Origin of the sequence: Rhizobium grahamii CCGE 502, from assembly GCF_000298315.2 — a bacterium.
Lineage (GTDB): Bacteria > Pseudomonadota > Alphaproteobacteria > Rhizobiales > Rhizobiaceae > Rhizobium > Rhizobium grahamii.
Window position 1 is genome coordinate 115,344 of the sequence record NZ_AEYE02000035.1, and the last position, 55,755, is coordinate 171,098.

Consider the following 55,755-nt stretch of genomic DNA (forward strand, 5'->3'; position numbering starts at 1 on the left):
GAAAGACGATATCGAACGGCAGCCGGGTCTCGGTGAGCGATGTGAAATGGCGGATGTCGCAGAAGAGCACGGTGATCTCGCGCTCACGCCCCGGGCTCGTCTCCTGGGTGTTGGGGGGCAATGTGGTTTCGGGTGCGGCCACCAGCAACGGCGCAACCGTTATGTCGTGTGTGGGTCGCAGTTGGCAGGCAAGGCGCACGTCGGATGCCGCCTTGATCCTTTTGAGCGTCGACTGCTCCAGCTTGTCGGGCGCCGGCAAATCGTCGCCGTCGCTAAGTATCTGCACGCGGCAAGTCGAGCATTGCCCTTTGCCGCCGCAAACCGAATAGTGTAGCAGTCCGCCAAGCCGGCTTGCCTCGAGAACCGTGAATCCGCGTGGCACGCTGATCGCCTCGCCACCCGGATAGCGCACGGTGATCTGGTCGACGCGCTCACGCCACCGCCTCAAGGTCCTCGCACCGATAACGATCAAAAGCGCCCCGGAGAACGATCCGTAGAGACCGGCGCGGATCATGGCGATCTGCTGCTGCGCCTCCGGGTTGGAGTAGTAGCGGGTGTTGAGGTTGTCGCGATAGCGATCAGTGTTGACCATCCCCTCGTAGGCCGGCTCCGCGATCGTTCGACCCATTTCGATGAAGCCGAGGATGGCAAGCACCGGCAGCAGTATCGCGACGGCGAGAAGCATGGCTGCGACGCCGTCATACCAGGAGCGATAGCGCAGCCAGAAATGCACCCCGATGCATCCGTGGGTCCAGACGAAAAGAAGGGCGATGACCTGCCGCCAGCCCGCACCGGGGGATGTGACCCAAAGCAGTCGCACGATCGTCTCGTAATCATCGCGGTACTGGAAGAGGCTATGGGCGATCCGCGTGCCGATCACATGATCCATCAAAAGAAGCGGAATGGAGAGCCCGAGGACCAACTGGGCCATCTCCCCCGCCGGCATGACCAGGCTGCGGCGCGTGTAGACCGCGCGAAGGACAAGGCAGACGTGGGTCAACACCGCGGTGTAGAAAACGAGGGTGCCCACTGGGTTGCGCCAGATCGCCAGGAAGATCCGTCGACCGTCGTCAGCCGCTGACACAGAAATCAGGCCGAGCGCGTGGTTGGACAGATGCAAGAGGACAAATACGAACATGACGAGCCCGGAGCCAAGCCGGGCCCTTCTGATCGAGCGCTCTGAAAAAATACCGGTGGCAGCGACCGTCGCCATTCATTCCCGTTCTTGAATACCAGTTGCCAAATACAATAGAGATGACGGAATTGAGCTCGAATTGCCGCCGCTGCGATTGCGAACGCCTTTCACTCTATCAGCAGAAAGCAAGCATGCTGACAATAACGCATTTTCTCGCGGCAGGCCCGGGCATCTGTTTTAAACAATGTGTCTCGGCGGAGGCTTCGTGATGCGGGTTGCTTTCTACGCGCCCTTAAAATCCCCAAATCATCCCGTGCCTTCAGGCGATCGACTGATGGCACGCCTTCTCGTGCGGGCCCTTGAGCTCTGCGGCCATTCCGTCGACGTCATATCGGAATTCCGGAGTTATTGCGCGAGCCCTAAGGAGGCCGGCGATCGCCAGGCTGGTGCGCGTCATGAGCTGGAGCGTTTGCGTGAGGCCCTGTCCGGCGGCGTCCGGCCCGATCTCTGGTTCTGCTACCATCCTTATTACAAATCGCCGGATCTTTTCGGGCCGGTCCTTTGCCGTGATCTCGCAATCCCCTATGTCACGGCCGAGGCGTCCTACTCGAAAAAGCGCGACCAGGATGCCTGGGCCCCGCTTCAAAGGCTGGTTCTCGATGGTCTTGGCGGAGCTTGCGTCAACATCTCGATGACCGAGCGTGACAGGAAGGGGCTAGCCGAAGCTTTGCCGGCCGGTTCGTTTGCCACCCTCAAGCCTTTTATCGATACCGCGCTGTTCAAGGCACCACAGCAGACCTACGAACCTCGACGACTGATTGCGGTGGCGATGATGAGGAGCGGCGACAAGATGCGGAGCTATGCCATGCTTGCGCAGGCACTGGCCCGTCTTCAGGACCGTCCCTGGACACTGGCGATTGCCGGCGACGGACCGATGCGCAACGAGGTGGAGCGGCTTTTTTCCGGCTCTGGGCAGCGCGTTGAATGGCTGGGCGAGCTCGGTGCGGAAGAGATTGCCCTGGAACTGAACCGCTCCGGTCTATACGTCTGGCCCGGGGCCGGGGAAGCCTATGGCCTTGCCTATCTGGAGGCACAGGCGGCCGGCCTTCCCGTCATTGCCCAAAGGACAGCAGGTGTTCCCGAGGTCGTCGTTGATGGCGAGACCGGTACGCTGACGCCCGACGGCGACGTCGAGGCGATTTCGGAAGCAATAGCAGGGCTGCTTGACAGTCCTGTCAGACAACAGGCAATGGGCGCAAACGCCCGCCGCTTCGTTCTTGAAGAGCGGTCTCTTGAGATTGCGTCGCGAACGCTTGACCAGATCCTGCAGACATGTTTGACACGACAGCCATGAGCGATGACCAAACCTTTGCGGCTCTCCGCCATGAACTCGATCGCTGGCAGTCCGCCGGCCGAACGGCGCGTTTCTGGCTACGGGACGACGATGCAGTGGAGGTTACGGATGGCTTGGAAAAGTTGCTCGACGCCACCAGGCGGGCCTCCGTTCCGCTGACCCTTGCGGTCATTCCGGCCTGCACGGTCGAAGCGCTGGCGACACGGCTTGCCCCGGAAGATCATGTGCTTGTCGCCGTCCACGGCTGGTCGCACCAAAACCATGCCAGTCCAGACGAAAAGAAGCAGGAACTTGGGAGCCACCGGCACGCCGATGTCGTTCTCGCGGAACTTCGCAATGGTCTAGACAGGCTTCGGCGGCTCTACGGTCCGAAGCTTATTCCGATGCTCGTTCCACCATGGAACAGGATCAGCGCGGAGCTCGTCGCGCCTCTTCCAGAACAGGGCTTTGAGGTTCTCTCGGTCTTCGGCAGCATCAAGCACTACAGCCCGATCCGGCTCCTGAACACACATGTCGACGTCGTTAATGCTCGGGGACAGCGGGGCGAGCGGCCACATGCGGATCTCGTCAGGGAACTGGTTGGCGAATTGCAGGCCCGATTTGCCGGCGAGCGCAGCCCAGGCGGGCAAGCCGCTCGGCAGGTGCGATCTACCTGGGGTAACGAGCCGATCGGCATCCTCACTCACCATCTTGTCCATGGCGCGTCAGAGCGGGAATTCCTTGCTCGCCTGTTCGGCGAAACCGCGGATCATCCAGCCATGTCCTGGATGTCGGCGAGGGATCTGGTCGATAGCTAGTGCACTGAAATCATTTCCCGATTGTTGTCATTGCACATGGTCGGTGTTGCGAACGCAGAGGAGGAACGTGATTCAAAAATCGGCGCTCGTTCTTCCCCTGGCCTTCCCAGGAACGGGTCAGCCTGCTCCACGACCGAAAACAATTATATCTGCTACTGCTACTTGCATGACAAGTTGGTGGACCTTAAGCGGGATGGAACTGCTGACCTCTAGCATGCCGGGCAAGCGCTCCCCTAGCTGAGCTGTCGCCCGTCGAGCCCGCGCGGCGAGCCGGCAAAATGCTTTGGATTTTCTAGTTCGCTTCTGAATCAGATCTCGACCAGCTGGATCAGATCTCGACCAGCTGGTTATCGTACGCGGCAAACGCGCCTGGGAATTCCACGATGGCATCGCGTTCCATCCGATCCAGCTGTGTGTCAGTGCGCGAGGGCGCATGATGGAAAAGTGCGAACTTCCTGGCGCCTGCCAGCTTCGCGAGTTCGACGCCATGTTCCCAGGTGGAATGGCCGAAACCCTTGAAACGCTGCATCTCGTCTTCGTTGTAGGTGCAATCGTAGACCACGAGGTCGGCGTCCTTCATCATCTCCAGCGCAACCGGATCATACACGCCCGGGATATGTTCGATGTCGTAGATCAGCGCGACCGAGCGGCCGTTCCACTCGACGCGGTAACCGATCGCCCCGCCGGGATGGTTCAGGGTAAAGGTCTTGATCTTGACTCCGGGACGCGGTTCCAGCGTCTGGCCGGCGTGAAAGTCGCGGAAGTTCATCGTCGCCTGGCAGATGTCTGTTTTGACCGGGAACCACGGCGGGCTGATGAACTGCTCGATCATCTCGCGCGTGCTCATTTTTCCCTCAAGGTGGCCGGACCAGATCGTCAGATCAATGGTCGGATAATAGATCGCCTTGAAGAACGGCAGGCCTATGATGTGATCGTAATGGCAGTGGCTGAAGAACAGGTCGACGTTGTGGACGTCCTCGCTGAGCATGGCAAGGCCCGCTTCGCGAACGCCTGATCCGGCGTCGAAGATCATCCGGTATTCACCGCAGCGAATTTCGATGCACGAGGTGTTGCCGCCGTAGCGAACAAATTCGGGACCCGAGACCGGGATGCTGCCGCGAACGCCCCAAAACTTTACCTGAAACTGATCTTTACTCATCGCGTCTTCAAAATGGGCCGACCTAGCAACGCTATCGTAATCCTATCACGGTTAGCAAGCGAAGCGTTGTTTTCCATGGCCTTCCCTGTATCGTTGGCACCGTTTCTACCCTTATCCAGCGAAACGGTAGATTTTCCTAAGCAATCTGTTTTCGGTCAAGAAAGCAACTGCCTATGGTTTGTTTTCAGTAAACGGCCCTGGCCCTCCCGGCGAGGGAGGCGGCAGGGTTCCGCAGCCTTGCTCCATTAAATGGTTGCTCGGCCCTGCAAATACAAATCCTCGGTTCCTTACCCATTAGTCTTAAGGCATGAGAGGCCTTCACCCGATTCCGACGGCGTCTCAGTGCAGCCCGCCGACGCCCAGAAGTCGCTCCACGGCATCCTGATCCTCAAGCAACGTCTTCGGTGCACCGGTAAAGGCGAGGCGGCCGCGTTCCAGGACGATGACATGGTCGGCAAAATCAAGCGCGCTCTGGATCCGCTGTTCGACAAGCAGGATGGTCATGTCGCCGGTCCTCGCCAACTCGGCGAAAGCTGTCATCAGTTCCTCGCAGATGACGGGCGCCAATCCCTCGAGGGGTTCGTCGAGCAGAAGCACCGCCGGTTGGCCAAGAATGCTGCGTGCCGTCGACAGCATCTGCTGTTCGCCGCCCGACAGCTGGCCGCCAAGGTTGCGGCGCCGCTCCTTCAGGCGTGGGAACATCCCGTAGGCTTCCTCCAGTGCGCTTCTCGGGCGCCCCTTCAATCCGACGAAAAGGTTTTCCTCCACGGTCAGTGTCGGGAAGATGCATCGTGCCTGCGGGACGTAGCCCAGTCCGGTGTGGGCGCGTGCCGCACTTGCCATTGCGGTCACATCGGTAGCACCGATGCGGATCGTGCCTCCGTAGCGTCTCGTCTGGCCGGCAAGCGTTGCAAGCAGCGTCGTCTTACCCATGCCATTTCGACCGAGGATCGCAAGGCGCGCGCCGGCCGGAACCTTGAACGAAACGTTTTCGAGGACGCGAGTCGGCCCATAGCCGGCCGACAGGTTCTCGACGTCAAGCGGCGTGGCTGGCATTGGCATAGCTCCCGAGATAGGCCTCGCGAACGCGGGCGTCGTTGGTGACGTCGGCGGGGGACCCGTCGAAGATGATCGCGCCTGCAGCAAGCACGACGACGCGTTTCGCGAAACGAAAGACAAGGTCCATGTCGTGCTCGATCATCAGTACGGCGAGATCGGCTGGCAGTTCGGCGAGCGCCTGCTCGATCCGTCCGGTGTCGCTCTGGGGAACACCGGCGGCCGGCTCATCGAGGAGCAGCACCTTGGGCCTGAGGGCCATCGCAACGGCGATCTCGAGGAGGCGCTGCTGGCCGTAGGCGATCTCGTTCACCCGTCGGTGCATCAGATGTGCGATGCCGAGCGTCGAAAGCAGGTCGTTCACCTCGTTCATCACATCAGGCATGGCAAGAAAATTCCCGAACATGCGACCCGATCGTCCCCGACGCTGAAGGATGGCAAGGGCCACGTGCTCGCCCGGCGTCATCTCCAGGAAAAGCCGGGTGACCTGGAAGGATCGCACCAGGCCGCGCTGAACGCGGCCGTTGGCGCCGACCCTGGTGACGATTTCGCCCGCCAGGCGGACATCCCCGGAATCGGGCTGCAGATTGCCCGTCACCAGATTGACGAAGGTGGTCTTGCCCGCACCGTTCGGTCCGATCAGCGCCACTCGGTCGCCTGGAGCCATCGACAGGGAGACGTCGTTCGTCACAGCAAGCCCGCCGAAGGATTTCCTGAGGTTGATGACTTCGAAGACGGCACTCATTCTCCCGCCTCCCTCCTGCGGCTGAGGAAAGCCGCAACAGAACCATAGAGCCCCTTCGGCGCAAACAGGACGACCGCGATTAGGAGTACGCCGACCATGGTCAGCCAGTGGAACGGGCTTGCCGCCGAGACATAGTCCTCAAACAGCATGAAGATGACGGTTCCCGAAAGCGCCCCGAACAGCGAGCCCGTTCCACCAAGGACGAGCATGACCAGCGTTTCGGCCGACAGCGTGAAGGAGAGACTGTCCAGACCAACCACCTGGGTGGTGATGGCGTTCAACGCACCTCCGACGCCTGCAACGGCACCGGATATGACATACATCTTCAACAGCGCGGCCTTTGGCGAGGCACCCATGGCGCGAATGCGCACCGGATCCTCCTTGATCCCACGGCACAGCATGCCGAAGGGCGAGCGCACGATAAGGCGCAGAACCACGAAGACGAAAAGAAGCAGGACGATCGCAAACACGTAGGCGGTATGGCCGTAGAGATCGAACTCGAAGGTACCGAAGAACGGGTCCGCCGAGATGCCCGACAAGCCATCGCTGCCACCGGTCCAGCTCGACGCCTTGTTAGCGAACTCGTGGAAGAGGTGGACAAGGGCGATCGACAGCACGAGCTGGGGAAGGCCATGGCCTCGCAGGATCACCACACCGCTGACGAGCCCGGCGAACGCACCGCCAACGATACCCGCCAGTGTCATCAGTAACGGATCAGTGATGCCGTAGTGAGCCGATAGGATGCCGGCCGTATAGGCGCCCGATCCGAAGAGGGCAGCATGACCGAGCGTCGCGATGCCGCAATAACCAGTGACGAGATCAAGCGAGAGGACAAGCAGTGCGACCGCGACGATGCGGGTGAGCAGGGCAAGGTTATCGGGGAAAAGCAGATAGCCGATGACGGCAGCTGCTGTGATGATGGCAGCGCCCGCCAGATCCCGTCCCGCCTGACGGCGCGGGCGGGCTTGAGCGGGCAGGGCTCTTTCGCTGTTCATGACGGCAGCCATCCTATTTCATCCTTCCCGCAAGGCCACGCGGGAAGATGCAGATGATGGCAATGACCGCGAGGTAGAAGAAGAATTCGCCGAATTCCGGCACGAGGTAGCGTCCCGTCGTGTCGACAGCTCCAAGAAGCAGGCAGGCAACGAGTGCCCCGGGAATCGAGCCCGCGCCCCCGACCGAGACGACGACCAGGAAGGTCACCATGTACCTTAGGGCATAGTAGGGTTCGACCGGCAGCAGTTCCGCGCCAACCACGCCGCCAAGGGCGGCTAGGCCCACAGCAACGGCAAAGCTCAATGCATAAATGATTTCAGTGCGCACCCCGAGTGCGGCCGCCATCGTGGCATTGTCAACAGAGGCGCGCAGCTTGACCCCGAAGCTGGTTCTTTCAATCGCATACCAGAGGCCGGCGGCCGCGGCGAGCCCGCAGAGGATCGCGAAAAGGCGATGGACGGGGATCGTCCGGAAGCCGAGATCGGCGGAGCCCTGAAGCTCCCGTGGTAGGGGGATTGTCTTCAGTGTCGGGCCGAACACGTAGTTGGCAATGCCGATGATGCAGAAGGTGATGCCGATGGTCATCAGCACCTGCGTCAGTTCAGGCGCTCCATAGATGCGCCGGTACAAAAAGCGTTCGATGGGGATTGCGATGATGACCGTGCCGATGACGGCCAAAAGGACAGAGATGCCGTAGCCAAGCCCGAGGTCGCGCGCGGCATAGGAGGCGATGTAGCCGCCGATCATGGCGAACGCACCGTGGGCGAGATTGACGACCCGCATCAGTCCCATCGTCAACGACAGGCCGATGGAGATCACGAACAGCACCATGCCGTAGGCGAGCGCATCGACGGCTATGCTGAAGACAGTTTGCATGAGGCTATCCCGATTCTGTTTGGAAGCGGCAGGCAACCCGCGCACAGCATTTCCGCTGCAGGACTTCCTGGTTGGCCGCAAGATCAAGGGCCGCTATTTTGCAGCCGCAAGGCCAGGATCGCCCTGCTTTTCGAAGGTCTGGATTTCCTTGTTGTAATAGGTGCCATCGTCGGCCTTCGCGACCTCGCGCAGGTAGATGTTCTGCGTGATATGGCGGCTCTCGGGATCGATAGACACAGGTCCGCGCGGGCTGACCCAGGTCAGGCCCTTGACGGCTTCCACGGCCTTGGCCGCATCCTGCTTGCCGCCGGTTGCCTCGATCATCTTGTAGATGACATTCATGCCGTCATAAGCACCGACGGCTGGAAAGGAGAGTTCCGCCTTGTTGCCGATCGCCTTGGCCGCGGCTTCAACGAAGGCCTTGTTCTCAGGCGAGTCGTGGGAGACGGCATAGTGGAATGTCGTCTTGATGCCGAGGGCGGCGTCAGCAAGAGCCGGCAAGTCGGATTCCTGCGTCAGGTCACCAGGGGCAAAGAACCTGATGCCGGCGGCCTTGAGGCCGTTCTCGTTGTAGGCCTTGACGAAGCCGAGCGTGGTCGGTCCCGAAGGCAGGAACGCAAAGACGCCCTCAGCGCCCGAATCCTTGATCCGCTGCATGATCGGGCTGAAGTCATTGGTCGAGAGCGGCATGCGGATCGCCTCGACGACCTTGCCGCCTTGCTTCTCGAAAGCAGCCTTGAAGGCGTTCTCGGCATCAACGCCCGGACCATAGTCGCTGACCACTGATATGACCTTGTTGACGCCGGCGTCGTGGGCCACCTTGGCAATCGGTGTCGATGTCTGCCAGGTGGTGAACGACGTGCGTACCACCAGCGGGCTTTTGGTAACGATGGCGGATGTTGCCGCATTCATGATAACGAGCGGCGTGTTTGCTTGCTTCAGGATCGGTGTCACGGCCATGGCGTCCGGCGTGAAATAGAAGCCTGCGAGGTACTGCACCTTCTCCTTGACCACCAGTTCCTGCGCCAGGGCCTTCGACTGGGCGGGATCGGCAGCTGGAAGGTCGCGATAGATCACCTCGACCGTGTTGTCGCCGACCTTGTTGCCGTTAAGCGCCATATAGGCGTCGATGCCGGCCTTAAAATTCTTGCCCTGCAGGGCAAAGGGACCCGAGAATGGACCGACCACGCCAACCTTGACGGTCTCGGCATAGGCCGCCGTGCTCATGACGATGGCCGCAACCGCGGCCAGGACAAACCGTTTCATAAAATCCTCCCAGTACCGATGGCGCATTCATGCGCCGGATTAGCAAAGAGCCAAAACCTTGGCGATAGTGTCTCACCCAAAACGGTAATGTAAAATGAAATAAAAGCCGCAAATCATAGTTTAGGGGTTATGGGTTTTCGCGCCGATTTCTTTGATATTCCGTGCCAGTTCAAGGGCGAGCCGAAGCGATGCGGCGGATGCCATAACCATTTGCGGCAGGATCAGCCATTCCAGCATCCAAGCGGCACCCGAGCGTTCCTGTTCATGCACGAGCGACTGGTGGGATCCGGATAGCAGGCTCGCGTTGAACCGCGCGAGAGCGACCAACGCTTCGGCGGCGACTGGGTTCTGTTTATGTGCCATGGCGGAGGAGCCGCCACCGCGAGTAAGCTCGATCTCCTCGCCCGCCTGTGCAAGCAGCGCGACATCTTGGCCGAACTTCCCGAGGCTGCCCGAGATCAGCGACAAGAGACTGGCAAAGTCGGCGATGACCGCTCGCTGACTTTGCCACTGCGCAATGTCGGAAAGGCCGAGTTCCTGGGCAAGGGTGGCGCGTATCGCATCGGCCCTGTCGGCGAGCTTGTCCAAGGTGCCCGCGGCACCGCCGAACTGCAGCGGCAAACGCTGCTCGGTTAACCTGTCGCGATAGGCGTCAAGAGGTGTCCGCCACGCGCGAATGCGATCCGAAACAGTGATCGGGATCGCCGCCTGCATGCGGGTCCGCCCCATGAGCGGATTGCGTCCGAAGGACCTGTCAAGATCACCAAACACCATCGACAAGTCCGACAGCCGATTGGACAACAGGAAGGCGATCGCCTTCAGGCGGACCATGAGGCTGGTGTCGATGACGTCCTGGCTGGTGGCACCGAGATGCAGGAAGTCAGAATAAGGGGCCCCAACGACCGTCCGGAGCTGCTTGACGAGATTTGCGACAACCACGCCGTCTCGTGCGGTCGCCGTCCTCAGCTCCAGAAAATCCGGCCTGAAGGCCATGCAGACCTCGCTGATGTGGCGGGCAGCCTCATGCGGAATGAGGCCCTCGACCGCCTCGGCCCTTGCCAATGCCGCCTCGAAGGCAAGCATGGCGCTGACATCGGTCTCCACCGAAAAGTAGGGCGCTATCTCCTCGTCGCCCAGAAGCCCGGATAGAAACGGGTGGTCGAAAGCTGACACGGTCATCGGTGGTTCCCTTTCTCGCGTTTGACCGATACCTCAACCAGGAAACGATGACATGCAAGGTCGAAAGAAGTTCGCCTCAGATGTCGAGGAACACGGTTTCCCGCTCGCCCTGGAGGCGGATGTCGAAGGTGAGCGTCGACCCCTCCCTCGTCGCGATCAGTGTATCGACACGGTCCCGGTGCTCGATGCGCAGAAGCAGCGGATCCACCTTGTTCGCCTCGACCTCCTCGGGAAAGTACATGCGCGTATGCAGGCCGATATTAATGCCGCGGGCGACGATCCAGACGGTAATGTGCGGCGCCATTTTTCGTCCGTCGCTGTACGGAACGACACCTGGCTTGACGGTTTCGAAGGTGAAGACACCGTCTTCTGCGCGGGTTGCGCACCGACCCCAGCCGGTAAAGTTTGGGTCGGCCGTGCCGCGCATTTCGGAGGGGCTGTTATAGAGACCCGCGCTGTCGGCCTGCCAGATTTCGATGACGGCATCGCGCACCAACGCGCCCGCACCGTCGAAAACACGGCCTGTTACCGTGAGGCGCTCGCCAAGCGTCTTGTCGTTGACCATGACCGTGCCGAGGTCCGCCTCATAGACCCCTTCGATAGCGCAGAAGTTAGGGGTGAGCCCGATATGAACATACGGCCCCGCTGTCTGCGACGGTGTTTCCTTGAGGTAGCCGAGTTCCTGCACCATCAGTTCCCCTCCGGGCGGTTTTCGAACATCGTCGAGCGGCGTCCGCGCAACACGATATCGAACTTGTAGGCGCGAGCGTCCATCGGGATCGTGTTGCCCCAGTCGAGGGGCGCAATCAGCTGATCGATGGCGCGCTTGTCAGGGATGGTACCGACAATCGGGCATTTCCAGATCATCGGATCCCCCTCGAAATACATCTGGGTGATCAGGCGCTGAGCAAATCCGTGTCCGAAGATCGAGAAATGGATATGGGCAGGCCGCCAGTCGTTTACGCCGTTCGGCCAGGGATAGGCGCCGGGGCGCACGGTCCTGAAGGCGTACCGTCCATCGTCTTCGGTAATGCAGCGTCCGCACCCCCCGAAGTTCGGGTCGATCGCGGCAAGATAGGTTTCCTTCTTATGTCGGTAGCGGCCGCCGGCATTTGCCTGCCAGAATTCCACAAGGGCCCCCGGTACCGGGCGTCGCCGTTCGTCGAGGACGCGGCCGTGGACAACGATGCGCTCGCCGATCGCACTTTCGCCCGGTCGGGCAAAGTTGTGGATCAGATCGTTGTCGAGTTCACCGATGATAGAATGGCCGAAGACCGGGCCTGTTGTCTCCGAGACCGTCCCATCCAGCGATAGGAGCGCGCGCTGCGGCGAGCGCAGGACCGAGGTCTTGTAGCCTGGGGTGAGGGCGGGTGCATGCCACGCCCGGTCACGGGCAAAGAAGGCGCCGGTCTCCGGCTTGCGGTTGGTGAGGTCGGACATCGCTTATGCCTTTCCGGCCGCCATTCCGGCGTCCATCTGTTCGAACACGTGCTTGGCGATCTTGATCGCGTGATTGGCGGCAGGCACGCCGGCATAGATCGCCACATGCAGTAGTGCCTCGCGAATATCCTCGCGCGACGCACCGGTGTTTTCGGTGGCCCGCACGTGCATCGCCACCTCGTCATCCTGGCCGAATGCTGCAAGCAGAGCGATGGTGACAATCGACCGCTCTCGGCGCGACAGCGTCGTACCAGACCAGACATGTCCCCAGGCCGCTTCCGTGATCAGATCCTGGAACGGCTTGTCGAATGGTGTAGCGCTTGCCTCGGCGCGGTCGACATGGGCATCGCCAAGGACAGCGCGGCGCGTTGCCATCCCCTGCTCGAACCGTTCCGAGGGCTGGCGGGGCTCGTTCATGGGCTCGTTTCTCCCTGCAATGCTGTATCGATGAATGCGCGGATTAAGGCAGTAAGGGCCTCGGGCTGCTCCACACACGGGATATGGCCAGCGTCGCGAATGATCTCGAAGTGCGCGCCGGGAATGAGATTTGCGGTCGATTTCACCAGATCAGGCGGGGTTGAGCCGTCCTGGTCTCCGACGACACAGAGTGTCGGCACACGGATCTTTCCCGCCGCGTTGGTGTAGTCGGCATCGCGAATGGCCTCGCAAGTGGCGATATATCCTTCCACGGGTTGGCGAACGAGCATGTTGTGGTAGCCGTGATAGGGCGTGTTCTCCGGCCGCCGGAAAGCCGGGGTGAACCAGAGCTTCATAATACCGTCAACGATGCTTTCGATTCCCTTGGTTTCGACTGTCGCGATCCTTGCGTTCCAGCCTTCGGTCGTGCCTATCTTGTGAGCGGTATCGCACAGGATCAGTCCCTGCACGAGGTCCGGGCGCGCCTTGTAAAGCGCCTGCGCAACCAGTCCGCCGACGGAAAGCCCGCAGATGAACGCCGTCTTGACAGATAGAAGCTCGAGCAGGCCAGCGAGATCAGAGGCATGGTCTTCGATCGAATAGGGAACCTGCCCAACATCCGAAAGTCCGTGGCCGCGCTTGTCATAAACGATGATCCCGAAGTCTCCGGCGAGGCGCACGATCACGTCCCGCCAGATGCGGAAATCAGTGCCGAGCGAGTTGGAAAAGACAATGACCGGCTTGTCGGCGGGGCCGCCGATCAGCTGATAGTGGATCGCGATGTCGTTGATGCGGGCAAACTGCACGGCTTTCTCCTCCCTGCGCCAACCGCGGGCAGGTCGCGGGTCGACTTGGTGAGAGGACTGCGCAGACCCGGGATCAAATTGGATGTTTAATCTGGTTAGGTAAAATGATATTTCACGGCATTCCGATAACCTGTAAGTTATGAGACCCATGATCGACAACCGCGTCAAGTTTCGTCATCTCCAGACATTTGTCGAGGTCGCACGCCAGAAAAGCGTCATGAAGGCAGCTAATCTTCTGAATGTCAGCCAGCCAGCGGTGACGAAGACGATCCGCGAGCTGGAAGAGGTGCTTGGTGTTTCCATCTTCGAGCGCGATGGCCGCGGCATCAGGATCACCCGTTATGGCGATGTGTTCCTCAGGCACGCGGGTGCAGCACTGACCGCCCTCCGTCAAGGCCTCGATTCGGTCAGCCAGGAGCGCTTCGGGGAGGCGCCGCCGATCCGCATCGGCGCGCTGCCGACAGTATCGACGCGGATCATGCCGCGGGCAATGGAGCTGTTCCTCAAGGAAAACACCTGGAGCCGCATCAAGATCGTCACGGGCGAAAATGCGGTCCTTTTGGAACAGCTGCGCGTTGGCGACCTGGACCTTGTCGTCGGTCGCCTTGCCGGTGCCGAGAAGATGGCCGGATTTTCTTTCGAGCATCTTTATTCGGAAAAGGTCGTATTTGCGGTACGGGCCAGTCATCCGCTGCTGAAGACCAAGCAATCGCTGTTTTCGAGCCTCAGCGAGTACACCGTACTTATGCCGACGCGCGCCTCTATCATCCGCCCCTTCGTTGAGAGCTTTTTGATCGCCAATGGCGTCGCCAGCCTGCCGAACCAGATCGAAACCGTCTCCGATTCCTTCGGGCGTGCCTTCGTACGCGCGAGCGACGCCATCTGGATCATTTCAACGGGCGTGGTCGCCACGGACATTGCCGACGGACTGCTTTCAGTCCTGCCGATCGACACGAGCGAGACCCAGGGACCGGTCGGACTGACCATGCGCGCCGATGAAATCCCTTCACTGCCCCTGTCGATCCTGATGCACGCCATCCGTGAAGCGGCAACGGACTGTTCCCTGAAGTGACCCCATGTTATCGTGAAATGCGTGCAACTGCGCCGGGGAGCCAGACAATGGGAAGTGCAGCCGCATTACATGGAACATGGCGAATGATTTCCTGGACGCGTCGGGCCGTCGCCACGGGGATGGTTACGGATGCAATGGGACCGGATCCGGTCGGCTATCTCTCCTATCATCCGGATGGACGGGTGATGGCTGTCGTGGTCAGCCGTGAACGCCCAGCAATAAAGGGCGAGGTACCAACCGACGCGGAAAAGGTCGCGCTGTTCGATTCCATGCTCGCCTATGCCGGAACCTACACCTTCGAGAACGGACGCGTCGTGCACCATGTCGATGCAAGCTGGAACCCTGCCTGGGGCGTTAGTGACCTGATCCGTCCGTTTTCCATCGACGGCAGCAGGCTGAAGATCAGCGGCGCCCCCGGCGTTGATCCAAGGAACGGAGAGGAAGTCGTTTACGAGCTGGAATTTCGAAAGGTGTGATCTCGGCTCCGGATGAAATGCGATTGCGGACGCTAAACTCGCAACAGCTCGACCTAATCATGGAGCCGCCAAGCAGCCAGAACACTGACGATGAGATGCACCATTACCACTCCCGAATGCAGTGGACGTAAAGGCGGACGAGGATTATCTGGTAAATGCTTCAGCTTCTGCGCCCATGCGCTTTCTCGGACGCGCGCGCTGGCAACACGAGACGATAGACCTGCGCAGTATGGCAAGGCGTTGGCGGATCAGTAGGGGACCTTGTCTGCCTGACCTGCCTTTTACCGGTCAGCCAGAGTCAGAGAAAAAACTGGCATCCAAATGAAACAACAGCGATGGCAAGTGGCATTGTCAAGGTCACTACCATGTTGTGCCAGTCGAATTGATATTCAACGCTGCACGCTTTCAAGTTCATTTTTGCTACTCCCTACGAGTGTAGCCTATCGAACTTAGCGGGAATGTCGTCTCAAAATAAGTTTCGCCCGGTTATAATCTTCGAAGGTGCCTTTGCCATCCTGCCGGATTTGCCGGGGGCGCCGGTGGCGGTAGGGACGCAGGCAAATCGCAAGCTTTCGTTTTTGCGATCTGCAGACTTGCGCAGCGCGACACCGACGACGTGAGACTTGCGCCCGAATTTAGATGGTGTTGTCGCGATAGCGGGCGCTATGACCGCAAAGGTCGGCGCAACGATAATCTCTTCGCTAGTTTCCTGTTGGGCGAGCAGCGGTGGGACGCATTTACCACCGCCGCTCTCCATGCACCCTTCCGTGGATGGTGGAAGGGATCTAGTAGGAAAGGCCTACGTAGTTTTCCGCGAGCGCAGTCGCGGCGGCTCTCGAGTGCGTCAGATAGTCGAGTTCAGCTTCCTGAATCCTTTGCTCGAAGTCACCGGCATCAGGAAACCGGTGCATAACAGTGGTCATCCACCAGGAGAAACGAACCGCCTTCCAGACTCGGGCAAGCGCTAGTCTCGAATAGACCTCGATGCCTGCATCCGAACAGTCCTGGTAGTACTCGACGAGGCCCGAGAAAAGATAATGCACGTCGCTCGCGGCGAGATTGAGACCTTTTGCACCTGTCGGCGGCACGATATGGGCGGCATCGCCGACCAGGAACATGCGGCCGAAGCGCATTGGCTCGGCAACGAAGGAGCGCAGTTGCGCGATCGACTTTTCAAAGGAGGGCGCTGTCAGAAGTGCCTCCGCATGGTGGGCTGGCAGTCGACGACGGAGTTCATCCCAGAACCGGTCATCGCTCCAGTCGTCAATCCTCTCTGTGAGCGGACACTGAATGTAGTAACGGCTGCGATGCCTCGAGCGCATGGAACAAAGCGCAAAGCCTCTGGCATGGTTGGCATAGATCAGTTCGTGGCTGACAGGGGGAACTTCGGCTAGTATTCCAAGCCAGCCGAAGGGGTAGATCTTCTCGACTGTGCGCATCGATCGTTCCGGCACCGCCTTTCGGCTGACACCATGGAAGCCATCGCAGCCGGCGATGAAATCGCAGTCGATCCGTTGGGTGCTGCCATCCTTCTCGTAGGTCAGGTAGGGCTTGAGGCCATCGAAATCATGAGGGAGGACGTTTGCTGCCTCGTAGACAGTCAGCGCTCCACTCGCCTCGCGCCGCTCTATCAGGTCACGCGTCATTTCGGTCTGCCCGTAGACCATGACCTTTTTCCCGCCCGTCAATGCAGAAAGGTCGATGCGGTGGTCGCGTCCGTCGAAGGCAAGCGAGAAGCCTTCATGCGGCAAGCCCTCGGCGTGCATACGGGCGCCGGCCTTCGCCTGGTCGATGAGACCGACGGTTCCTTCCTCCAGCACCCCGGCGCGGACGCGGCCCAGGATATAGTCTCTTCCGACGCGGTCCACGATGACGTTGTCGATGCCAGCCCCTGTCAGAAGCTGCCCAAGCAGAAGCCCCGACGGCCCCGAGCCGATGATGGCGACCTTCGTGCGCATGTCTTTCTCCCGCACCTGTGTCTCGTCAAATTCTGACGGCGCAAGGAGCAGTCAACAATGGACAATTCCGTCATCGGATTGCACTATTCGAACATAACGATGGGAGGCGGCCCGGATGCTACGGAATGTTCCGACATACGAGCTATACGGCGAAAAGGCGGGTGGAAAACCAGATTTCTGGGTTCATTGCGAGACTATCGCCTCTCGCAGCCGCCTGCACCACTTCGAAATTCGGCTCCATCGCCACGAGAGTTTCTTTCAGATCCTGTACATTGCCAGCGGTTCGGGGGAAGCGATGTTCCAAGGCCTCTGGCACCCGATCAGGCCGCGATCGGTCATCACAGTTCCCCAAGGCATCGACCACGGATTCCGGTTCTCTAGGGATATCGACGGTCTCGTCATTACCGTCCTGAGTTCGCATCTGAAGGCGGCACCCGGCGACCGCAGCCGGCTTGGTGCATGGATGGCAGTGCCCCATCTGACGGCGCTTGACCCGGATGACCCGGATGCCGGGCATATCGCCGCCTGCCTGATGCGGCTAGGGCGCGAATTCCAGCATCGGCGGGCCGGGCGCAATGATCTCCTGGAATCTTACCTGACGTCTGCCCTTCTTCTGACGGCGCGGCTTTCTTCCAAGTTTCACAATGACGAGACTGCCGCCAACGAGAATGAGCGGCGCATCGAGGTCCTTCACGGCCTTATCCAGCAGCATTTTCGAGCGCATGAGCCAGCGTCCTTCTATGCCAGGGCGCTTAACGTTTCACCGACGCACCTGAACCGGATCGTGCGCGCTGCGACCGGCCATGGCGCTCACGAGTTGATCGCCCGCAAGCTTCTCGATGAGGCAAAGCGCGAACTAGTATTCACATCAGGCAGTGTACAGGTAATCGCCTACCGGCTTGGATTTTCGGATCCGGCCTACTTCTCGCGGTTTTTTCTCAGGCAGGTGGGCCTCACCCCCCGCGCCTGGCGCCTGGCAGAGCGCGCCAAGCTTGGGGTTTAGCGCAGCACAAGGCGTAATGCCTGTTGCGTGTTCTTCAAGAGCGGCAAATAACGCGCCGGCATGTCGACAGCCGACAAATGGGCGGCTGGCGCGCCGATGTTGATCGCAGCAATGGTCTGACCCCGGTCGTTCTCGACGGGGACCGCGATCGAGCAAAGGCCAATCTCGAGCTCCTGGTCAATCACGGCGTAGCCCTGTTCGCGTACGCGCCGGAACTCGGCAACCAGTACCTCCACATCGGTCTTGGTATTCTCCGTATTGGCCCTGAGCTCCGTGCGGGAAAGGATTGCCCTTGCCTCGGTCTCCGGCAATGCGGCAAGAAGGACCCGGCCCATCGAGGCGCAGTAAGCCGGCAGGCGGCTGCCGGGCGTCAGGTTGATCGACATGACGCGGCGCTGCGAGGCCCGCGCGATGTAGACGATTTCGGTGTTATCAAGCACGGAAGCCGAGGCACTCTGACCAGCCTTTTCGGACAACTGATCGAGATGCGGCTGGATGAGAACCGGCAGCGGCGTTGCCGAAAGATAGGCATGCCCCAGCCGAAGGACCTTTGGCGTCAAGGCGAAAAACTTGCCGTCATAGTCGGCGTAGCCGAGCTCTGCGAGCGTCAGCAATGACCGTCGCACCGTGGCGCGGTCGAGGCCGGTCAGCTTTGAGGCTTCCGCGATCGACAGGCGCTGGCGCGTCTCCTCAAAGGCTTCGATCACCTTCAAGCCCCTCGCAAAACCGCTGACAAAATCAGTCTCTCTCATATCTGACTTCCATTTCATGCATGTTGTGCGTTATACGAACAAATGTCAAATAGCGCACAAAACATTTGACGGTGACGGTTCGAAGGCGCTTATTGGCGCCAATCGAAGGCTCACTGCGGGAGGCTACATGGCGAAGATCGTATCCTTGAAGGAAGCTGTCGCCGGCAATGTCATTGATGGTGACACCGTCGCGATGGAAGGCTTCACCCACCTCATTCCCTACGCGGCCGGGCATGAGGTGATCCGTCAAGGCAAGAAGGATCTCTTCCTGATCCGGATGACGCCCGATATCATCTACGACCAGCTGATCGGCGTTGGCGCCGCGCGCGGCATGAAATTCTCCTGGGGCGGTAATCCAGGCGTCGGCTCGCTGCACCGTTTCCGCGATGCGGTGGAGAACCAGTGGCCGCGGCCGATTGAAATTGAAGAGCACAGCCATGCCGCCATGGCCAATGCCTACGAGGCGGGTGCAGCAAACCTGCCCTTTGCGACATTCCGGGGCTACCTCGGCGCGGACCTTCCGAAGGTCAACCCCAATATTAGGTCCATAACATGCCCATTCACGGGCGAGGTGCTTGCCGCCGTTCCGGCCATTCGGCCCGATGTCACGATCATCCATGCGCTTCGCGCTGATCGTAGGGGAAACGTCCTTCTGGAAGGCATTGTCGGCGTCCAGAAGGAAGCAGTCCTTGCCGCGAAGCGCTCGATCGTGACTGTCGAGGAAATCGTCGACGAGCTCGACCCCCCGTCGCCGAATTCCGTCGTGCTGCCGAGCTGGGCCGTCACTTCAGTGGCCCATGTACCGGGCGGAGCGTTTCCGTCCTACGCCCAAGGCTACTATGCGCGCTCGAACGCCTTCTACATCGCATGGGACGAGATTGCGCGTGACCGCACAACGTTCCTGGAATGGATTGATGAAAACGTCTTGCGGGCAAGTCCTGATGATTTTGTCAGGCATGCGAAAAAGGCAGCGTGAGGAGATCCAGGATGATTGTCTTTACCCCCACTGAAATGATGACCATTGCTGCAGCCCGCGCCCTGACCAATGACGACGTCTGTTTCGTCGGGATAGGTGCGCCATCTGCCGCCTGCAATGTCGCACGACTTACGCATGCCCCTGACATAACGCTGATTTACGAGAGCGGCACGGTTGGAACCAAGCCCGACGTTCTGCCGCTCTCGATTGGCGATGGCGAGCTTTGCGATACCGCGCTTTTTACTGTGTCCGTGCCGGAGATGTTTCGCTACTGGCTGCAGGGCGGTCGGATCACGACAGGCTTTCTCGGCGGTGCGCAGATTGACAGGTTCGCCAATCTCAACACAACTGTTGTCGGTGCCTACGACCATCCGAAAGTCCGCTTGCCCGGCGGCGGCGGCGCACCCGAAATCGCCAGCAATTGCGGGCAGATCTTCATCACCATGACCCTTTCCAAGCGTGGCTTCGTCGAGAAGCTCCCCTTCATTACCTCCATGGGCCATGGCGAAGGCGGGAACCACCGCGAGCGGCTTGGCATGAAGACGAAGGGTCCGACGCGGGTCATTACCGACCTTTGCATTCTTGAGCCGGATCCGGTCACGAAGGAACTAACCGTTGTCTCTATCCATAGGGGCGTCAACCGCGAGCAGATCATCGACAATTGCGGTTGGCCAATCCGGTTTGCCGAGCAAGTGATCGAAACCCCTGTGCCGACAGAAACGGAACTCGCAACACTCCGCGATATCAACGCACGTACCAAAAAGGCCCACCAGGGCAACAAGGAGGCCGCATAAATGGCTGACGCCTTTATCTGTGACTACATCAGGACGCCGATCGGCCGCTTCGGCGGCTCGCTTTCATCGGTTCGCACCGATGACCTGGGGGCCGTGCCGCTGAAGGCACTGATCGGGCGCAACCGCGATGTCGACTGGGAAGCAGTGGACGACGTGATCTTCGGCTGCGCCAATCAGGCCGGTGAGGACAATCGCAATGTCGCCCGCATGTCGCTCCTGCTCTCGAGCCTTCCGGTTTCCGTGTCAGGCACCACGATCAACCGGCTCTGCGGCTCGGGCATGGACGCTGTGATCGCGGCCGCCCGTGCGATCCGGGCGGGTGAGGCAGAGCTGATGATTGCCGGCGGCGTCGAAAGCATGTCGCGCGCGCCTTTCGTCATGCCGAAGGCGGAGACGGCCTTCTCCCGTAACGCTGAGATCTACGACACGACGATTGGCTGGCGTTTCGTCAATCCCCTGATGAAACAGCAGTACGGAATCGATTCCATGCCGGAAACCGGCGAGAATGTCGCCGCTCACTACGGGGTCTCGCGCGAAGACCAGGATGCCTTTGCCGTCCGCAGCCAGGCAAAGGCCGCCGACGCACAGGCCAATGGCCGGCTTGCAAACGAGATCACCTCCGTGACCGTCCCGCAGCGCAAGGGCGAGCCTATTGTCGTCGGCAAGGACGAGCATCCGCGGACAACCACAATGGAGGCACTGGCGAAACTCTCCACACCCTTCAGGAAGGAAGGCGGAACAGTCACCGCCGGAAACGCCTCGGGCGTCAACGATGGAGCGGCCGCTCTCTTGATCGCCAGCGAGGCTGGCGCAAAAAAACATGGCCTGCGACCTATCGCGCGGGTTCTCGGCGGAGCAGCCGCCGGCGTCCCACCCCGCATCATGGGGATCGGACCTGTGCCTGCATCACAGAGGTTGATGGCCCGTCTTCAAATGACACAAGACCAGTTCGACGTCATCGAACTTAACGAAGCCTTCGCTTCGCAGGGCCTGGCCGTGCTCCGGGAACTGGGGATCGCCGATGATGATCCTCGTGTGAACCGCAATGGCGGGGCGATCGCAATCGGCCATCCGCTCGGAATGACCGGCGCGCGCATCACTGGCACGGCCGCGCTGGAGCTGCAACAAACAGGTGGGCGCTACTCGCTGTCCACCATGTGCATTGGCGTCGGCCAAGGCATTGCGATCGCTCTCGAGCGCGTCTGAGGTCATCGAAACTGTGAACCGGCGCGAATACCAGCGCCGGCCTCCAACTCCCGAGTGCTCCCATCAAGGCATCAGCTGGCCGCCGTTGACCTCGATGATCTGGCCGGTCACGTAGCCTGACAGCGTTGGCGATGCGAGGAAGAGGTAAGCACCGACACAGTCTTCCGGTGTCCCGACGAAGCCCATCGGTATCGACTTCCGCTGCAGCTCCATCTGATCGTCATTGGTGTATCGCTCGTGAAAGGGCGTGGCGATGACGCCAGGAGCAACCGCATTGACGCGGATCCGGTCCGGAACAAATTCCTTTGCTTGTCCGCGGGTGATGGTCGAAACAAAGCCCTTCGATGCGGCATAAAGCACCGCGCCATTACCGCCGCCATTGCGTGCCGCAATCGAGGTGGTGTTGATGATGAAACCACCCTGTTTCTTCAGCCAGGGATGGGCTGCGCGTGTTGCGGCGAGGACCGAGCGGGCATTGAGATCCATGACCTTCACATAGTGTTCGTCGGTGTATTCGGAGGTTGGCTTGCGGCCAAGCATGCCACCGGCATTGTTCACCAGTCCATCGAGATGGCCGAAGGTCCTCGCGGTCTCCTCGACAACGCGTTCCGTTTCGCCTTCTTTCGAAACATCACCGTGCACAAGGTGCACGGTTCCGCCAGCCGTTCGGATTTCGTCCGCAAGCGCTTCGGCGGGTTCCCGGCTTGCGTTGTAGTGAACGCCGACCTTCATGTCCTGAGCAGCAAAGGCGCGCGCCAGCGCCGCACCAATGCCGGTCGACGCACCTGTGATCAGCACGGCCCTGCCGGCGAGGTCCGGAATCTTTATTGATACAAGCATTTGAGCAAGGGTTGCCATGGCAGCGATAGCCTCCAGTAATGCAGCGGGATTGAATGGGCGAGTGGGACAAGCTTAACAGCCTGAGGCAGACCGGCGCAATGCCGGTGCCGTCACGGCGTCAGGTCGAGTTCAGGATAGTGGCGGAAGATGCCATCCTCATTGAAGGCCAGCCGCCTTTTTGATCCCAGGTAGGTGGCGATGTTGGGTCGGGCGGAGACGGCGTCGTGCAAAGCATTGAGGCCGGGATAGTTGCTGTCGTGAGCTTTCATTGCCTTAGGGAAGGCATAGCGAAGACCCTCGATAACCTGGAACAAGGACAGGTCGACATAACTCAGGGCTTTGCCGATGATATGGCGCGATCCTTCAGGATTCTGGTGCAGCACCTGCTCGAAATAGCCTAGAAATTTTGGGATCCGCTCGCATATGAAGGCTTTCGTGCGCGCCTTTGCCACGTCCTTCTGATCCTCGTAATAAAGTGAGGTCGCAATCGGGTGATGAGTATCGTGCACCTCCGCCACGAGATCGGTAATCGTGAGCTGCAGGCCGTTGGCAACGTGGCGCAGCTTGTCATCGGCAGGCACAAGGCCGAGCTTCGGGCCGAGATAGAATAGGATGTTGGCCACATGAGAGACGATCAGGTCACCATCCCTGAGGAAGGGCGGTGCAAACGGTATGTGGGGCTCGCTCCTGCTCTTCATAAGTTCAAGCATGGCGCCCGTGCCCATGCCCCGGCCGGGTTCGCGGGCAACATCGATATACTTGATCCCAGCTTCTTCCAAAGCCAGGCGAACAAACTCGCCCCGGCCCTGAATTCCATCCCAGTAGTAAAGTTCATAGGCCATCGTTGCCCTCCCGGTAGCCATTGACCCAGTTTGGGAACCATTGCACCTGGATCGATCAGTGATGGGAATGATGATCGTTACGCTTGCGCGTTGCGGCTGCCTTCTTGGCCGATGCGGAGCGCTCGGCAGCTGAACGCGATGCTGATGCAGCGCCACCCTTGCGTCCACCCTTCTCGGATGACTGGTGGGTGTCCTTCTTGCCGCGGCCGGATCCGGATTTATTGCCCCCACCGCTCTCCTTGTTGACTGTTGCCCAGGCTCGACGTTCGGCCTCCTTGGCGGAGACACCGCGGTCCTCGTACCCTTCCTCGATGTGTTCGGCCTTGCGCTTTTGCTTGTCCGTATAAGCAGATTTATCGCCTTGTGGCATGATCGCCTCCATGTATTTGGTTAAGAGGCAACTTTCTGGCGATCGAAAAGTTCCCGTCGCCGGGAAGGGAGCGGATCGTCCGGTAACCGCTACTTGTGATAGTATTTGCGGGAAACAGCGATCACCTTGCTGAGGGTGGTCAGCCCTAAGGGAGCGGCACGGGTCGCAGGAAAGAACAGCACCACCATGTTGTCGATCGCGTAAACAAGGATGAGAGCCAGCGCGAGATAGGCGACAGTTATCACGACGAGTGCGGTCATCTCAGCCTCACATGGGCGCTACGAGGAGGTAGCAACTCGCTACGGCCAGCGAAAGAAGGATAGCGTCGAAATAGCTTCTGCTCATGGCGATTTCTCCAGTTGCCGCTATGAACAGCCGAAGCGGATTTTGGTTCCATCGCCCAGAGCTGCCTCCGCAGATTTTCTGCGAGGTCCAAACAGTACACGCTCATCTATACGGTCTCTCCCCCAAAAGCGCCGCTCACGCCTCACGGAAATCTATAGAACAGAAGCAATGCAATCATGTGACGAAGGCGTCACGCATGCCGCCTTCTGCGTCTGATTCAAAGGGGTTACATCGATTTGCCGTTGGTCGCCTTTTTCCGGGGCGCAACCTTTGTGGGCGAAGCCGTCTTCGGAATGGAGACAGTGCGCTTGCGCGTCTTGACCTCCTTGCCGTCAACCGATGCTGCCGAGTCTTCGAGCGAAAGACGCTCTGTCCGGGCCTGTTCCCAATGAGCGATTTCTCGCCCCGCGGGATGCCCTTCATCTTCCCAAAGCGCATAGGCGCGCTTCCTGATCCACTCGTCCCGAGTTTCTATCATCGCCGATCTCCAGTCACGGTAAAGCCCGTTGCGTAATTAGATCCTAATATTCAGACTTCCAGACGACGCGGAATCTTTCAAGCGTTATTTGACGCATTGCAAAAGTAATTTCGCATTGCACCATTGGGTGGGCGAATTGACTTCGATGCCATGGGTCACCGAATGTTTGTATCGCTGGTCCGACCGAAAGATCGGTCACTTCACGCCGATTGAACGTTGCAGCTTTGACGTTATAGTTCAGCTCAATGTTTTATCTCATATCGACCTACTGGCCTCATATTCTGTTCATTGTTTCGCTGGCTATGGGAGCGGCAGCAGCGATCCATGCCGCGATGACCAAGGAAGAGGTCAGGGCTGCAATCGGCTGGGTCGGTGTCATTATTCTCTCCCCGATCATTGGTGCTGTTCTTTACGCGATCGCCGGCATCAACAGGATTCGGCGGGCGTCGCTCAGCCTCCGGCGTGATGCCCTGATCCCGGAAGCGGACCTCGATGAACTGGAAAGCTTCGACGCCGATACAGAAATCGTCATCAGCGGCTTCGGGCGTCGTTTTGCTGCCCTGCAGACGCTCGGGGACCGGGTTGCACGAAATCCTCTGGCAACCGGCAACACGATCGACATGTTGGAGACGGGCGACGACTGCTATGCCGCCATGAAATCCGCGATCGAAAATGCTGAGCGCAGCATCCTGCTGGAGACCTACATCTTCGACCGCGACCAGATCGGGGTGAGGATTGCCGACGCGCTGATCGATGCCGTCAAGCGCGGCGTCGAGGTCCGCGTCCTGATCGATGCCGTCGGCGCCCGCTATTCCGTGCCGAGCATCCTCGGCTACCTCGCCAGTGGCGGTGTGACCGTCTCGGTTTTCAACGGCAATGTGATCATGGGATTGCGCCTGCCTTACGCGAACCTTCGCACCCACCGCAAGATCCTGATCGTCGACGGCCGCATCGCCTTGACGGGGGGCATGAATATCCGGGCCGGGTTCACGCGCGAAATGAGCGGAGACGATTTCGCGCGCGATACCCATTTCAGCGTAACCGGACCTGTTGTCGCCGATCTCCTCAACGTGGCCGCAGAGGACTGGCGCTTCACGACGGGCGAGGTCCTGCAGGGCGAAGCATGGCGGACGGCGATGCCGGAGAGGAACCCGGGCGACCCGGTCTTCATCCGCGTAGTGGCGTCCGGCCCCGACAGAAGCATCGAAACGAACCACAAGATGCTGATGGGCGCATTCTCCATCGCCCGCAAATCGATCCGCATCATGTCGCCCTACTTCCTGCCGGACCGGGAACTGATCAGTGCTTTGGCAACTGCGGCCCGGCGCGGCGTAGAGGTCGATATCGTCGTCCCCTCTGTCAACAACCTCGTCCTCGTCGATCGGGCGATGACGGCACAGTTCGACCAGATCCTCAGCAGCTATTGCCGGATCTGGCGCTCCAGCGGCGCCTTCAGTCACTCCAAGCTTCTGTCGATCGATGGGGTCTGGTCCTATGTCGGATCCTCGAACCTCGACCCGAGATCGCTGCGATTGAATTTCGAGATCGACCTCGAGGTGCTAAACGAAGGCTTCGCCAACGAGATCGATGAGCATATCGACGAGGCTATTAAGGCGGCGTATCCCGTCTCATTGGAGGGACTGCGTTCACGCCCGTTCCTGGTGCGGCTGCTTGAGAAGGTCCTTTGGCTCGGGTCGCCATACTTGTAGCAAATTTCTGGGGTGAGAACGGTGGCAACTTAAGGTGCCGGGCCTATAATCCTGACAGAGCCCCTTCGATCAACGGAGCCCGCGCGAACTCCGATGCATGCCAGAAACTCTAGTCTGCCCGCCAAAATTCTTTCCTCGATCCGTAATCGAAATAAGCGGCTCGATGCAGCGCATCTGGAGCAAGAGCCGCGATCCGAAGGCACGCTAATTGCCTCCTACAACGTCCACAAGTGCATCGGAAACGACCGGCGCTTCGACCCAGAGCGCACCAGCCGCGTCATCCATGAAATCGATGCCGATGTCATTGCGCTGCAGGAGGCCGATACGCGTTTTGGCGAAAGGACAGGTATCCTGGATCTTGGCCGGCTGGAGCGGGAGACAGGATTAATACCGGTTCCGGTTAATGGCATGGCGAAGGCCCACGGCTGGCATGGCAATGTCGTGTTGTTCAAGAGGGGGCTGGTGCGGGATGTCCACCAGATTAACCTGCCGGGGTTGGAGCCACGCGGTGCACTTGTCGCCGAGCTTGATCTCGAGAATGGCGGAGCCTTGCGGATCATCGCAGCGCATTTCGGGCTGCTACGCCACTCGCGGGCCCAGCAGGCGAAGATGCTGGTCGAACTAATGGCAGACAAGAGCGAGGTCCCGACCATTCTGCTCGGTGATCTGAATGAATGGCGACTTGGTGACCGATCGTCGCTCCACACTTTTCAGTCCGCCTTCGGCCCGCAGCCCATGGCCGTGCCGAGCTTTCCTGCGCGTCTTCCCCTTCTGGCACTCGATCGTATCATGGCGAACCGAGGAGGTGTTGTGACAGCCGTTGAGGCCCATGATACGCCGCTTGCCCGTGTCGCCTCTGATCACCTACCCGTCAAGGCGGTGGTTAATCTCAAGCGGGTAGAGGAGCTCAGCGCAAAAGGCTGATCGCGCTTGTCCCGCTCGGACGCCGCGATCACTTGACACTGCCCGCCGCCATGGCAGGCTCTGCTCATCTCGACACAGGGAGGTGAACGGTGGTGGAAGTGGCCGGGGGTTGGCAGGACAAGAGCGCATCAGGGCGCTTTGCGTCGACGACAAAAGCTTTTTTGATGGCAAAGCTGATTGCATGTCTGATCCTCGGCATCGTCGCCGGAATTTCTTCAGGGGCCGCGATGGCCGCGAACCCACTTCCACAGACACAGGCATCCAAGGAACAGGTCCGCAAGCTGATTGAAACCATCGGAAAACACTATGCTGTTGCCGATAACCTCCGCGATCGCCGGCAGGCCTTCGAGAATCTGATGGAGTCCACTCCTGAGCCAACACGCGTGCAAATCCGATCCGTCGACGCGGGCGGAATCGACGCCCAGCTCATTTGGCCGGCACGGTTGCACCATCCTTTGGGCCGGCGCGCCATCCTTTATCTTCATGGCGGAGGTTTCTACAGTGGCTCGTTGCGAACCCACCGAGCCATAGCAGGATCGCTTGCGAAGGCGGCCTCAGCCGACGTTCTTCTGATTGACTACCGCCTAGCGCCCGACAGTCCATATCCGGCTCAGATCGATGACGCACTCAATGCATATAGATGGCTGCTCGACTCCGGATACGAGAGCGACAACGTCGTCGTTGTCGGTGATTCAGCTGGCGGCAATTTGGCGATCGAGGCCACGCTGCGTCAAATGCGGGTGAGGGGGCCGCTGCCCGCGGCCGTGGTCGCACTGAGCCCGATCACGGATCTCGCAGCCACAGGAGCATCCCTGGCGAGAAACACTGGTCACGACCCCTTGATCAACACCGCGGAACTTGACCGTATTCGCGGGGCCTACCTCGCAACGCGATCTCCTTCCGATCCCATGGCATCGCCACTTTATGCCGATCTGACCGGATTTCCGCCACTGCTGTTGCAGGTTGGATCTGATGAAGCGCTTCTGGACGATACCCTACGGCTAGCCGAGAAGGCGAAGTTAGCCGGCGTGGACGTCCAGGCAGAAGTCTGGCCAGGCATGATTCACCAGTGGCAACTGTTCCCCTCTCTGCTCGATGGTGCAAGGCAATCAAACCAAAGGATTGCAGACTACGCGATCGAACATTTCGCCGACAGGCCAAAGCAATAAGAGAACTATTGGAGAGGGTGGATTCGAACTCCGATAGAGTGCCGCTCACGAGCTCCACCCGCGCCCGCCTGCCTAACTTTCCTCGCGCCCGTCCCGGCGATGAGCTGGTTGGGCCTTTGCCTGATCGCCATTCATTTGCGCGCAACAGCACCTGACGCGCGAATACGTCGCGCAGTATCACTGGTTTTTGCGCTTACGATTCCGCTATTCTGGTCGCGCCTCGTAGTTGCTGCGTTCAATGACACGATCCTCCACATTGACGCACAGCTTGTCGGCTGGCTGATCGGCACTACCACCACCGGGAATGTCGTGCCATTGGCCGATGGTTCCGGGTCAATTTTCTTTGCGCCGGGCGGCTCATCGATGGCCAAGTCGCTTGCCGCCGTGAGTGCTGCGGTTTTCCTCAATCTTCGCAGTGGCCTTTGGTCCGCTTCCACGTTTGTCTGGACCGCAGCGAGCTTGGCCACAGTTGTCGCTATTCTGACACGCATTGGCCTGATCGGGATCTACCCTCAGCAATTCGATTTGATTCACAGCCTCGGTGCAACCGTCGCTGGATGTCGTACGGTGTTGGCCATCGTTTCTATCGGCTACCACAAGGTTGGCCAAGATGTGCCTTTGAACCGCTAGAATCGTTTTGCCAGTGCTCCTGGCCGCAACTCTTGCCGGTAAGGATTTGTGCCAGGGCCGTTGCCTATCTGGAGGGACGGGCCTCCATTCCGCGGATCCTCATTCGTCTAAGACATGGACGTCGGCAACACGAGGCCCATGCCAAGTGCGCTTTGCAACCGTCGCTCCGGAAGGTTGGCCCCAAACGATCAGCGTCGCGCAGACAACCCACACGGATAAGCATCTCACTTACGCCTACAATGGTGTTTTACGACCAGCAGCCAGTGCTGCGCACCAAACTCGAAACTATCGCCGGCGGACCATACGATTTTGGATCCGTTGCGCCCCGGTGTCTAACTCCAGGATCCGAGCTTAGAGATTGTAGCCTTGAACGCTCGCTACTGTACCGTAGCTCCTATCGCCGCCGATGGCTGAACCGTCGGTACCGTCGCCCTATGGACGGCCACCGCCAGGAGGATCTCATCGGGTTCCGTCGCTGCTCGCTCACATGCGTGGCGTTGCCGGTGTCACCCTTGCATATTGATAGGCTGTTGATGGAAGACGGCCTCGCGGTCCCCGCACACTCACTTCGGAACGTCTCTCGTAACAATGACATCCGCGCCGCGGACACTTCCAGTCAACTGCGTGGTGTCCCCCGACATAACAACGCCGAAGACGTAAAGCATCATCGCCAGTACTGCCACAAGGGCAAGCACCGAGGCGTTCAAGAACGCGGGCGAAGAGAAGGTCTGATTTTTGTCACTCATGTCGCTCTTTCCGTTGCTACGGAAGTTCAACGTGCTTTCTCATGGAGCGTTCCCACCCTAGGACTTAGGTCTGTCTCCATTCAGATTTCGATTGTACTGGGATGTGGGCGATTCCTGCCAGCCCAACAGTTGCTTGTTCACTGCTATATTTGGATTGTCCAGGATCCGGCCCTTTTTCTGGCGATTGTCGGCATGAGACGTGAACGCCAAGGAAACCTGAACCATACGCATTTCGCTCAGATAGCAGGTTTTACTGGTCATCCGCCCATGACTGGGTTCAACGGGATCGTCGATGACCAAGTCTCATGGCCAGGCCGACAGAGACGGCGACATCGTCGTATAAACCACGGAATACGACGTGGCGACTCGGATGTGGTTGCTGGGTGCTGCGGAGCATCTGGCAGAAACCCAGTGTTTTAAAGGACACTCACTCTTAACGTTCAGCCGACCGGGAAGCGGCCGCCCGAGTGGCGCCCAAATCATTGTCGCCGACGGCCGGTCGAGCGCCTTCACTTCGACGCAATCTTTGGCGGCCACAATCATGCTGGCGCACCGGAAGGAACGCGGGACCGCTGGGCATTTTGATACCGCCTTGCCGGCGCCGGGTCGCGTAAGCTGTGCGGACGTCGTGCTGTAGAAGTAACTGACGACCGACTTTGCCTCCAAGATTCCTGCTTTGCAATGCGCCTGGACGCCTCCCCACAGGAGAATGTCGATAGTGCCAAGTGCCTCCGGGTCTGCCATTCAAGCGACCAGTTCAATCAGGGCTTCAGGGGCGCATTCGAAAGCGTATGCATTTAGAAACTGAAGACGCCAGAACAAGCCTTTCAACTTGGATCAGCGCTGCTTCGGCGCACACGGCGTCCCGGTTGGCGCACACCACCTTGATCTGACCTGCAGCAATCCCTCACCTCGCGACAACAGCAAGCTCGACGCGGCGTCGAGGCATGCCACCAACTCACTTGAGCGGCGTTCGCCATCAATAAGCATTGCTTGGCTGGCTTCCCAGCCGGTCCCGTCCCTGCGGACAAATAGCGTAGGTCGGTGTCAGCTCGTTCAAGAAGTCCGAATGGTTGCAAGCGTGATCGTCGGCATTGCCTCGAAAACGAGACGGCAGAAAAGTTCTCGCAGCGCCGACTTTGGATTGCTGAAGCGATGTCTGATGATCGTCGCGAGTGCCTGGTAGCTGGCGTAACGCGCCATCATTTAGCCAAGTCCAAGCAAGGTGGGCGCAGAAACCATTGCGGAACGTTTCCACCCACCGGCTACTTGCCGCCGGTCGAAACGTCGCATGAGCAACACATCTTCGCCGGCAACTTGCGTGAGCTGTACCGGTGCGACATGATGCCGGCTAAAGCCACCAGCCGCATCGCGATAAACTCCGCCTTTCACGACGCTATAGATGTTTGCCTGGCTGGAAAACCTGGCGATGTATTTTTAGTGACCCTCCCTCGATCAAGGCTTTCGACCGCGCTCACCGATCGAACTTCCGTGTTGCAGCGCTGCGTCCGCCGGGTCATCCAATGAGTTGTGAAATGCAGATCAATGTCTGACATCTTCCGCGCGAAGGCGATCGATCGCGTCGATTGCTTCTTCGGCAGACCACCCAGCTCGCACTGCAGCGGCAACAAGGCGCGCTTCGGTCTCCAACTCAAGCGAAAAATACAACCCTTCAAGGGCTTCCTTCGCGGTGACGATGTGTTCTTCGTTTGAAGCAACATCTGAAACTCTGGCAGTCAAAGGCACGGCTGAATCCTTTCCTTGACGAGTTTTACAGTTTTTTCGACGGGAGGAGGCTAGCGCCTCGAAAGACAGTGCGTTGTCAACGATGCTTTGTTCCCGCATCTAATAAATTGCGCGCTCTGTCTCGCCTGACCGGTCAACAGCGCTTTGTCTGATAAAATCCGGAGCTTCAGTGTGCCAAACCTGTTGCCTCCTGGCAATCATGTCGCTGACATACAGCCAAAGCGTTCGGCTGCGGCTTTGAAATCCGCGGTGCAGATCCCTCGACGTCGGATACCGTTTCAGCAAGCGCGATGATCCCGCGTCCTCTCGAACGCGCTGCTCCCAGTCCTACCGGCGCCATTTCTAGACCGGGATGTCAATGAATGCGGTTTCCTGTATCTCCGCCTGTTTGCCTCACCTCGCGTCCTGCCCGGCTGTTGGTCCTGCCTGGCCGGGCAGTCCCGCAACGGCTTCGCCGTCCTCCACGTCCGTTTCGGCCCTTCGGGTGCAGGACTGCGCTCGGTGCCCGGCTTTCGGACCGCCGTAGCAGGTCGCGATGGTCGCGACCTCAAACGGAGGTTTCAACATGAGCAGGCAACCCATTCACCAACGGTCCGATCTTTACAGCCGCATCACCGACAAGATCATCGCCGAGCTCGAACAGGGCGTGCGGCCCTGGATGCAGCCCTGGACCACAGCCAATGCAACCGACCGGATCACCCGGCCGCTGCGCCACAACGGTGAACCCTATTCCGGCATCAATGTCCTGCTCCTCTGGTCCGAGGCGATTGCCCGCGGCTTTACGTCTCCGACCTGGATGACCTTTCGCCAGGCCCTCGAATTCGGTGCCGCCGTCCGCAAGGGCGAGACCGGCACGACCGTCGTCTTTGCCAGCTCCTTCATCCGCACCGAAACCAGTGACGGCGGCCAGGAGATCGAACACGACATTCCCTTCCTCAAGGCCTACACCGTCTTCAACGCCGACCAGATCACCGGACTGGACCAACGCTTTCGTCGGATCACCACGACCGACGAGCCGATCACCCGCATTGCCCATGCCGACCGGTTCTTCGCCAACACTGGCGCCCTGATCCGACATGGCGGGTCGTCGGCCTATTATGTGCCATCCCGCGACCATATCCAGATGCCCGCTTTCGATGCCTTCCGCGATGCCGCCTCCTATGTCGCCATCCTCAGCCACGAACTGACGCACTGGACGGCTGCGCCGCATCGACTGAACCGCGACCTGAGCCGCTATGCCAAGGACAACAGCGAGCGGGCCCGCGAGGAACTGATTGCCGAACTCGGCAGCTCCTTCCTCTGCGCCGATCTCGGCATCGTGCCCGAACTCGAACCACGGCCCGATCATGCACGCTACCTTGCCTCCTGGCTGCAGGTTCTGGCAAACGACAAGCGTGCCATCTTCGTTGCTGCCGGACATGCACAGCGCGCCGTCACCTACCTGCACCACCTGCAGCCGGAGGACACTGACCTTAACGACAACGACGAAGGGGAGGCGGCGTGAGCCGCTGCCTGCCTTGACGCTCTCACACGGCAAGCAATCTCGTCCTGTAACCTCGGGACTGTCGGTGACGCAACCCGGGTCAAGTGTTCGTGATAGCCCTCCCATATGCCTTGTGGCGCAGCATTTTCTTGCTCGGTAAACAGAAAGAGATCGTCAGGCCGGGGGAACCAACACATGAATATTGCCAAGATGTCCGTCGCGAGCGGCTTGCTGATCGGATTGGCGGCCATGATGTCTGCCTGCACGAGCACCCGCAATCCTAGTCAACCTGATTATCAGTACCAACCGCGCACCTCGGTAAACCCGGCCTGCGCAGACGGCTTCAGGCCTAGCAACGACCGCTCATGCAGTTACTGACACGTTTGATCCGGGACGAGGCGGGCGCGACAGCAAACGCGCGAATGGTGTTCAGTGATGCAGTCAAGGACGGGCAATGAGCTGCGATCGCTGGTCCTCATTCCCATGTCGAGGGCATTCCAAAGAAAGCTTCCATCGACCGCTTACCTACCGCTAGAAGTGTACTTCAAGTAAAATCTTGCAACCTTGAGAATTTATGCCATTATCTTAGCTGCTATTCTTCGGGGGCGGCCATGAATGGTGAACGCGTCGATGACATTGCTGTTGGGAGGACAGACTATACAGGCCTTGACATAGGTACTGTTTATAGCAAAGTCCCGAGAGTTTACGCGGTATATTCGAATTCCGACCGCGTGATGATCCAGTACGCAGACGATGAGAGCCTCGCCACGGAGCAAAGATTGGCACTCGCTCATCTCGCGCCCCTTCGAGGTGAAATCAACGGTTTGATAGATGGCTGGAGAAGCCCCAGGACGGTGGGGTCCGAGACTGGCCCAACCCATCGCGCAAGCGCAGGCGACGCCCGCGCGAAAAGATATGACCGCCGTACAGCTGACGCCTTGATCGTTGCACTGCAGGGCGATCAAGCGAGTGCTCTGGTCCTCCTAGAGGCAATTAAGAGAGAGATCGTTGAAGAGCGCACTTCGACCGGCCGCGTTCAGTATGTGGTGACGGCGGGTTTCGTCGCGCTGGCCATCTTCTGTCTTTTTTGGGCGTTCAATGATCTCAATTTTCCAAGGTTCGTGTCCCGGAACAACACCTGGATGGCGACGAGCATTGGGTGTCTCGGCGCATTTTTCTCAATCGCCATCGGGATAAGGGGGAGGACGATCCAGACCGACCTACGGCTTCGCGACAATCTCGTAGACGCCGGTTTGCGAATAGTCATCGGGGCAATTTCTGCGGTCGTACTCTTCGCTTTATTCCGAAGCGAACTATTCAAACTCACATTGGGCGAATCCGGTCCTATCACTCTTTGTATCGCAGGGGCCGAGTGCACGCCCCCACAGATCGATGTTGCGATAATTGTCGCCTTCCTGGCAGGGTTCTCGGAGCGCCTTGTTGGAAATCTTCTCGATACCCGGCTCGTTTCGCCACTTGGGGAAAGTCCAGCGATCGTTCAGCCAGTCGTGGCCAAGGTGGATCCCGCCCGACCTGCAGCAGACGAAAGGAACCCGCGCGGGTTGACAGCGCCTCCACGGGTTTCCCGTTCAACTGCAGCACCGACTGATGACGACTTTAACGGTCAGGTGGATTCCTGCCTCTGCGACGTCGATCTGGAGGACGGAGAGATTACTGAGGATATAAACTTGCCCAAGGCTTCCGGAGGTGTCGAGAAGTCGTCAGTGCACTGAGGAGGGACGCATGGTTTACTCATTGACCTGGCTGCCCGAAGTCCTTCGTCAAGCAGGACTGAAAGTTGCGGAAACCAATGGCTGGGCAAGTCGTGGCACCTCTGAAATGGGGCGCGTCCGTGGCGTCATCTGTCACCACACCGGATCCATCGGGCCCGGCAACATGCCGACCTTGAATGCCTTGACTCAGGGTCGGGGCGGCAATCATCCACTGGCCGGACCGCTCGCCCAGTTGGGCCTCGGGGTCGATGGAACATACTACATGGTTGCCGCTGGGAAAGCCAACCATGCCGGCCCGGGTGAGTGGAGGGGTATCAGGACAGGCAACTCAAGCTTCATCGGGATAGAAGCAGAGAATTCGGGTACGCCCGGCGCACAGTGGCCAGACTGGCAGATGGATGCTTATCGACGTGGAGTGGCCGCGATCTTAAACCGCATCGGGGAGACCTCCGACATGTGCTGCGGCCACAAGGAATACGCACTTCCTCATGGCAGAAAGCCAGACCCGTTGTTCAACATGGACCTGTTTCGCGATGGCGTCAAAAGCGTCATGTGTGGCACGGCCATCCTCCGGCCGCCCGTTCCTGCTTTCGATGCATTTTCGGGGCATCGAACCTTGGAGCGAGGAGCGCGGGGCTGCGATGTTATACAGGTCCAACGTGCCGTCGGTGCTGATCAGGACGGTAAGTTTGGTCCGGTGACAGAAGCTGCAGTGCGGTGCTTTCAAGATAGATATGGCCTTCGGCCTGACGGAATTGTTGGACCGCTTACCTGGTCGAAGATCGACGAACTGCCACAACCGATCGCTCTTGCAACTGGAATGACCGATGCTGCCAATGATACTTTGCCCGAGGGGGTCCGGCGCCTGCTCGATCTCGTCGGTGAGGCAGAAGCGCCGGGCGGATATGATGTGTTGTTTGGCAACAACCAACGCAAGCTGCCAAGACCCTTGAGCAGCATGAGCTTGGGCGATGTTATTCTAAGCGGTGCGAACCGGCGCAGAATGTTCAGGTCGCCCGCGTGCGGCCGTTATCAGTTCATGACGACAACACTGATGCGCTTGCGCGACACAATGCACCTTTCAGGGCGGGAGACCTTCGATCCTGCCCTTCAGGATCAGCTCGGGTTCACATTGCTGAAGCTTCGCGGGTATGAGCGGTTCATCTCGCGTAAGATCTCGGTGGTCGATTTCGGTTTGGGACTTGCTCAAGAATGGGCCTCATTCCCTGTCCTGCAAGCCCGGCAAGGCGCACACAGGACAGTTAGGCGAGGTGAGACCTTCTACGCGGGTGACGGCATGAACAAGGCACTCGTGGCTCCAGAAACTGTCGAACAATTGCTGGAAAGTCTTCTGGAATCTGAACCGTCCAGTCGCGCTGCCTGACTATCACAAAGCGAACGCTTGTTCGGGTACGAGGCGTTGGAGGAAACATGTCGAACCGGCAGTTGACGACGAATGTTGGAGGAACGAGTAGCGATGGAGCTGCAATAGCGAAGGACGCGGCAGGCGAAGAGTCCGCGTCACAAGCCGCCCAGCAGCCGACACGACGATCAGATCCAAATGACAACCGCGTTTTTGTGGGCGACCGGGCCTATCTGACAAGACAGCAAACGAGCGGAGACGAGAAAAGAATTCTCGATATCCTGCCTGACATTCCTGATTTGAGAGACAGGATCTATCAGCCCCATCTGCGCTCGTTGCAAGCCGGGATCTATCCGACAATTGCGTTTCCGGTGAGGGACCAGGGAAAATCGCCACGTTGCGTAGGCTATGCTCTGGCACATGTGATAGACGTCCTTCGTCATCAGACCGTCAGCGCAACTCCACGAGAACGCGTCAGCGCGAGAATGCTCTATGAAATGGGTCTGCGAAATGACGAATGGGCAGACAGTCCCCACGACGGTTCTTCCCTGCGCGGGGCACTCAAGGGATTTTTCCGCAACGGGGTTTGCAAGGAAGGCCCGACCGACAAGATAAAGAAAGACTGGCTGCTGACATACGAGCTGGCAAAGGAAGCGACGGAAACGCGTCTCGGTGCCTATTTTAGGCTCCAGCCCGACATCAGTGACTATCACGCGGCCTTAAACGAGGTCGGAGGAATTTACGCTTCGGCCCAGATTCATGGTGGCTGGCTCAAACCATCCAACGGCTACATAACGCCCGACGGTGCTCCCATTGGCGGGCATGCCTTTGCTATCGTGGGCTATGACGCCGAAGGATTCTGGATCCTGAATTCCTGGGGCGAGAAATGGAGCAGGGAGGGGCTGGCACACTGGGCCTATTCGGACTGGGCCGCAACAATTATGGATGCGTGGGTGTTACAACTCGGCGCGCGCGCTCCGTCCGCCTTCAATGCTTTGCCGAAATCATCTCCGACCAGCCGGTCCGGTCTCTTCGGCATCAACGAGCCCACACGCGCCGATATCCTCGGCCATTTCCTCAACATCGATGACGGCAAGCTTGTCGTAACAGGCAAGTACGCGTCACCGAAGGAAGATGAAATGGCAGAGACCGTCAAACGACTTACCATAAAAGAGTCCAACAACGGTAAGGGCTACCCGCATTTGATGATTTACGCCCACGGTGGCCTCAACTCAACGGTGGACGAGGCACGTCGTATCTCGGCATGGAAGCGCGCAAATATCTTCGGACGAAACTCGATCTACAACTTTCACCTGATGTGGGCTTCCGATTTCCTCGACGAGGCGTTCGGCGCGATGTCATCGGCAACTTCCGGACTTGCAGGAGCTGGTTTTTCGGATTGGCTCTTCGAAGCTGGACCCGGCAAATATTACGGCAATCGCGCATGGCGAAACATGAAGGGTGACGCAGAAGCAGCATTCAGCGGCCGCAAAGAATATGACGGCGGATTCCAAGGCCTCGAACCGCTGCTTCGAGGCCTGGACAACGCGGAACTCCGTCCAAAAATTCACTTGGTCGGGCACAGTGCCGGGTCAATCGTTCTTGGCCGGCTGATTACCGCTTTGGGAAGGTTCAAGCTCAAGAACCTCACGATCGACAGTGTGCATCTGATGGCTCCAGCCTGCACGACAGAGTTCTTCAATGAACATTATGGAAAGCTCTTAAAGGGAACGTCGGCGCTTAGGTTAAACGGCAAAATCCACCTTTATATGATGAGTGACGATCTTGAGAAGAGAGACACCGTCGAGGCTGGTATCCCCTTAACACCACGCTACAGCCATTCCCTGCTATATCTCGTCTCGCGAGCATACGAAGAACAGCCACACACGCCGGTCGCGGGGATGGAAATTTATGGAGCGAAGATAGACAAAAACGCTAGGCTGATCGTGGACAAATCGACGTCACAGCAAACGATGTCTCGGTCCCACGGCGGCTTTGATAATGACGCGGCAACGCTTACGACGATAATCGAAAGAATCAACGGTACGCGACCCAGTGAGGATGTAGCGCCGCGTGATGATGAATTGCGGGGGTACTGAAAAGGTCGTCTGCGATACGGCCAACACAGCTGACCTTGGCGCGTTGGCAAGCGCCCATTGAATGACGGCCTGTTGACAGTATGCGTGGCGGGTGTGGCTTCAGTTTTGTCTGTCCCGTGCTTGTTTGCGGCAGGCCCAACGAGCAAGGCCATCACCCTTGGAGTAGGCTGCGTTCTCTACTGCTTGCCAGTTTTGGGCGTATCGGACCGCAAAGCCATGGACGCCCCATTCCTGGTATTGGTCCACGTGCGTTAATTCATGAGCCCATGCGGAAGCAGTTGCAGCCGCTTGCGCGTCGCGAAACACAACCACATCAATCAGCGTCACGGCGTCAGCAAATCCACCATGTTCCAATATGGTGGCAAGATTGAAAGAGCCCACGTCACCAATCCGGTATCGGACATGGTTCATTGAAGCTTCGGTCGAGTAACCGGTAAGCTGTTTGCGAATATCTGGCGGGATCGGCAACGATCCTTTTGTTGCGACATCTCGACTTTTGACAAGGACGCCTTCTAGGATTGGGCCGGCGAGCTTCGTGGCCTGAATTTCGTTTAGCGCACCAAAGACACTGTATATGGCGGCTGCCATCGTGCTCGATCTGGCCTGTAAACCAAGCCCCGGTTGCGGATGAGAATTTCCGGTTGGGCCGAAGTCCGCTGAACCGCTACAAGCGTAGACGCAAGAGGAAGTCGCGGCGGCGGTCATCGCGAAAATGAAAGTCGCAAAGATACGTCGAGGAACGAACGGACGTTGCATCGCCAGCCTCTCAAGTCCGCCATATACTATACGATAGGCAAATAATATGCATTCGGCTGGTTCAGGCCTTGGCAACCGTCTGATTTCTACCGCAGCGAAACCCTGAAAACCAATACGAGTTCAACGACGTCATCAGCGACGTGTCTTGGCCACGTAGACGATGCGTGTCGAGAAGGGCCACGGTTGCGGATGCTCACGCCGCAACGGGCAAAGACCCGAGTAGGGATAAACGCGCAGCCAAGCCTGCGTCACCACACCAGAACAATGGAGACTAGGTTCTGCCGATATCGACGATGGCTTTCAAGACCTTCCGGAAAATCATTATGATCGACGCGGCACCTAGGGCGATCGCTGCAACTCCAGTTTGCTGCGTCGAAAACTGAGGATTAAGGAAATCGAACGAGGGATGATGTCCCAGGGAGTGGTGTAGCTCGGGCGATCGTCGAGCTTTCCGGACAGGGCCGGGAACGGGTCAACTTGCTGCGGGCAAGTTGATGAGCGGATCATCACTCATTGTGGCGATCGTCTCAAGTGTCATGTAGCGCGAGCGCTGAACGGCCCACTCATCATTTTGCTCCAGTAGCAAAGCGCCGACGAGTCTGACGATGGCACCGTCGTTGGGAAAGATGCCGACCACCTCGGTCCTTCGCTTGATTTCTTCCATTCAATCGCTCAATCGGGTTCGTGCTGTGCAGCTTGGTCCAGTGCTGCTTGGGAAAGGTCATGTAGGCGAGCACATCTTCCTCGGCGCTGTCCATGAGACCAGCGAGCTTCGGCACTTTCGGCCTGATCTGATCGGCGACGTTGCGCCACTGTTGGCTGGCGGCTTCCGGGGTGTCTTGGGCAAAGGCCGTCGCAATGAAGGCCGAGACCACGCGTCGGCCGCTCTTGCCGGCATGCGCCAGGGCATTGCGCATGAAGTGAACGCGGCATCTTTGCCAGGTAGCGGAAAGCACCTTGGAGACGGCCGCTTTGATGCCCTCGTGTGCATCGGAGACAACGAGTTTGACGCCCCGCAAGCCACGCCGGGTGAGCTTGCGTAGAAACTCTGTCCAGATCGGTTCTGCCTCAGAAGTGCCGATTTCCATGCCAAGCACCTCGCGACGACCATCGGTGTTGACACCGACGGCGATGATGACGGCGACAGAGACGATACGGCCACCACGCCGAACTTTGAGGTAGGTCGCATCGATCCACAAATACGGCCAGTCGCCCTCAATCGGCCGGTCAAGGAAGGCTTTGACTTTGTCGTCTATCTCCTCGCAGAGCCGCGAGACCTGGCTCTTGGAGATACCACTCATGCCCATCGCCTTGACCAGATCGTCTACTGAGCGGGTCGAGACACCCTGGATGTAAGCCTCCTGGATCACGGCCGTCAGAGCCTTTTCGGCCATCCGGGGCGGCTCAAGAAAGCTCGGAAAGTAACTGCCGGTGCGAAGTTTGGGAATCCGCAGTTCGACGGTGCCAGCTCGGGTCTCCCAGTCGCGATCGCGATATCCGTTACGCTGAGCAAGTCGAAAGTCATTCTTCTCGCCGTAGGCCGCACCGGTCTTCGCGCCAACCTCCAGCTCCATCAACTTCTCGGCAGCAAAGCCAATCATCTCGCGCAGCAAATCCGCATCAGCGCTCTTCTCAACAAGCGAGCGCAGGTCCATCATGTCATTGGTCATCGGTGATCTTTCCATCAGGTTGTGCTTGAACAACCCAACCCTACCGGAAAAAGCCGATGACCACCGCTATCCTCCTACACCACCTCTCGGGACATCATGAACGAGGTTGCTCCAACGCCTGGGGCTGCCATGAGCAATATCCCACCGTAAATGCAGCCAAGTCCAAAAACGGTGGCGAGCACCGAAACGGTTACCAGCGCCGATTTGCGTTTTTCATTGCGCCTGGTGTCTTTGCCAGGTGTTTGTTCAAGATCGGGTTCGCGTCCCGAGAGTCTTGCTTCAATGACAACCCAACCTATTCGAATAGCGGTAATGTGTACCTTGCTGTTCTGTTTCGCATCACTCCAGAATTCTTCTGTCCCCCACCCAAGTGATTTCATCCTGTCTGCAAACAGGGATCGAGGAGCGCGACCGATCGACATGCAACCTTGAAAAGGAACGCCGGCGTATGCCACCTTCGCTCCTGCTTTGCGTCGCTGGCATTATCCAGATAGGTTTGAGCCTGGCGCAACGCGACGTTAAGTGCCGCAATTGCTCGTCGGACTGTTTCCTCATCCTGATCCGCTCGCCGAAATTGCCCTGCCCAACGAACCAAGGCTGCGGGGAATTGATCTATGGAGCCGTTCTCGAGGTGGTCCCTGTTCATGAAAGCTACCAGAATGAACACAACCAGAAAATATCATGCATGCCTAGAGAGAGACAGCCGTCGTTTGACATGGACGATTGAGGGAAGTTGATCACCTTCTGGTCACCGCGAGCTGGGCCACCGAACCCAAGATCCGCGGCAACTCACTTGCCGGCGAGGTTGTTCAAGATCTACTGCTGTTCCAAGTGACATCGGCGACGAACGCCGCGTCGTCGCCAGCGATTGAAGCCATAAAGTGACGGTTTTCTGCCATTCCTTTTCGTCGGTCGTGAAGAAGAAGAAAGCATACTTGACGGATCGCCGGGTTTGAGAAATGCTAAGATGTCAGACCAATTTGGCGGGCTGCCTGATAATAAAAATGGGGAACCATGAGGGCATCAATGAGTGACAGGCCGGTCATCCGGCCGCTGCCGGCTATTGATCGGGCGCGCCAGGTGACGGACGCGCTGGCCGACTACATCAAGAGCGCGCAACTTAAGGCGGGCGACCGCCTGCCAGCAGAACGTGAGCTGATGTCAGCTTTGATGGTCGGCCGTTCAACCATCCGAGAGGCTATCCGTCACTTCCAGGCACTCGGTGTTATAGAAACCCGAAAGGGAAGCGGGACCTACCTGCTGAAACCGGTTTCCAAGGCGACGATCCACATGCCGCTGTCGCTCGATACCGGCCATCTGCGCGAGGCTCTTCTGCAAACGCTCGAGGTGCGCCGTGGGATCGAATGCGAGGCCTGTATGGTCGCCGCGCGCAAGCGCACCGACAAGGATCTAATCCTGATCGAGCAGAACCTCAACGAGATGGAACGCGTCCACATCGAGAAGGGCACGTCGGGCCCGGAAGACTTGGCCTTCCATCTGGCGATCTATGACGCCACCCACAATCCGCTGTTTCGCCAGCTTCTCGAGCAGATGCGCGAGACCTTCTGGCAGTTCTGGGAGCATCCCTTCGAGCGCGAGGATTTCGCCCGCCGCTCCTTCCCCTTTCATCGCACGCTCTTCAACGCGATCGCCGCCCGGGACACCGAGGCCGCGCGGGAAGAGACACTGAAAATCCTCGAAGTCGTCGAGGAAGATATCAAGGAAATGTCGAAATGAACAACGGCGCAGACGCGTTCGATCTTGCCTCGCTCATCACCGCACACGACGAGGGAAACTTCGCCGAAGCGGTCGTGCCGCCGATCTTCCAGACGTCGCTTTTCACCTTTTCCGACTATGACGACATGATCTCCTCCTATCGCGGAGAGAAGGTGCGGCCCATCTATACGCGCGGCCTCAACCCGACCGTTCGCATGTTCGAGGAAATGCTGGCAAAGCTCGAAGGCGCAGAGGATGCGCTCGGCTTTGCAAGCGGCATGGCGGCGATTTCCTCGGCGGTGCTGTCCTTCGTCGAGCCGGGCGACCATATCGTTGCAGTCAAGCATGTCTATCCCGATGCCTTCCGCCTGTTCGGCACGATCCTGAAGCGCATGAAGGTCGAGGTGACCTACGTCGATGGCCGCGACGAAGAGGCCGTCGCCAAGGCGCTGCCCGGCGCCAAGGTCTTTTACATGGAAAGCCCAACGAGTTGGGTCATGGAAGCCCACGACGTCGGCGCGCTCGCAGCACTCGCCAGGAAGCATGGCGTCGTCACGATGATCGACAACAGCTGGGCAAGCCCGTACTTCCAGCAGCCAATCTCGCTCGGCGTCGATATCGTCATCCATTCGGCCTCGAAATATCTCGGCGGCCACAGCGACGTCGTCGCCGGCATCGTCGCTGGCTCCAAGGAGATGATCGCCCGCATCAAGGCAGAGGCCTATCCCTATCTCGGCGGCAAGCTTTCGCCCTTTGACGCGTGGCTTTTGATCCGCGGCCTGCGAACATTGCCGATCCGCATGCGGGCGCATGAGGCAGCCGCGATGACGATCGCCAAGCGGCTGCAGGAGCTCGACGTGGTCGAGACCGTCTGCCATCCGGGCCTTGCCAACCGCCTGCCCGCAGGCCTCAACGGCACGTCGGGCCTGTTTTCCTTCATATTCCGTGAGGGCGTCGATATTCGTGCCTTCGCCGATAACCTCAAGCTCTTCAAACTGGGAGTGAGCTGGGGTGGACATGAAAGCCTGATCGTCCCAGGCGAGGTGGTCCTTCAGCAGAAGGCGCAACCGAATTCCGCGCATACCTTCGGGATCCATGCACGGTCCGTACGCCTCCACGTCGGTCTCGAAGGAACCGAGGCCCTGTGGAAGGACATCGAGGCGGCACTGGCGGTCGCCTCTTAAGTTCACAACCTGAAAAACCTGAAAAGGGGGAGCAAGCATGAAAAGACTGATCACCGCCACTCTACTCGCCACGATGATGGCCGGTACGGCGCTCGCCGATACCACGCTGAAACTGGTCGAGGTTATCACCAGCCCCGAACGCACCGAGACCTTGAAGTCAATCGTCGCGAAATTCGAGGCCGCAAACCCCGGCACCAAGGTCGACATCATCTCGCTGCCCTGGAACGAAGCCTTCCAGAAGTTCGCCACCATGGTTTCGGCCGGCGACACTCCCGACGTCATGGAAATGCCCGACACCTGGCTTTCCCTCTATGCCAACAACGGCATGCTCGAAAGCCTCGAACCTTACCTCGCCAAGTGGGAGCACACCAAGGGCCTGACGCCCCGCGCGCTTGAACTCGGCCGCGACGTCAAGAACACCGCCTACATGCTGCCTTACGGCTTCTACCTGCGTGCGCTGTTCTACAACAAGAACCTTTTCAAGGAAGCCGGCGTTTCCGAACCGCCGAAGACGCTCGACGATTTCGTGGCCGCCTCCGAAAAGGTCTCGAAGCTTCCCGGCAAGTCGGGTTACTGCCTGCGCGGCGGTCCGGGCGGCCTGAACGGCTGGGTGATGTTCGGCGCGACAATGGCCGGCTCCAACAAGTTCTTCAACGAGGATGGCACCTCGACGATGAACAGCGAAGGCTGGGCTAAGGGTCTCGAATGGGTCGTCGACCTATACAAAAAGGGCCTGACGCCGAAGGATAGCGTCAACTGGGGCTTCAACGAAACCGTCGCCGGATTCTACTCCGGCACCTGCGCGATGCTCGACCAGGATCCGGACGCTCTGATCGCGGTTGCCCAGCGCATGAAGCCAGACGATTTTGGGGTGACCAAGATGCCGGTCGGTCCAAGCGGCAAGGGCTTCACGACCATCGGTTTCGCTGGCTGGTCGATGTTCACCACCAGCCAGAACAAGGATCTGTCCTGGAAGCTGATCGAGACGCTTGAATCGCCGGAAGGAAATATCGAGTGGAACAAGCGTACGGGCGCTCTTCCGGTTCATACCTCGGCCGAGAAGGACCCCTTCTACGCAAGCGATCAGTTCAAGGGTTGGTTCGAAGAGCTGGCCGACCCGAACATCGTTCCGACCGTGATGCCGACCTACCTGGAAGAGTTCGCCTTCTTCAAGGACTCGCTCGCCATCAAGACGACGCAGCAGGCGCTTCTCGGCGACATCACGCCAAAGGAGCTGGCTGACCAGTGGGCAGACTATCTGACCAAGGCGCAGCAGAAGTTCCTCGCCAAGAAGTAACGGCCCACCGGCGGCGGACCTGTCCGCCGCCTCATTCCCTGTTCTTGCGATGGCGCAAAGCGCGCCGCGAAACGGATTTTGCCTGATGACCCTCACTGCCGATACGCTGGAAAGGCGCCAGGACCGACGCCCCTGGCTGAAGCGCGTCGCCGATGCCTGCGAGCCATATCTTTATAGTGCGCCGTCACTGGTCCTGATCATTGCGGTGATGCTGGTGCCACTGGTGATCGGGGTATCCTATGCGTTTCGCGACATCCAGCTGCTCAATCCGTTTTCGGGCGGCTTCATCGGGCTCGAGCATTTCCGTGCGCTTTCGCGAGATGCCGCCTTCTATGGTGCTCTGAAGAATACGCTGTTGTGGACGGGCGCCTCCGTCCTGCTGCAATTCATATTCGGCCTCATCCTCGCACTTCTGCTCGATAAACCGTTCTGGGGCAGGGGTGTCGTGCAGGCTCTGGTCTTTCTGCCCTGGGCCGTGCCGTCGTTCCTCGCCGGCCTGAATTGGGCCTGGCTCTTCAATCCCGTGATCGGCCCAATCCCGCACTGGCTGTTTGCGCTCGGGTTGATGAGCGAGCCCGCCAATATCCTCTCCGATCCGCAGCATGCGATGTGGGGACCGATTATCGCCAATGTCTGGTGGGGCATTCCCTTCTTCGCGATAACCTTGCTCGCCGCCCTTCAGGCGATCCCGCGCGATCTCTACGAGGCCGCCTCGATCGACGGCGCCGGCTGGTTTCAGCGCTTCCGCTCGATCACCTTGCCATTCCTCGCACCGACGATTGCCATCACCGTGTTGTTGCGAACCGTCTGGGTTTCCAACTTCGCCGACCTGATTGTCGTCATGACCGGTGGCGGGCCGGCCGACCGCACCCAGATCGTCGCAAGCTATATCTTTACGCAGGCCTTCAAGCGCCTGGACTTCGGGTATGCCTCGGCGATTGCGCTGGTGCTGCTGGTGCTGCTGCTTGCCTACTCGATGCTGATCATCCTGCTGCGGCAGACCCTGCTGAACAAGGATTGATGCCATGAAGCGATCCATTCTCCCCACCATCGCGCATCGCCTGGCCATTCTCTGCTACATCGTCTTTGCGCTGTTTCCGCTGTTCTGGCTCCTCAAGGTATCGGTGACGCCGAACGACCTGCTCTATACCGAGGGCGTGCGGATGTGGCCGTCGCGAACGACCTGGGAACACTATTCCTTCGTCATCCAGCACAGCGCCTTCCCGACCTTCTTCAAAAACAGCCTGATCGTGTCGGCCTCAACGGCGATCGTCGTCACAATCTGCGCCTCGTTGTCCGGCTATGCGCTGTCACGTTTCAATTTCAGGGCCAAGTACTGGATCGTCGCGCTGATGCTGCTGACCCAGATGTTCCCGCTCGTCATGCTGGTCGCACCGATCTTCAAGATCCTGACGCCGTTGCATTTGACGAACAGCCTCACCGGCCTCGTCGTCGTCTACACCGCCTTCAACGTGCCCTTTGCCACCTTTCTGATGCAATCGTTCTTCGACGGTATTCCGAAGGATCTCGAGGAAGCCGCCATGATCGACGGTGCCACGCAGTTCACCGCCTTCCGGCAGATCATCCTGCCGCTGACCCTGCCTGGCATCGCTGCAACGCTCGGCTTCGTTTTCACCGCCGCGTGGAGCGAACTGCTGTTCGCCCTGATGCTGATCAACGGCAACGACGCGGCAACCTTCCCGGTCGGGCTTCTGACCTTCGTTTCCAAATTCTCCGTGGATTTCGGGCAGATGATGGCGGCGGGCGTGCTCGCGCTCATCCCGGCCGGTCTCTTCTTCCTGCTCATCCAGCGTTATCTCGTCCAGGGCCTGACGGCCGGCGCGGTCAAGGGTTAATCAAAATGGCATCGATCGATATCCAGAACGTCAAGAAGGCCTACGGCCCCGTCAAGGTGCTGCATGACGTCGACCTCCGCATCAAGGATGGCGAGTTCGTCGTACTCGTCGGCCCCTCCGGCTGCGGCAAGTCCACGTTGCTGCGCATGATTGCAGGCCTCGAGGACGTCACCGGCGGCGAAATCCGCATCGCGGGCAATCGCGTCAATGAGCTGCATCCGAAGGACCGTGACATCGCCATGGTGTTCCAGTCCTACGCCCTTTATCCGCACATGAATGTCGCCGGTAACATGAGCTACAGCCTGAAGCTGAGAAAGACGGCCAAGGAAAAGATCTCCAGCGCTGTCGGTGCTGCCGCCTCCAAGCTCGGTCTCGACCCGCTGCTCGAACGCAGGCCGAAGGCGCTTTCAGGCGGCCAGCGCCAGCGCGTCGCCATGGGCCGCGCGATCGTGCGCCAGCCGAAGGCCTTCCTGTTCGACGAGCCGCTGTCAAACCTCGACGCGCGCCTGCGCGAACAGATGCGCGCGGAAATCAAGAAGCTGCACGGCGATCTGAAGGCGACCTCGATCTACGTCACCCACGACCAGATCGAAGCGATGACGCTGGCGGACAGGATCGTTGCCATGCACGGCGGCATCGTGCAGCAGGTCGGCAGCCCCCTCGAGCTTTACGATACGCCTGCCAACCTCTTCGTCGCCGGCTTCATCGGCTCGCCGGGCATGAATTTCCTCGACGCGACCTATGGGGATGGTGGTGTTCGCCTGAAGGACGGGACGGTCGTCCCCCTCGCCGCCCCCCTGTCACTCGCAAACGGCGCCAAGGTGACGCTCGGGATCCGGCCGGAGCATGTGGTCACTACCGATCAGGGTGGGCTGAACGCGAATGTCGAATTGGTCGAACCGACCGGCTTCGGCATCATCCTGCACCTGTCGCTGCACGGTCTGCCATTCAAGATTTTCACGCTCGACCGGGCGGCGCTGACGTCGGGCCCGACAGTAAACGTGTCGTTCCCCGCACAGCATCTGCACGTCTTCGACGCGGATGGAAACAGGGCAAAATAGGACGGGCAGCCTCAGCCGTGGGCGAGGCCGCCGCGCAGAACGGCACTATTGAAGTCCGGTCGCGGCGTCGGAATGACAACCGGTATCACGGCCTCCGTGCTGGCGGGCACCACAGCTTCGGTCGCCGGCGGCGCCGGTTCCGCACCTGAAATCGCCACTGTGCCCGGCATCGGGATCGGCACCGGAACGGTCGTCGGCACCAGTGCCTCAAACTGCGCCGGCATCATGCTCTGGCCAGGCAGATAGTTCATCGCGACTTCGTAGGCGGGCAGGGGCGCCGGCGTCTGCAGCTCGCCGTCCCGCCCACGCTTCTCGTAGAACGCGTTGCCGCCGGCAATCGTTACGTAGTGCATATTGCGATACGGGAACGACAGACCGTCTGTGTGGAAGAACATCGCGTCCTTGACGCCTGGATGCCGTTCGCCGCGGAAAATTGCGTCTGCAGCGTCCGTCAGTTCGACCTCAGCCGTCGGCTCGACTTCGCGGGTCATCACGCCAGGCGCAAACTGCCTCTGTTGGGCAACGACGCCGCAGATTGAATCTGGATAGGCCCCCGATGTCAGACGGTTCATGACCACGGTTCCGACCGCCATGTAGCCGTCGCGATCAGAATGCTCGGATTCGAAGTACATTGCCCGCTTGAGGCAATCGCGATCCTTGGCCGTGTAATTGAAGGTAACTTTGGTTGACTGCGCCGCTTGCGCCGCATTCTTGGGCTTGGTGACCTGGCTCGCCACCTTCGAAGCCGGTTGCTGTGCGGTCGTGCAGCCCGCGGCTGCCACGCCCGCCAACAGGATCCCGGCGAGAGATTTTCCCAACGCTATATGCGCCCTCAATGTCAGGTGCCCCCTATTTGGAGTAGTAAGCCCTTCTCGATTAAGTGGTCGCTTTTTTACCTGCGTTTCAGGTAAATTTCAAATCCAATTAGTATCACAATTTGATTTGGCCGCTTTTGGCCCGCCTGCACAGGCTGATTCGTGCTCGCGCACGTACTGAAAATAGCGCCACTTTCTATCACAGGTCACAGTTCAAAGCGGATGCAACCGCCGAAACAGCCTGCCGCTTCAGCCTGATTCGAACGACTATCGACCGCGTCGGCCATTCATTTATTGTCGGGCCGGAACAACTTCCATCGCGTTGGTCGAAAGGCGATCCTCGTGCGGTCGAGAGCCCCGGCTTGCGCTGGCGACAGTTCTAATTCGATCGGTGGATGCCCCTTGCCGATGTCGACCTCGATGTGGCGCGTGCCAGCGACGCGCCGGCTCGTCGTTAGCAAACCGGCGATGCAGCCGCCGCAGCCATCGCGCAATTCGATGTCGTGCGGCCGGAAGTAGAGTTGGGCCTCTCCATCCGCTTCACCCTCGACCTTGAGGCCGAGCGGCCTATCCTCGAACCAGATGTCTCCACCGTTGACCCGCACGTCGAGACAGTTGGACTGTCCGACAAAGCCGAAGACGAAGGGGGAGTTCGGATTGTCGTAAACCTCATCGGGGGTTCCGACCTGCTCAATCGCGCCCTGGCTCATGACGACGACGCGGTCGGCAAGTTCCATCGCCTCGTCCTGGTCATGCGTGACGAAGACGGTCGTGTGACCAGTACGATCATGGATCTCGCGCAGCCATTTGCGGAGATCCTTGCGCACCTGGGCGTCGAGCGCGCCGAAGGGCTCATCGAGCAGCAGTACATTTGGTTCGACCGCCATGGCGCGTGCAAGCGCGACGCGCTGGCGCTGGCCGCCGGAAAGCTGGGCTGGATAACGTTTCTCGAGACCCGAGAGCTGGACAAGGTCAAGCAACTCGAGCGCCCGCCGGCGAATTTCCGCCTTGGGCGGGCGCCGCGAGCCGTCGCGCACCTTCAGGCCGAAGGAAACATTTTCTAGCACGGTCATATGCCTGAACAAGGCATAGTGCTGGAACACGAAGCCGATGTTGCGCTGCTGCACGGTCTTCTTCGACGCGTCCTCGTCTCCGAAATAGATCAATCCTTCCGTCGGGCTCTCCAGGCCAGCAATCAGCCGCAACAGCGTTGTCTTGCCCGATCCGGACGGCCCGAGCAGCGCGATCAACTCGCCGGAGCGTATATTGAGCGAGACGTCGTGCAGCGCCGGAAAGCGCTCGAATTCCTTGCGCAGGTTTTGTACGCGAACTTCCATTCTAATTCCTTCAGTGCCGTCGGCTGGCGGCGATTTCTTCGCTGTATCGCATCTCGAGCAGAGTCTTCAAAACAAGGGTTACGAGCGCAAGCAAGGCAAGCAGCGTGGCGACGGCGAACGCGCCGGTGAAATTGTACTCGTTATAGAGAATTTCCACCTGCAGCGGCATGGTATTCGTCTGTCCCCGGATGTGACCGGACACCACGGACACGGCGCCGAACTCGCCCATGGCGCGAGCATTGCAAAGCAATACGCCATAGAGCAGCCCCCATTTTATATTGGGCAAGGTCACGTGCCAGAAGGTTTGCCAGCCGCTGGCGCCGAGAGAAATCGCCGCCTCTTCGTCACCCGTACCTTGCTCCTGCATCAGCGGGATCAGTTCACGCGCCACGAACGGGAAGGTGACGAACATGGTCGCCAGGATCAACCCCGGCACGGCAAACAGGATCTTGATGTCGTGAGCGCTCAGCCATTGGCCGAGATGGGTATTGGCACCAAGCAGCAAGACGAAAACGAGGCCGGAAATAACAGGCGAGACCGAAAATGGCAAGTCGATCAACGTTGTCAGGAAAGCCTTGCCCTTGAACTCGAACTTGGCAATCGCCCAGGCGGCCACGATGCCAAAGGTCAGATTGAGGGGAACGCTGACGCCGGCCACAATGAGGGTCAGGCGAATAGCCGAAAAGGTCTCTTCGTCCTGCAGCGCCTCGAGAAACGGACCCGCCCCCTTGCGGAACGCTTCGACAAAGACGGCCGCCAGCGGCAGAAGCAGGATCAGCGTCAGGAAGATCAGCGAAGCCAGGATCAGCGTCCAACGCGCAAACCGATGTTCGGTCACGGCCGAACGCACCTTTGTCGGCTGAAGACTGGTATCAAACGCCATAGCCGTACCTCCGTCTGCGCCAGCTCTGGATGAGGTTGATGATCAGCAGCATGGCAAAAGAAATCACCAGCATCATCGCAGCGATACCCGTTGCTGCGGCATAGTTATATTCCTCGAGCTTGATGACAATCAGCAACGGTGCGATCTCCGACCGGAACGGAAGGTTGCCGGCAATGAAGATCACCGAGCCGTATTCGCCGACACCGCGGGCAAAGGCGAGAGCGAAGCCTGTCAGGGCCGGCGGCATCAAGCCCGGCAGCAGCACGCGGAAAATCGTCTGCAGGCGCGTGGCGCCAAGCGTTGCGGCAGCTTCCTCCACCTCCTTGTCGATCTCCTCCATGACAGGTTGAACCGTGCGTACCACGAAGGGCAAGCCGACAAAGACAAGCGCGATGACGATACCGAGTGGCGTGAAAGCGATCTTGATGCCGAGCGGCGTCAGGAACTGGCCGATCCAGCCATTAGGCGCATAAAGGGTCGCCAGCGCGATACCAGCAACGGCGGTCGGCAACGCGAAAGGCAGATCGACCATTGCGTCGATGATGCGCTTGCCAGGGAACCGGTAGCGCACGAGCACCCAAGCCAGCACGACGCCGAAAACGACGTTGATGCAGGCGGCCGCAAAGGCGGCGCCAAAGCTGATGCGAAGGGCGCTCAGGGTACGAGGATCGAAGGCGATGGCGAAGAATTTTTCCCAGCCAAGTTCGCTCGACCGCCAGGCGAGGCCCGAAAGCGGGATGAGGATCAGAAGGGTAAGCCAGGTCAAGGTAAGGCCGAGCGCCATTCCAAAGCCTGGAATGACGCTCGGCCGTCTGAACCGCCACCGCGTGGGGCTATGTGCTCTCATGCGACGTATTATTGTGCCGGCTTGTAGATTTGGTCAAATACACCGCCATCGCCGAAGAACTTCGGCTGCGCTTCTTTCCAGCCGCCAAAATCATCGATCGTCGCAAGTTTCAGATTCGGGAAGCGCGCAATGTCAGCCTTGTCTGCAGCTTCCGGCTTGATCGGCCGATAGAAGTGCTTGGCCGCGATCTTTTGCCCCTCGTCCGAATAGAGATAGTTCAGATAGGCTTCGGCGACCTTGCGGGTGCCCTTTTTGTCGACATTGCCATCCACGACGGCGACCGGCGGGTCAGCCCGGATCGAGAACGCCGGGGTGACGATCTCGAACTGGTCAGGACCGAGCTCTTCGAGCGAAAGGTAGGCCTCGTTTTCCCAGGCCAGGAGAACGTCGCCGAGACCGCGCTGAACGAAGGTCGTCGTCGCGCCGCGGGCGCCGGTGTCGAGAACCGGAACATGCTGCAGCAGCTTCGTCACGTATTCCTGCGCCTTGGCGTCATCACCACCATTCGCCTGCTTGGCCCAGGCCCAGGCCGCCAGGAAGTTCCAGCGCGCACCACCAGAGGTCTTCGGGTTCGGCGTAATCACCTGGACGTCGTCCTTTACCAAATCGGCCCAGTCCTTGACGCCCTTCGGATTGCCCTTGCGGACCAGAAAGACGATCGTAGAGGTGTAAGGCGTCGAGTTATTCGGAAACTTCGTTTTCCAATCCGCAGGAATCTTGCCAGTCTTCTTAGCGATGGCGTCAATGTCGCCCTCGAGGGCAAGGGTGACGACATCGGCATCAAGCCCATCGATTACCGACCGCGCCTGCGCGCCAGAGCCGCCATGCGAAGCCTTGATGGTGACAGCCTCACCGGTGTCCTTCTGCCACTTGGCAGCGAAGGCGGTATTGAAATCCTTATACAGTTCCCTCGTCGGATCGTAGGATACGTTGAGAAGCGTTTGATCCGCGAATGCCGGCGCGACGGCGCCGATTGCGACACTGCCTGCCAGCGCCACAGCCGCGAGAAGCCGTGTGATCCTTATTGACTGCATAGAAACCTCCTTCGTTGGTGGCCGAAACTCTACCAAGTTGGTCGTATAATGAAACGAAGAATGTTTCTGTTCCGCCGTGCTCTCTGGAATGCCATCCCAATTGAGGCGCGCTTTCGAAATGGACTTGCTCGATTTGATGATCACAAATCCGGTAGCCTCAGATTGAGCTCGCGGAGGGCCGAGCTAAACATGCTGGGCATTGCCAGGAAGACGGACAGCGCAACTCCCCCGAATATCTACCTGTTCGTCAAACGCGCGAGTCGGCGAGAAAATCCGAATAAAGCTCTTCGGCAGTCATTGCCTTGCGCATGGCCGCCAGAATGCCCGGCGTCTGCAGCTGACGCGCGATTGCTGCCAGCACGTTCAGATACTCGCCGCGGCTTGCTTCGCCAAACAAAAGCGCGAAGACGATATCGGTCGGAACATCGTCCACCGCCTCGAAATCGAGTGGCCGGGCGAAGCGGAGCAGCAAGCCACGCGGATGCGTCATCCCCTCCACCACGGCATGCGGAACAGCGACACCATTGCCGATACCCGTCGAGCCTAGGCTCTCGCGGCTTTCCAAGGCGTGCAGTATCTTCTTTCCTTCAATTCCGAAGGCGAGGGCAGCTTTTTCGGCAATCGCCTGCAATCCTCTCCATTTCGTCGCAACCGAAACACCGATGAATGTGTGCTCAGGACGGATGATCTGCGAAAGGTCCATGAAGTCTCTCTTGTCGTTTGTGCAAGGCCGCATCGGCGGGCGCCGCGGCTGACACCTAATTAGCGCCGCTTCCAATGCCGCAAACTGATTTCCCGGGCCGACATTGTTCTGCGTTCATATGTCCAGACGAGATAAAGGTTCGAGCACGAAAGCCGAACTCAGATATAAACATCGCATAAGGATCGTCCAAATGTCTGGTGGACGCTCCAAGCTTTAATGCCCAGGGACGTCGCGGTCTGAGGGGGCACCGCCTCGACCCTGGTCGTGCCGATCTGAAGAGATTGAGCAATTCATCGACTCATGAGCAAAAGCCTTCGAAACGCGATTGAACTTCGAAGGCTTCGGGCCCTATAGTCTTGCCAAAGCCGCGCTGATTTGATCGGTGCGGGGAGGCAACGGGAAGGAAACAGAAGAATGGCCAAAGTCCGCGCGCTGGTGCTCGAACGCCAACATGAACTTGCGCTCCGTGATATCGACCTGCCGATGGATACCGGTCCCGGCCAGGTGAAGATCAAGGTCCACACGGTTGGCGTCTGCGGCTCCGATGTCCACTATTACACCCACGGCAAGATCGGCCCATTCGTCGTCAACGAGCCGATGGTGCTCGGTCATGAAGCCGCCGGCACGGTCGTCGAAGTCGGCGCAGGCGTGACGCATCTCCAGGTCGGCGACCGTGTCTGCATGGAACCCGGCATTCCCGATCCCAATTCCAAAGCGAGCCGGCTTGGCATGTATAATGTCGATCCCGCCGTCACTTTCTGGGCGACGCCACCGATCCACGGCATCCTGACATCAGAGGTCGTTCATCCCGCCAATTACACCTATAAGCTGCCCGACAATGTCAGCTTCGCAGAAGGCGCCATGGTCGAGCCCTTTGCGGTCGGCATGCAGGCCGCGACAAAGGCGAAGATCGTCCCCGGCGATACCGCCGTCGTCCTTGGCGCCGGCCCGATCGGCACCATGGTGGCGATCGCCGCGCTTGCCGGCGGCTGCGCCCGCGCCATCGTCGCCGACCTCGCTCAGCCGAAACTCGATATCGCCGCGCAGTATCAGGGTGTCATCCCCGTCAATATCCGCGAGAAGAACATCGTCGAGGAAGTTGCGCGCCTGACGGATGGCTGGGGCGCCGATGTGATCTTCGAATGCTCCGGCTCGCCGAAGGCTTGGGAGACCATCATGGAGCTGCCGAGACCGGGCGGCGTCATCGTTGCCGTCGGCCTGCCGGTCAATCCGATCGGCCTCGACGTATCGACCGCATCGACCAAGGAAATCCGCATAGAGACCGTCTTCCGATACGCCCACCAGTACGAACGCTCGATCGCCCTGCTTGGCTCCGGCCGTGTCGACCTGAAGCCACTGATCTCCGAGACATTCGGCTTCGAGGATTCCATCACTGCCTTCGACCGCGCTGTCGAGGCGCGTCCAGGCGACGTGAAGCTGCAGATCGTGATGGAATAAATCGACGCCGCGGCACGCACGGCGGTTCAAGGAAGAGCCGCCGAACCGATCAGATGCTGCGAGACAGGAAAATCTCCGTGTGCCGGACCTCTTCGGGAACAGTCCGGAACGGCTCGCAGCGTCGGAAAGCGAAGGCTTCGTACAACGCGACGGCCTGCGCCATATAGATCGTCGTGTGGGCCAGTGCCGTTCGGTGCGCGGCTTGGCGGATCGCGTCCAGCGCCGCCGCCATCAAGGCATGGCCGATGCGTCGCCCGCGAAAGGCTGGATCGACGTAGAATTTGTGGATTTCGCCTGCCTGTGCGTCAAAGGCGTTGAAACCGATGCAGCCAGCCGGCACGCCGCTCCAATTCGCAACGAGCATTAGCGCCTCCGCCGAGCCGAATTTCTGGGCGAGGCTGGCGCTGGTCTGTCGGTGATAGAGAAAGGATCAAGTCCGCCGGAACGCCAAAGGCTTTGCCTTCGGCCACATCCCATTCGCCAAGCGCCCGGCAGAACAATGCGCAGGTCTCGAAGTCTTCTTTGGTCTCGCGACTGATATCGAGATCATCCTGCGCCCCTTCGTTGTCTTTGGCCCGAGACTTGAAGGCGTCAGTTCGTCTGCGCCCCTTCTGCATCAGCCCACTCACACTCGAATGCCAGTACAGGCTTTGCAAATCCCTTGAGATCCCGCCGTGATGCATTGGCGAAGAGATCGGCTGCGCCGTGCTCGCGAAAGATGTTCTCCGAAACCAGGATCTGATCGACCCCGGCCGCTGCACAAAGCCGCGCGGCCAATTGCACGCTTGAGCCGAAGAGGTCCCGGCTGTCCTCGATCGGCTCGCCACAATCAAGCCCGATTCTGACATGGATGGGTTCCGGCGTGCCGCCGTTGTAGATCCTGAATTCGCGCTGGATGCTCATCGCGCATCCGACGGCCGCGTGGGTGGAGACGAAGGAGGCCATGATGCCGTCACCGGTGTGCTTGACCTCCCGCCCTTCGCATTGTGCCAGGCAGCGGCGAACGATGGCATCGTGCGCCCGCACGAGTTCGGCAGCCATCCGGTCGCCAAGCCGCGATGTCATCTCCGTCGAGCCTACGATGTCGGTAAACAGGATCGCTCTATGACCGGCATCCCGTTCGACGCCGGTCTCGCCGGCCTTCTGTTCAGGTTCGTGAATGCGTCCAAGAAACGCCTCGACAGCCGACAGCGCCACC

General features: G+C 59.3%; 56 protein-coding genes and 1 pseudogene (2 of these 57 running past the window's edge). 24 read left to right on the forward strand and 33 right to left on the reverse strand.

Annotation, left to right across the window (positions count from 1 at the left end):
• A protein-coding gene (locus RGCCGE502_RS27935; protein ID WP_016557573.1) for an adenylate/guanylate cyclase domain-containing protein crosses the window boundary here: on the reverse strand, positions 1–1,213 show its 5' portion. 509 nt of this gene lie to the left of the window's left edge; only the first 1,213 of its 1,722 coding nucleotides appear in the window; its start codon is at positions 1,211–1,213; the stop codon falls past the left edge of the window.
• A gap of 190 nt (positions 1,214–1,403) precedes the next feature.
• Here RGCCGE502_RS27935 and RGCCGE502_RS27940 point away from each other — a divergent pair, with 190 nt between their 5' ends.
• Entirely contained in the window at positions 1,404–2,489 is a 1,086-nt protein-coding gene (locus tag RGCCGE502_RS27940; protein WP_040675808.1) for a glycosyltransferase family 4 protein, read from the forward strand.
• A complete protein-coding gene (locus RGCCGE502_RS27945; protein WP_016557575.1) occupies positions 2,486–3,286 on the forward strand; it encodes a polysaccharide deacetylase family protein in 801 nt (266 codons plus the stop codon). The genes RGCCGE502_RS27940 and RGCCGE502_RS27945 overlap by 4 nt, the downstream gene beginning before the upstream one ends.
• Before the next feature lie 328 nt (positions 3,287–3,614).
• Here RGCCGE502_RS27945 and RGCCGE502_RS27950 read toward each other — a convergent pair whose 3' ends face one another.
• From RGCCGE502_RS27950 to pcaD, 11 genes are all read right to left on the reverse strand, one after another.
• On the reverse strand, positions 3,615–4,445 hold the full coding sequence (locus RGCCGE502_RS27950) for an MBL fold metallo-hydrolase (RefSeq protein WP_016557576.1): 831 nt from the start codon (positions 4,443–4,445) through the stop codon (positions 3,615–3,617).
• 339 nt (positions 4,446–4,784) lie between these two features.
• Entirely contained in the window at positions 4,785–5,501 is a 717-nt protein-coding gene (locus RGCCGE502_RS27955; protein WP_016557577.1) for an ABC transporter ATP-binding protein, read from the reverse strand.
• Entirely contained in the window at positions 5,482–6,246 is a 765-nt protein-coding gene (locus tag RGCCGE502_RS27960; RefSeq protein WP_016557578.1) for an ABC transporter ATP-binding protein, read from the reverse strand. Before RGCCGE502_RS27960 ends, RGCCGE502_RS27955 begins: the two co-directional genes overlap by 20 nt.
• Positions 6,243–7,253, reverse strand: coding sequence for a branched-chain amino acid ABC transporter permease (locus RGCCGE502_RS27965; protein ID WP_016557579.1), 1,011 nt, complete (start codon positions 7,251–7,253; stop codon positions 6,243–6,245). The genes RGCCGE502_RS27960 and RGCCGE502_RS27965 overlap by 4 nt, the downstream gene beginning before the upstream one ends.
• 1 nt (position 7,254) lies before the next feature.
• Complete coding sequence (locus tag RGCCGE502_RS27970) at positions 7,255–8,118, reverse strand: branched-chain amino acid ABC transporter permease (RefSeq protein ID WP_016557580.1); 864 nt, start codon at positions 8,116–8,118, stop codon at positions 7,255–7,257.
• A gap of 93 nt (positions 8,119–8,211) precedes the next feature.
• Entirely contained in the window at positions 8,212–9,384 is a 1,173-nt protein-coding gene (locus tag RGCCGE502_RS27975; RefSeq protein WP_016557581.1) for an ABC transporter substrate-binding protein, read from the reverse strand.
• Positions 9,385–9,504: 120 nt separating this feature from the next.
• A complete protein-coding gene (locus tag RGCCGE502_RS27980) occupies positions 9,505–10,563 on the reverse strand; it encodes a 3-carboxy-cis,cis-muconate cycloisomerase (protein WP_016557582.1) in 1,059 nt (352 codons plus the stop codon).
• Between the two features lie 76 nt (positions 10,564–10,639).
• Positions 10,640–11,251, reverse strand: coding sequence for a protocatechuate 3,4-dioxygenase subunit alpha (pcaG, locus tag RGCCGE502_RS27985; RefSeq protein ID WP_176705738.1), 612 nt, complete (start codon positions 11,249–11,251; stop codon positions 10,640–10,642).
• Positions 11,252–11,253: 2 nt separating this feature from the next.
• The gene (gene pcaH, locus RGCCGE502_RS27990) at positions 11,254–12,003 is read right to left on the reverse strand and encodes a protocatechuate 3,4-dioxygenase subunit beta (RefSeq protein ID WP_016557584.1); all 750 of its coding nucleotides are present in this window, start codon (positions 12,001–12,003) and stop codon (positions 11,254–11,256) included.
• Positions 12,004–12,006: 3 nt separating this feature from the next.
• Complete coding sequence (gene pcaC, locus RGCCGE502_RS27995) at positions 12,007–12,420, reverse strand: 4-carboxymuconolactone decarboxylase (RefSeq protein ID WP_016557585.1); 414 nt, start codon at positions 12,418–12,420, stop codon at positions 12,007–12,009.
• Positions 12,417–13,226, reverse strand: a complete 810-nt coding sequence (gene pcaD / locus RGCCGE502_RS28000; protein WP_016557586.1) for a 3-oxoadipate enol-lactonase — start codon at positions 13,224–13,226, stop codon at positions 12,417–12,419. The genes pcaC and pcaD overlap by 4 nt, the downstream gene beginning before the upstream one ends.
• A 148-nt stretch (positions 13,227–13,374) precedes the next feature.
• Here pcaD and pcaQ point away from each other — a divergent pair, with 148 nt between their 5' ends.
• Together pcaQ and RGCCGE502_RS28010 are read left to right on the forward strand one after the other, a co-directional pair.
• Positions 13,375–14,298: a pca operon transcription factor PcaQ gene (pcaQ, locus tag RGCCGE502_RS28005; RefSeq protein WP_016557587.1), complete on the forward strand. Its 924-nt coding sequence runs from the start codon at positions 13,375–13,377 to the stop codon at positions 14,296–14,298.
• 47 nt (positions 14,299–14,345) lie between these two features.
• Entirely contained in the window at positions 14,346–14,774 is a 429-nt protein-coding gene (locus tag RGCCGE502_RS28010; protein WP_040675811.1) for a lipocalin-like domain-containing protein, read from the forward strand.
• 785 nt (positions 14,775–15,559) lie between these two features.
• Here the strand turns inward: RGCCGE502_RS28010 and pobA are convergent.
• Positions 15,560–16,732 (reverse strand): 4-hydroxybenzoate 3-monooxygenase, encoded by a 1,173-nt coding sequence (gene pobA / locus RGCCGE502_RS28020; protein ID WP_016557590.1) that lies wholly within the window; start codon positions 16,730–16,732, stop codon positions 15,560–15,562.
• Between the two features lie 115 nt (positions 16,733–16,847).
• Here pobA and RGCCGE502_RS28025 point away from each other — a divergent pair, with 115 nt between their 5' ends.
• Positions 16,848–17,735, forward strand: a complete 888-nt coding sequence (locus tag RGCCGE502_RS28025) for a helix-turn-helix domain-containing protein (RefSeq protein ID WP_016557591.1) — start codon at positions 16,848–16,850, stop codon at positions 17,733–17,735.
• Here RGCCGE502_RS28025 and RGCCGE502_RS28030 read toward each other — a convergent pair.
• Positions 17,732–18,487 carry an IclR family transcriptional regulator domain-containing protein gene (locus RGCCGE502_RS28030; protein ID WP_016557592.1) on the reverse strand — a complete coding sequence of 252 codons (756 nt, stop codon included), beginning with the start codon at positions 18,485–18,487 and terminating at the stop codon, positions 17,732–17,734. The genes RGCCGE502_RS28025 and RGCCGE502_RS28030 overlap by 4 nt on opposite strands.
• A gap of 127 nt (positions 18,488–18,614) precedes the next feature.
• Here RGCCGE502_RS28030 and RGCCGE502_RS28035 point away from each other — a divergent pair, with 127 nt between their 5' ends.
• The 3 genes from RGCCGE502_RS28035 to pcaF are packed head-to-tail and all read left to right on the forward strand — an operon-like array spanning position 18,615 to position 21,463.
• On the forward strand, positions 18,615–19,463 hold the full coding sequence (locus RGCCGE502_RS28035; protein ID WP_016557593.1) for a CoA transferase subunit A: 849 nt from the start codon (positions 18,615–18,617) through the stop codon (positions 19,461–19,463).
• Between the two features lie 11 nt (positions 19,464–19,474).
• Positions 19,475–20,257, forward strand: a complete 783-nt coding sequence (locus tag RGCCGE502_RS28040; RefSeq protein WP_016557594.1) for a CoA-transferase subunit beta — start codon at positions 19,475–19,477, stop codon at positions 20,255–20,257.
• A complete protein-coding gene (gene pcaF / locus RGCCGE502_RS28045) occupies positions 20,258–21,463 on the forward strand; it encodes a 3-oxoadipyl-CoA thiolase (RefSeq protein WP_016557595.1) in 1,206 nt (401 codons plus the stop codon).
• Positions 21,464–21,526: 63 nt separating this feature from the next.
• Here the strand turns inward: pcaF and RGCCGE502_RS28050 are convergent, their stop codons facing one another.
• The 5 genes from RGCCGE502_RS28050 to RGCCGE502_RS28065 form a co-directional block, all read right to left on the reverse strand.
• Positions 21,527–22,321, reverse strand: coding sequence for an SDR family NAD(P)-dependent oxidoreductase (locus tag RGCCGE502_RS28050; RefSeq protein WP_016557596.1), 795 nt, complete (start codon positions 22,319–22,321; stop codon positions 21,527–21,529).
• Positions 22,322–22,413: 92 nt separating this feature from the next.
• Entirely contained in the window at positions 22,414–23,145 is a 732-nt protein-coding gene (locus tag RGCCGE502_RS28055; RefSeq protein ID WP_016557597.1) for a glutathione S-transferase, read from the reverse strand.
• A gap of 55 nt (positions 23,146–23,200) precedes the next feature.
• On the reverse strand, positions 23,201–23,515 hold the full coding sequence (locus RGCCGE502_RS28060) for a hypothetical protein (protein WP_016557598.1): 315 nt from the start codon (positions 23,513–23,515) through the stop codon (positions 23,201–23,203).
• A gap of 89 nt (positions 23,516–23,604) precedes the next feature.
• Positions 23,605–23,775, reverse strand: a complete 171-nt coding sequence (locus tag RGCCGE502_RS37565) for a hypothetical protein (RefSeq protein WP_019280324.1) — start codon at positions 23,773–23,775, stop codon at positions 23,605–23,607.
• Positions 23,776–24,086: 311 nt separating this feature from the next.
• Positions 24,087–24,338, reverse strand: a complete 252-nt coding sequence (locus RGCCGE502_RS28065; RefSeq protein WP_016557599.1) for a DUF2934 domain-containing protein — start codon at positions 24,336–24,338, stop codon at positions 24,087–24,089.
• Between the two features lie 245 nt (positions 24,339–24,583).
• On the opposite strand from RGCCGE502_RS28065, the gene RGCCGE502_RS28070 reads away from it, so the two are divergent.
• The 4 genes from RGCCGE502_RS28070 (at position 24,584) to RGCCGE502_RS28085 (ending at position 28,770) form a co-directional block, all read left to right on the forward strand.
• Positions 24,584–26,047 (forward strand): phospholipase D-like domain-containing protein, encoded by a 1,464-nt coding sequence (locus RGCCGE502_RS28070; protein ID WP_016557600.1) that lies wholly within the window; start codon positions 24,584–24,586, stop codon positions 26,045–26,047.
• Between the two features lie 93 nt (positions 26,048–26,140).
• Positions 26,141–26,971 carry an endonuclease/exonuclease/phosphatase family protein gene (locus RGCCGE502_RS28075; protein ID WP_016557601.1) on the forward strand — a complete coding sequence of 277 codons (831 nt, stop codon included), beginning with the start codon at positions 26,141–26,143 and terminating at the stop codon, positions 26,969–26,971.
• A gap of 227 nt (positions 26,972–27,198) precedes the next feature.
• A complete protein-coding gene (locus RGCCGE502_RS28080; RefSeq protein WP_425327246.1) occupies positions 27,199–28,140 on the forward strand; it encodes an alpha/beta hydrolase in 942 nt (313 codons plus the stop codon).
• A gap of 99 nt (positions 28,141–28,239) precedes the next feature.
• Positions 28,240–28,770 (forward strand): hypothetical protein, encoded by a 531-nt coding sequence (locus RGCCGE502_RS28085; RefSeq protein ID WP_141652431.1) that lies wholly within the window; start codon positions 28,240–28,242, stop codon positions 28,768–28,770.
• 563 nt (positions 28,771–29,333) lie between these two features.
• Here RGCCGE502_RS28085 and RGCCGE502_RS28090 read toward each other — a convergent pair.
• The gene (locus tag RGCCGE502_RS28090) at positions 29,334–29,516 is read right to left on the reverse strand and encodes a hypothetical protein (protein ID WP_016557604.1); all 183 of its coding nucleotides are present in this window, start codon (positions 29,514–29,516) and stop codon (positions 29,334–29,336) included.
• A 1,155-nt stretch (positions 29,517–30,671) separates the two neighbouring features.
• On the opposite strand from RGCCGE502_RS28090, the gene RGCCGE502_RS36855 reads away from it, so the two are divergent.
• Positions 30,672–31,043: a hypothetical protein gene (locus RGCCGE502_RS36855; protein ID WP_141652432.1), complete on the forward strand. Its 372-nt coding sequence runs from the start codon at positions 30,672–30,674 to the stop codon at positions 31,041–31,043.
• A gap of 15 nt (positions 31,044–31,058) precedes the next feature.
• On the opposite strand, the gene RGCCGE502_RS35810 is transcribed toward RGCCGE502_RS36855, so the two are convergent.
• Positions 31,059–31,361 carry a hypothetical protein gene (locus RGCCGE502_RS35810; protein WP_439332352.1) on the reverse strand — a complete coding sequence of 101 codons (303 nt, stop codon included), beginning with the start codon at positions 31,359–31,361 and terminating at the stop codon, positions 31,059–31,061.
• Between the two features lie 466 nt (positions 31,362–31,827).
• Between RGCCGE502_RS35810 and RGCCGE502_RS28105 the strand changes: the two genes are divergently transcribed.
• From RGCCGE502_RS28105 to RGCCGE502_RS28120, 4 genes are all read left to right on the forward strand, one after another.
• The gene (locus tag RGCCGE502_RS28105; RefSeq protein ID WP_019280736.1) at positions 31,828–32,766 is read left to right on the forward strand and encodes an ArdC family protein; all 939 of its coding nucleotides are present in this window, start codon (positions 31,828–31,830) and stop codon (positions 32,764–32,766) included.
• A gap of 590 nt (positions 32,767–33,356) precedes the next feature.
• Entirely contained in the window at positions 33,357–34,478 is a 1,122-nt protein-coding gene (locus RGCCGE502_RS28110; protein ID WP_016557607.1) for a transmembrane protein, read from the forward strand.
• 10 nt (positions 34,479–34,488) lie between these two features.
• On the forward strand, positions 34,489–35,862 hold the full coding sequence (locus RGCCGE502_RS28115) for an N-acetylmuramoyl-L-alanine amidase (protein WP_016557608.1): 1,374 nt from the start codon (positions 34,489–34,491) through the stop codon (positions 35,860–35,862).
• Between the two features lie 47 nt (positions 35,863–35,909).
• Complete coding sequence (locus tag RGCCGE502_RS28120) at positions 35,910–37,940, forward strand: C1 family peptidase (RefSeq protein WP_016557609.1); 2,031 nt, start codon at positions 35,910–35,912, stop codon at positions 37,938–37,940.
• Between the two features lie 99 nt (positions 37,941–38,039).
• Here the strand turns inward: RGCCGE502_RS28120 and RGCCGE502_RS28125 are convergent, their stop codons facing one another.
• From RGCCGE502_RS28125 to RGCCGE502_RS28135, 3 genes and pseudogenes are all read right to left on the reverse strand, one after another.
• A complete protein-coding gene (locus RGCCGE502_RS28125; RefSeq protein WP_114714808.1) occupies positions 38,040–38,696 on the reverse strand; it encodes an eCIS core domain-containing protein in 657 nt (218 codons plus the stop codon).
• 472 nt (positions 38,697–39,168) lie between these two features.
• Positions 39,169–40,366, reverse strand: a pseudogene (locus RGCCGE502_RS28130) (IS256 family transposase).
• 74 nt (positions 40,367–40,440) lie between these two features.
• Complete coding sequence (locus RGCCGE502_RS28135; protein WP_141652433.1) at positions 40,441–40,821, reverse strand: DUF3040 domain-containing protein; 381 nt, start codon at positions 40,819–40,821, stop codon at positions 40,441–40,443.
• A gap of 559 nt (positions 40,822–41,380) precedes the next feature.
• Here RGCCGE502_RS28135 and RGCCGE502_RS28145 point away from each other — a divergent pair.
• The 6 genes from RGCCGE502_RS28145 (at position 41,381) to RGCCGE502_RS28170 (ending at position 47,480) form a co-directional block, all read left to right on the forward strand.
• Complete coding sequence (locus tag RGCCGE502_RS28145) at positions 41,381–42,103, forward strand: FadR/GntR family transcriptional regulator (protein ID WP_040675816.1); 723 nt, start codon at positions 41,381–41,383, stop codon at positions 42,101–42,103.
• A complete protein-coding gene (locus RGCCGE502_RS28150; protein ID WP_016557614.1) occupies positions 42,100–43,266 on the forward strand; it encodes a PLP-dependent transferase in 1,167 nt (388 codons plus the stop codon). The genes RGCCGE502_RS28145 and RGCCGE502_RS28150 overlap by 4 nt, the downstream gene beginning before the upstream one ends.
• Positions 43,267–43,303: 37 nt before the next feature.
• Positions 43,304–44,563: an ABC transporter substrate-binding protein gene (locus RGCCGE502_RS28155; protein WP_016557615.1), complete on the forward strand. Its 1,260-nt coding sequence runs from the start codon at positions 43,304–43,306 to the stop codon at positions 44,561–44,563.
• Between the two features lie 85 nt (positions 44,564–44,648).
• The gene (locus RGCCGE502_RS28160) at positions 44,649–45,584 is read left to right on the forward strand and encodes a carbohydrate ABC transporter permease (RefSeq protein WP_016557616.1); all 936 of its coding nucleotides are present in this window, start codon (positions 44,649–44,651) and stop codon (positions 45,582–45,584) included.
• A 4-nt stretch (positions 45,585–45,588) separates the two neighbouring features.
• Entirely contained in the window at positions 45,589–46,419 is an 831-nt protein-coding gene (locus RGCCGE502_RS28165; protein ID WP_016557617.1) for a carbohydrate ABC transporter permease, read from the forward strand.
• A 5-nt stretch (positions 46,420–46,424) separates the two neighbouring features.
• Entirely contained in the window at positions 46,425–47,480 is a 1,056-nt protein-coding gene (locus tag RGCCGE502_RS28170) for an ABC transporter ATP-binding protein (protein WP_016557618.1), read from the forward strand.
• 11 nt (positions 47,481–47,491) lie between these two features.
• Here RGCCGE502_RS28170 and RGCCGE502_RS28175 read toward each other — a convergent pair whose 3' ends face one another.
• From RGCCGE502_RS28175 to RGCCGE502_RS28200, 6 genes are all read right to left on the reverse strand, one after another.
• On the reverse strand, positions 47,492–48,316 hold the full coding sequence (locus tag RGCCGE502_RS28175) for a cell wall hydrolase (protein ID WP_040675821.1): 825 nt from the start codon (positions 48,314–48,316) through the stop codon (positions 47,492–47,494).
• A gap of 266 nt (positions 48,317–48,582) precedes the next feature.
• On the reverse strand, positions 48,583–49,632 hold the full coding sequence (locus RGCCGE502_RS28180) for a sulfate/molybdate ABC transporter ATP-binding protein (RefSeq protein WP_016557620.1): 1,050 nt from the start codon (positions 49,630–49,632) through the stop codon (positions 48,583–48,585).
• A 10-nt stretch (positions 49,633–49,642) separates the two neighbouring features.
• A complete protein-coding gene (cysW, locus tag RGCCGE502_RS28185; RefSeq protein ID WP_016557621.1) occupies positions 49,643–50,515 on the reverse strand; it encodes a sulfate ABC transporter permease subunit CysW in 873 nt (290 codons plus the stop codon).
• Positions 50,505–51,362, reverse strand: a complete 858-nt coding sequence (gene cysT, locus RGCCGE502_RS28190; protein WP_016557622.1) for a sulfate ABC transporter permease subunit CysT — start codon at positions 51,360–51,362, stop codon at positions 50,505–50,507. Before cysT ends, cysW begins: the two co-directional genes overlap by 11 nt.
• Positions 51,363–51,370: 8 nt before the next feature.
• Entirely contained in the window at positions 51,371–52,396 is a 1,026-nt protein-coding gene (locus RGCCGE502_RS28195) for a sulfate ABC transporter substrate-binding protein (RefSeq protein ID WP_016557623.1), read from the reverse strand.
• Positions 52,397–52,643: 247 nt separating this feature from the next.
• Positions 52,644–53,099, reverse strand: a complete 456-nt coding sequence (locus tag RGCCGE502_RS28200) for a PTS sugar transporter subunit IIA (RefSeq protein ID WP_016557624.1) — start codon at positions 53,097–53,099, stop codon at positions 52,644–52,646.
• 414 nt (positions 53,100–53,513) lie between these two features.
• On the opposite strand from RGCCGE502_RS28200, the gene RGCCGE502_RS28205 reads away from it, so the two are divergent.
• The gene (locus RGCCGE502_RS28205) at positions 53,514–54,557 is read left to right on the forward strand and encodes an NAD(P)-dependent alcohol dehydrogenase (protein ID WP_016557625.1); all 1,044 of its coding nucleotides are present in this window, start codon (positions 53,514–53,516) and stop codon (positions 54,555–54,557) included.
• Positions 54,558–54,606: 49 nt separating this feature from the next.
• Here the strand turns inward: RGCCGE502_RS28205 and RGCCGE502_RS28210 are convergent, their stop codons facing one another.
• The 3 genes in view from RGCCGE502_RS28210 to RGCCGE502_RS28215 are tightly spaced (each overlapping or abutting the next) and all read right to left on the reverse strand, a layout consistent with a single transcriptional unit that may run on beyond the window.
• A complete protein-coding gene (locus tag RGCCGE502_RS28210) occupies positions 54,607–54,921 on the reverse strand; it encodes a GNAT family N-acetyltransferase (protein ID WP_016557626.1) in 315 nt (104 codons plus the stop codon).
• Positions 54,863–55,174 carry a hypothetical protein gene (locus tag RGCCGE502_RS37785; RefSeq protein ID WP_189635719.1) on the reverse strand — a complete coding sequence of 104 codons (312 nt, stop codon included), beginning with the start codon at positions 55,172–55,174 and terminating at the stop codon, positions 54,863–54,865. Before RGCCGE502_RS37785 ends, RGCCGE502_RS28210 begins: the two co-directional genes overlap by 59 nt.
• Positions 55,149–55,755, reverse strand: partial view of a nickel-binding protein gene (locus RGCCGE502_RS28215; RefSeq protein WP_016557627.1) — the 3' portion only. 230 nt of this gene lie beyond the right edge of the window; 607 of the gene's 837 nt are visible here — the last part of the coding sequence; its start codon lies off the right edge, out of view — the gene reads right to left on this strand; it ends in the stop codon at positions 55,149–55,151. The genes RGCCGE502_RS37785 and RGCCGE502_RS28215 overlap by 26 nt, the downstream gene beginning before the upstream one ends.

Excerpts from the sequence above, each read along its gene's own strand:
- pobA (WP_016557590.1), bottom strand. The coding sequence starts at position 16,732 with ATGCGCACGAAGGTCGCCATCATCGGCTCGGGGCCGTCGGGGCTTCTG.
- pcaC (WP_016557585.1), bottom strand. The coding sequence starts at position 12,420 with ATGAACGAGCCCCGCCAGCCCTCGGAACGGTTCGAGCAGGGGATGGCA.
- RGCCGE502_RS28065 (WP_016557599.1), bottom strand. The coding sequence starts at position 24,338 with ATGATAGAAACTCGGGACGAGTGGATCAGGAAGCGCGCCTATGCGCTT.
- RGCCGE502_RS35810 (WP_439332352.1), bottom strand. The coding sequence starts at position 31,361 with ATGCGGGAACAAAGCATCGTTGACAACGCACTGTCTTTCGAGGCGCTA.
- RGCCGE502_RS28055 (WP_016557597.1), bottom strand. The coding sequence starts at position 23,145 with ATGGCCTATGAACTTTACTACTGGGATGGAATTCAGGGCCGGGGCGAG.
- RGCCGE502_RS36855 (WP_141652432.1), top strand. The coding sequence starts at position 30,672 with ATGTCTGATGATCGTCGCGAGTGCCTGGTAGCTGGCGTAACGCGCCAT.
- RGCCGE502_RS28115 (WP_016557608.1), top strand. The coding sequence starts at position 34,489 with ATGGTTTACTCATTGACCTGGCTGCCCGAAGTCCTTCGTCAAGCAGGA.
- RGCCGE502_RS37785 (WP_189635719.1), bottom strand. The coding sequence starts at position 55,174 with ATGCAGAAGGGGCGCAGACGAACTGACGCCTTCAAGTCTCGGGCCAAA.
- RGCCGE502_RS27970 (WP_016557580.1), bottom strand. The coding sequence starts at position 8,118 with ATGCAAACTGTCTTCAGCATAGCCGTCGATGCGCTCGCCTACGGCATG.
- RGCCGE502_RS28155 (WP_016557615.1), top strand. The coding sequence starts at position 43,304 with ATGAAAAGACTGATCACCGCCACTCTACTCGCCACGATGATGGCCGGT.
- RGCCGE502_RS28025 (WP_016557591.1), top strand. The coding sequence starts at position 16,848 with ATGCTACGGAATGTTCCGACATACGAGCTATACGGCGAAAAGGCGGGT.
- RGCCGE502_RS27965 (WP_016557579.1), bottom strand. The coding sequence starts at position 7,253 with ATGGCTGCCGTCATGAACAGCGAAAGAGCCCTGCCCGCTCAAGCCCGC.
- pcaQ (WP_016557587.1), top strand. The coding sequence starts at position 13,375 with ATGATCGACAACCGCGTCAAGTTTCGTCATCTCCAGACATTTGTCGAG.
- RGCCGE502_RS37565 (WP_019280324.1), bottom strand. The coding sequence starts at position 23,775 with ATGACCGCACTCGTCGTGATAACTGTCGCCTATCTCGCGCTGGCTCTC.
- RGCCGE502_RS28210 (WP_016557626.1), bottom strand. The coding sequence starts at position 54,921 with ATGCTCGTTGCGAATTGGAGCGGCGTGCCGGCTGGCTGCATCGGTTTC.
- pcaH (WP_016557584.1), bottom strand. The coding sequence starts at position 12,003 with ATGTCCGACCTCACCAACCGCAAGCCGGAGACCGGCGCCTTCTTTGCC.
- RGCCGE502_RS27980 (WP_016557582.1), bottom strand. The coding sequence starts at position 10,563 with ATGACCGTGTCAGCTTTCGACCACCCGTTTCTATCCGGGCTTCTGGGC.
- RGCCGE502_RS28160 (WP_016557616.1), top strand. The coding sequence starts at position 44,649 with ATGACCCTCACTGCCGATACGCTGGAAAGGCGCCAGGACCGACGCCCC.
- RGCCGE502_RS28040 (WP_016557594.1), top strand. The coding sequence starts at position 19,475 with ATGATTGTCTTTACCCCCACTGAAATGATGACCATTGCTGCAGCCCGC.
- RGCCGE502_RS28010 (WP_040675811.1), top strand. The coding sequence starts at position 14,346 with ATGGGAAGTGCAGCCGCATTACATGGAACATGGCGAATGATTTCCTGG.
- RGCCGE502_RS28120 (WP_016557609.1), top strand. The coding sequence starts at position 35,910 with ATGTCGAACCGGCAGTTGACGACGAATGTTGGAGGAACGAGTAGCGAT.
- RGCCGE502_RS28070 (WP_016557600.1), top strand. The coding sequence starts at position 24,584 with ATGTTTTATCTCATATCGACCTACTGGCCTCATATTCTGTTCATTGTT.
- cysW (WP_016557621.1), bottom strand. The coding sequence starts at position 50,515 with ATGGCGTTTGATACCAGTCTTCAGCCGACAAAGGTGCGTTCGGCCGTG.
- RGCCGE502_RS27950 (WP_016557576.1), bottom strand. The coding sequence starts at position 4,445 with ATGAGTAAAGATCAGTTTCAGGTAAAGTTTTGGGGCGTTCGCGGCAGC.
- cysT (WP_016557622.1), bottom strand. The coding sequence starts at position 51,362 with ATGAGAGCACATAGCCCCACGCGGTGGCGGTTCAGACGGCCGAGCGTC.
- RGCCGE502_RS28145 (WP_040675816.1), top strand. The coding sequence starts at position 41,381 with ATGAGGGCATCAATGAGTGACAGGCCGGTCATCCGGCCGCTGCCGGCT.
- RGCCGE502_RS28105 (WP_019280736.1), top strand. The coding sequence starts at position 31,828 with ATGAGCAGGCAACCCATTCACCAACGGTCCGATCTTTACAGCCGCATC.
- RGCCGE502_RS28150 (WP_016557614.1), top strand. The coding sequence starts at position 42,100 with ATGAACAACGGCGCAGACGCGTTCGATCTTGCCTCGCTCATCACCGCA.
- RGCCGE502_RS28060 (WP_016557598.1), bottom strand. The coding sequence starts at position 23,515 with ATGCCACAAGGCGATAAATCTGCTTATACGGACAAGCAAAAGCGCAAG.
- RGCCGE502_RS27955 (WP_016557577.1), bottom strand. The coding sequence starts at position 5,501 with ATGCCAGCCACGCCGCTTGACGTCGAGAACCTGTCGGCCGGCTATGGG.
- RGCCGE502_RS28125 (WP_114714808.1), bottom strand. The coding sequence starts at position 38,696 with ATGCAACGTCCGTTCGTTCCTCGACGTATCTTTGCGACTTTCATTTTC.
- RGCCGE502_RS28090 (WP_016557604.1), bottom strand. The coding sequence starts at position 29,516 with ATGAGTGACAAAAATCAGACCTTCTCTTCGCCCGCGTTCTTGAACGCC.
- RGCCGE502_RS28200 (WP_016557624.1), bottom strand. The coding sequence starts at position 53,099 with ATGGACCTTTCGCAGATCATCCGTCCTGAGCACACATTCATCGGTGTT.
- RGCCGE502_RS27960 (WP_016557578.1), bottom strand. The coding sequence starts at position 6,246 with ATGAGTGCCGTCTTCGAAGTCATCAACCTCAGGAAATCCTTCGGCGGG.
- RGCCGE502_RS28195 (WP_016557623.1), bottom strand. The coding sequence starts at position 52,396 with ATGCAGTCAATAAGGATCACACGGCTTCTCGCGGCTGTGGCGCTGGCA.
- RGCCGE502_RS27945 (WP_016557575.1), top strand. The coding sequence starts at position 2,486 with ATGAGCGATGACCAAACCTTTGCGGCTCTCCGCCATGAACTCGATCGC.
- RGCCGE502_RS27975 (WP_016557581.1), bottom strand. The coding sequence starts at position 9,384 with ATGAAACGGTTTGTCCTGGCCGCGGTTGCGGCCATCGTCATGAGCACG.
- RGCCGE502_RS28085 (WP_141652431.1), top strand. The coding sequence starts at position 28,240 with ATGAGCTGGTTGGGCCTTTGCCTGATCGCCATTCATTTGCGCGCAACA.
- RGCCGE502_RS28165 (WP_016557617.1), top strand. The coding sequence starts at position 45,589 with ATGAAGCGATCCATTCTCCCCACCATCGCGCATCGCCTGGCCATTCTC.
- RGCCGE502_RS28170 (WP_016557618.1), top strand. The coding sequence starts at position 46,425 with ATGGCATCGATCGATATCCAGAACGTCAAGAAGGCCTACGGCCCCGTC.
- RGCCGE502_RS28050 (WP_016557596.1), bottom strand. The coding sequence starts at position 22,321 with ATGGCAACCCTTGCTCAAATGCTTGTATCAATAAAGATTCCGGACCTC.
- RGCCGE502_RS28035 (WP_016557593.1), top strand. The coding sequence starts at position 18,615 with ATGGCGAAGATCGTATCCTTGAAGGAAGCTGTCGCCGGCAATGTCATT.
- RGCCGE502_RS28180 (WP_016557620.1), bottom strand. The coding sequence starts at position 49,632 with ATGGAAGTTCGCGTACAAAACCTGCGCAAGGAATTCGAGCGCTTTCCG.
- RGCCGE502_RS28080 (WP_425327246.1), top strand. The coding sequence starts at position 27,199 with ATGGCCGCGAACCCACTTCCACAGACACAGGCATCCAAGGAACAGGTC.
- RGCCGE502_RS28075 (WP_016557601.1), top strand. The coding sequence starts at position 26,141 with ATGCATGCCAGAAACTCTAGTCTGCCCGCCAAAATTCTTTCCTCGATC.
- RGCCGE502_RS27940 (WP_040675808.1), top strand. The coding sequence starts at position 1,404 with ATGCGGGTTGCTTTCTACGCGCCCTTAAAATCCCCAAATCATCCCGTG.
- RGCCGE502_RS28205 (WP_016557625.1), top strand. The coding sequence starts at position 53,514 with ATGGCCAAAGTCCGCGCGCTGGTGCTCGAACGCCAACATGAACTTGCG.
- RGCCGE502_RS28030 (WP_016557592.1), bottom strand. The coding sequence starts at position 18,487 with ATGAGAGAGACTGATTTTGTCAGCGGTTTTGCGAGGGGCTTGAAGGTG.
- pcaF (WP_016557595.1), top strand. The coding sequence starts at position 20,258 with ATGGCTGACGCCTTTATCTGTGACTACATCAGGACGCCGATCGGCCGC.
- RGCCGE502_RS28110 (WP_016557607.1), top strand. The coding sequence starts at position 33,357 with ATGAATGGTGAACGCGTCGATGACATTGCTGTTGGGAGGACAGACTAT.